The sequence below is a fragment of the Allobosea lathyri genome (genome assembly GCF_900108245.1).
Lineage (GTDB): Bacteria > Pseudomonadota > Alphaproteobacteria > Rhizobiales > Beijerinckiaceae > Allobosea > Allobosea lathyri.
In genome coordinates, this window is the sequence record NZ_FNUY01000002.1 from 285,048 (window position 1) to 340,713 (window position 55,666).

Consider the following 55,666-nt stretch of genomic DNA (forward strand, 5'->3'; position numbering starts at 1 on the left):
TTCGAGGTGATCAGGCAGGCGCCGCAGCGCGTGACGCGGCTCGCCCTTCTCGACACCAGCGCGAAGCCGGCCACGCCGGAGACGAATGCGCCGCGCGAGCAGATGATCGCGCTGGCGCAAAAGGGCGCCTTCGACAACGTCACGACCCTGTTGTGGCAAAGGCTGGTGGCGCCATCACGCCTGACCGACGAGCCGTTGCGGTTGCTTGTACGCCAGATGGCCGACGAGATCGGGGCAGATGGTTTCGTGCGCCAGCAGCGCGCCATCATGGGGCGACCGGACTCGCGGCCCGACCTGTCGGGGATCGCAATTCCGACGCTCGTAATGGTCGGCGAAGAGGATCTGATCACCCCGCCCGCGGAAGCGCAGGAAATCGCTCAGGGAATAGGGACGAGCGCCAAGCTGGCGGTATTGCCGGGCAGCGGCCATCTCTCGACGCTGGAGGCGCCGGAAGCGGCGACGCGTCAGCTGCTAGGCTGGCTCGGCTGACTTCAACGCGGCACGACGCAAGGGTCGAGGCGCGTCTCGTTGGCTGTCTTGCGGATCGAGCCCGTGACCAGCGGATCGATCTGCTGGCGCTTGGCCGCCGCCAACGCGACCTGGCTCATGCGTTCCCTATCGAGATGCTCCGTCTGGCTCGAAACGAAGTTGGCGGCGATGACCGAAAGGAAGGCGATGGCCGCGCCGGCCTTGGCGACATCGGCGACCATCGTGCCGCGCTCATTCTTCCAGAACAGTTCGATCAGGCGCATGGCGCTCTCCGTATCGCGGGGCGCCAGCAGCGCCCAAATGCGATGATGCGCCCGCAGCGGTAAAAGGTCGGTTAGTGAAACCTTGTCGCGATGCGCTGCATTTTAAGCAGTGTGGCGGCTATGCTTCCAGATCGGGTTGGTGAGGCAGGCCATCGAGCTTGCCGCGGTTGTCGCGGAAGAGCTTTCTTAGCGCGGTGAGTACGGCAACGACTGCCGCCCTCTGCCGTGAGACCTCATGCGAAACCAGGAAGATCTCGTCGGCGGTTCCGGCAGGGGGTGATTCCAGGCGGATGAGAAGCGGGTCTGCATCGCCGAGGAAGCAGGGCACCATCGAGACCGCGCCAGCGGTGCGGACGCTTTCATAACGAGCTGCGGCGTCACCGACGCGAGCCGCAATCGGGCGACCCTGCGCCCAGGCCAGAATATGGTTCCGCATCCGCGAGGTCCCGCCCGGCGTAGCGGAAATGATCGGGGCCACCGCAGGGTCGACGTCGCGGCGGACATAGAGTGCCTGCGCGAGCCGCCCGACCTTCTGGCCGAAATAGCCGGGTTCGACGGGCGCCTTGCTCATCCTCAGGGCGATGTCGGCATCGCCGCGCGCAAGGTCCAGCCGGTCCCGCGTGCTGAGGATGACGATCTCGATGCCGCCGGCCGCTGCCGAGATCGTGGTCGCATTCATGGTCAGGAACAGGCTGATCGAGGTCGTGGCCGTGATCCTGACGGGAGCATCGACGAGTGGACGCGCTGCCTTGGCCCTAGCGGCGAAGCGCTGCACGGCCGCAGCGACCTGATCGGCGTCCCGAGCCAGTTCAGCGCCCGCCGGCGTCGGGATCAGGCGATTGGCGCCGCGTTGGAACAGCAGCAGGCCGAGTTCGCGTTCGAAGGTCTTGAGCCGGCGAGCGATCGTCGCTTCGCTCAGGCCGAGTTGCGTCGCTGCCAAGGCAAGCGACCCGCTGACGGCGATGGCGTGGAAGATCCGGATATCGTCCCAATCGGACGCTGCCATATCGCGGCTGCGTCCAGATGGAGCGGGAGCAGGCTGCCCCATGTGATCAGCGACCGGGTGTCGGGGCTGGGATCGCAGCGGGATTTGCGGGCATCTTCGCTTCGTTTGCAGGGCTTGTTCGACATGCCCGCAGCTTGCCTGCCACCGACCGCGCCTGCAGCCCGGCAAGATTGACGCCCAGCCCCGCAGCAATGCCGGGCTCCGGCGTCACAGGTCGATCAGTTCGCCGGCAAAGGCGGCCCGCTCCTGGATGAACAGGAACCGCGCCTCGGGCTTGTTGCCCATCAGGCGCTCGACCGTATCGGAGGTCTCGTCGCGCGCCTCGTGCTCGACCATGACCTTGAGCAGGATGCGCTTGGCCGGGTCCATGGTGGTTTCCTTGAGCTGCGCCGGCATCATTTCGCCAAGGCCCTTGAAGCGGCTGATCTCCGGCTTCTTGCCTTTGAACACGCTGGCGATCAGCTCGTCCTTATGGGCGTCATTGCGCGCATAAACGCTCTTGCCGCCGTGCTGGAGCCGGTAGAGCGGCGGCACTGCGAGATAGAGATGGCCCTTCTCGATCAGGCGCGGCATCTGGCGCCAGAAGAAGGTCACCAGCAGCGAGGCGATATGAGCGCCGTCGACATCGGCGTCGGTCATCACGATGACCTTCTCGTAGCGGAGGTCGTCCTCGCGGAACTGAAGGCCGATGCCGCAACCCAGGGCAAGGATCAGATCGGCAAGCTGCTGATTGGCGTTGAGTTTTTCGCGGGTGGCGTTGGCGACGTTCAGGATCTTTCCGCGCAAGGGCAGGATCGCCTGGCTTTTGCGGTTGCGCGCCTGTTTGGCCGAGCCGCCGGCCGAATCGCCCTCGACGATGAAGAGTTCGGAGCCGGCCGCGCCTGCATTGCTGCAATCGGCGAGCTTGCCGGGGAGGCGCAGCTTGCGCGTCGCGGTCTTGCGCGAGACCTCCTTGTCGAGCCGGCGGCGCAGACGTTCCTCGGCGCGGTCGACGGACCAGTCGAGCAGGCGCAGAGCCTGCTGGGGGGCGGCGGCAAGCCAGTGGTCGAATGCGTCGCGGACGGCGTTCTCGACGATGCGGGAGGCCTCGAGCGTCGCCAGCTTGTCCTTGGTCTGGCCTTGGAATTCCGGTTCGCGAATGAAGACCGACAACATTGCCGCGCAGGTCGCCATCACATCGTCGGACGACACCTGCGCCATCCGCTTGGACTGGCCGATGCGCTCGGCGTGATCGCGCAGGCCCCGCAGCAGCGCGATGCGCAGGCCCTGCTCGTGAGTGCCGCCTTCAGGCGTCGGGATCGTGTTGCAATAGGAGGAGGAGAAGCCGTCCTCGCCCGTCGCGAGCCAGGCTATCGCCCATTCGAGCGAGCCGTGGCCGCCATCCTTGGTGATCTTGCCGGAAAAGATCGGTTCGGCGACGAGATCCTTGCCCTCGATCTCGCGGCCGAGATAGTCGCGCAAGCCGCCGGGAAAGCGGAACACGGCCTCGGCCGCGACATCGCCCTCGGGCTGCAGCAGCGAAGGCGCGCAGCGCCAGCGGATTTCGACGCCGCCGAACAGATAGGCCTTCGAGCGCGCCATACGGAACAGGCGCGCGGGCACGAAATGTGCGCCCTCGCCAAAGATCTGTGCGTCGGGATGAAAGCGCACGCGCGTGCCGCGCCGGTTGGCGACGCGGCCCACCGTTTCCAGCGGCCCCTGCGGCAGGCCACGCGAGAAGGTCTGGCGGTACAGCATCTGCCCGCGCGCAACCTCGACCTCAAGCCTGTCGGAGAGAGCGTTGACGACGGAGACGCCGACGCCGTGCAGACCGCCGGAGGTCTCATAGGCTTTCGAGTCAAATTTTCCGCCGGCATGCAGCGTCGTCATGATGACTTCGAGGGCCGACTTGTCCGGAAATTTCGGATGTGGATCGATCGGAATGCCGCGACCATTATCGGTCACCGCGATCGAGCCGTCCTCCAGTACTTCGACATCGATGAAGCTGGCATGGCCTGCGACCGCCTCGTCCATGGCGTTGTCGATCACCTCGGCGAAGAGGTGATGCAGGGCGCGCTCATCCGTGCCGCCGATATACATGCCCGGCCGACGCCGCACCGGCTCCAGGCCTTCGAGCACTTCGATGGCCGACGCGGTGTAGCCAGCCTCGGACAAAGTGCCGTTGCGAGGCGTGCTGGCAGCGGGGGACGGCTTGGCGGACGCGGCCGGTACGGGCGCGCGCGTCTCCGGCTCGGGACTGGCCTTTGCTGGCCGGTCCGGCTCCGCGCCGAAAAGATCGCCGTTCTCCGCCATCGTGTCCGAGAGCCTCTGATTCGCAACTGCCAACTCTAGCGCAGATACGTCAACCCTGCGCTTTCGCGGCTCCTTATAGTCGCGATTATCCGGAAGAAAAATGCGGCAGTCTGTGCCTTCATCGTGTTGGTTCCGGGCGTGCCGGTTCGACAACAGATGGGACACGCAATGCGGCCGTCAAGCGCTCAGCGTGCAGTAGGCGAGGTGTCATCGCGGCTTCATGCAAATCTGCCAGATTGCGGCTTGGGAACCCGCAGCGTTCAGGTCGCGTTAACCACACCGATCGAGAATGAACAGGCGGATCTTAGGCTTGGCGGATGACCGCAATCAGCTATGATCCGAGGCAGGGGAGGCTACCGTGGCGTCGCGTCAATCAGTACCTGGAATCAGATTGGCGGGCCTGGAACGGGCGGCTCGACTTGCCGGCGAATCCTTCGGCCATGAAGATCTCGCGCCGCTGCCCGGAATGCCGTTTGCCGGACTTCAGTCCTCGCGTTGGCTCTGGTGGCTGGCGGCGGCGCTTGCTGCCACGGCGGGCCTCGTGGCGCTGAGCCTGCGCTGATCCTCCACGCACCCGTCGCATCCGCGAAATATCAACCTTTGTGACCTACGCAGGGATGCGGAGGGTCTTGTCGATGCGCGGCGTCATCTGTGATTCTGATTTCGCGACAAGGCGGGCGCGCGTCCGTCGATGATCAAGATCGCGGCCATGGGGGCTTATTTCTATCAGGCCGGGCTGGCGTTCGGCCTGCTGATACTTGTCTCCCATCTGCTGCTGCCGGCTGACTACGCGGCCTATTCGCTGTTCATTTCCATGACCCAGTTCGGCGCGATTGCCTGCTTCGAATGGATCCGCTTCGCCTGCAGCCGCTTCTATCCCGGCCAAAGCGCCGACAGCGAAGCTGTCGAGCGCGGCACGATGCGCGTCGAATTCGCCATTTGCTCCGGGCTCTGCCTGCTGGCGGCGCTGGCCTGCATTGGTCTCGGCGTGTCGCCGGTCGTTGCGCTGGTGGGTGGGCTGGTCGCTATCGCTCAGGGTGGCAGCGAACTGCACCTGACCATGCTGCGCTTTCGCCAGGAGTTTCATGTCTTCTCCTGGCTTCAGGGCTCGCGCGCGACGGCTGTGGCAGGCGGGACACTGGCGGGGGCCGTGATTGGGCACGGCTTCGTCTGGACCGCTTCGGGCTCTCTGGCGGGATATCTGATCTATATCTGCGTAGCGCTCGCGGTCCCGCGCGGGCCCGCCGTTCCAGCCGCGACATGGGAGCGCGCAGTGGTCCGCAAGCATCTGGTCTATGGCGGGGTTTCCGCGAGCGCGTCGGTCGCCGGCATGCTGGCGCCGCTGGGGCTGAAGGCCATCCTGACGACACTCCTTGGCGCGCAGGGTGCAGCGGGCGCGATGCTGGCGCTCGACCTGCTGCAACGGCCCTTTGTCCTGATCGTCTCCGCCTTGCAGGCGATCCGCTATCCCGATGTCGTCTCGCTCTTCGATCGCGGCGGCTCGGGGCCGGAACTGCGGCGCGAGCTCGGTCAGTACTATGCGCTGCTGGCGAGTTTCTCGCTGATGACGGCCGCGGGGATCATCGCGCTGCTGCGTCCGGTTGCGGCTCTTGTGATCGCTGCCGATCTCCAGGCCGCATTCCTGCGCACCGCGCCCTTCCTCGTCGCGATCTCGCTGCTTCGCGCGCTCATCCAGACTTTGCTGCCGACCCCTGCGCATCTCCGACGTCATTTGACGTCGATTGCGCTGCTGGCGGCGATCGACTGCCTGCTGCTGAACCTGTTCGCACTGATTGCCGTGAAGGCGCTGGGCATTTCGGATACGGCGATCATGATCGGGGGGGCATTCGGCGCCGCACTGGCGACGCTTTCCGGGTTGTGGGTCCTGCGTTCCCTGCCGTTCGACCTGCCATGGCGGCCTGTCCTGGCGGCACTGGCCAGCATGATCGTCCCGGCCATGGCGTTCGGCATGCCAAGCGACAACAGCTACGCCTCCCTGGCGATCGGGGTTGGCGGCGCGGGCCTGTTTGGCCTGATGTCGCTCTATGGTCTCTACAGGCAAAACCGCCAGCAGCTGGCGACGCAACCGGTCTCGACCTGAACCATGGAACACGACAGTGACATCGTGGTCTTGACCGATGCAGGTGAGCAGCCCCGGTTGAGGATCGTCGTGGGCATCGCCACAGCAGGGCGTCGCGAGGTGCTTTCGCAGACGCTCGACCATCTGATGCTGCAGGCACGGCTACCCGATGCCGTCATCGTCAGTCCTGCTGGCCCCGAGGATATCGACCCGGATCATGCGCGCAGCCTTGCCGTATCAGCCGAGATCGTGATGGGCACGCGTGGTTCCTGCGCGCAGAGAAACGCCATTCTGGATGTTTGCGGGGCGGCTGACATCGTCGTCTTCTTCGACGATGACTATGTTCCTGCCGCGAATTTCCTCGCTGAGGTCGAGCGGCTGTTTGAGGAAAATCCGGACATCGTCGTGGCGACGGGCGAGGTCGTTGCCGATGGTATCCATGGGCCGGGCATTGGTTTCGATGAGGCCAGAGCGATTCTGGCTGCCGATGGCGGAGGGGCAGGGCTCGCAATGCGGCCCGCCTTCAACGCCTATGGCTGCAACATGGTGTTTCGCATGGCGGCAATCGCCGCGGAGCGCACCCGCTTCGACGAGATCATGCCGCTTTATGGCTGGCAGGAGGATGTCGATTTCTGCCGCCGGCTCGCTTCGCAGGGCCGCATCGTCCATAGCCCGGCCTTGCGTGGCGTTCATCTCGGCCACAAGCGCGGGCGGACCTCCGGCTTGCGCTTCGGATATTCGCAGGTCGCCAACCCGCTCTATCTGCTGCGCAAGGGCACTGTCGGCCCGCTCTGGGCGCTCAGGCTCATGCTGGGGAACCTTGCCGCCAATCTGATCGGAAGCCTGAGGCCGGCGGGCATGGTCGACAGGCGAGGGCGCCTGAAGGGCAATTGCATCGCCTTATGGGAAATGCTGCGCGGCAGGCTGTCCCCGCAGCGGATCCTGACACTGGATTGATCGTCGTCGGTCAGGCTGCCCGGTCGGGGTGGGAATGCATCTGCGCCAAAACCTGCAGAAGCGCGTCGGCACTCTTGGCCCAGGAGAAGCGCGCGGCGTTTACGAAGCCGCCTGCGACCAGGCGCTCGCGCAGGCCGGGATCATCGAGCACGGCTTTCATCTGACGTTCGAGAGTCTCGGATTTCGTCGGATCGAAATAGAGCGCTCCCTCACCGCAGGCCTCCCGCACCGGAGGAATGTCGGATGCCAGCACCGGGCAGCCCTGCGACATGGCTTCGAGTGGCGGAATGCCGAAGCCTTCATAGAGGCTGGGAAAGATGAAGGCTGTCGCATGCCGCTCCAGCGCCGCGACCTCCGCGTCCGACAGGCGGCCGGGGAAGATCAGGTTGTCACGTGAGCTGTAATCACCGCCCTTGAAGACGTTCGCATGGATTCCTCCGACGACGACCAGCTTTTGGCCGGGCGCGTTCAGAGCCTCGAAAGCGCGGATCGCGAAATCGATGTTCTTGTTGGGCTTCAGCGTGCCCACGAGAAGGAAGAAATCCCCGCCCGAGAGCTTCAACCTTTCCAGAATGCCGTCATCCGGCGTGAGGCCGGCGAAATGGTCCGTGGCATTGTAGATCACGGCGATCCCGTCACCTGGCACACGAAAGATGCTGCTCAGTTCCTGCCGCGAGAACTGCGACACGGTCGCGATCCGGGCCGTACGCGTCAGCACTGCCCCCAGCAGGGTATGGAACAGACGGTATGAGCGGCTGAACGACTCCGGATGGCGAAAGATCGTGGCATCATGGATGACGGTAAGCTGATCGGGATGCAGCAACGGACCGCTGCCGCCGAAGCCGACGAGCAGGTCGCGCCATGTTTTCGCCGCGAGTGTCGTTTGCTCCCAGAGATGGCCGTGTCCGGAGCCGACACGTTCGAGCCGGATGGATTTGAGGGCAATGTCGGCTTTTGCCTCATCCGGCGCTATCAGCCGCCACGCGACGCCGCGAAGGTTTTCGGGCACGTCGCCATTGGAAATCCTGGTGTCCAGCGCCTGCGTCAGTTCTCGCGCAAAACGCTGAACCCCGGTCAGCGGCTGCGCCAGGAAGCGCCCGTTGATGGAAATGCTCTTCACGGGCCTCGCGCCTTCGACTGTCGCATGCACGCGCGGACCATGGTCCAGATCTCGTGAAAGCCGCGTTTACGGCCTCGGATTGCCGCTCGTTCGGCGGAGACAAAAAAACCGGGGCATCGCTGCCCCGGTTTGTCAGGTGGATCGCGAACTTTCGCGATCGGGAGGAAACAAAGTCCTTCCGAGCCGGTCGGCTCAGTAGGAGTAGTACATCGCGAATTCGACGGGGTGCGGCGTCATTTCATAACGCATCACATCCTGCATCTTGAGCTCGATATAGCTCTCGATGAAGTCGTCGTTGAAGACGCCGCCAGCCTTGAGATAGGCGTTGTCCTTCTTGAGGTTCTCAAGTGCTTCGCGCAGCGAACCGCAGACGGTCGGGATCTTCTTCAGTTCGCGCGGCGGCAGGTCGTAGAGATCCTTGTCCATGGCCGGGCCCGGATCGATCTTGTTGATGATGCCGTCGAGGCCGGCCATCAGCAGCGCTGCGAAGGCGAGATAGGGGTTCGCCATCGGATCGGGGAAGCGGACTTCGACGCGCTTGGCCTTGGGCGAGGTCGTCCACGGAATACGGCAGGAGGCCGAGCGGTTGCGCGCCGAATAGGCGAGCAGCACCGGGGCTTCATAGCCGGGGACGAGGCGCTTGTAGGAGTTCGTCGACGGGTTGGTGAAGGCGTTCAGCGACTTGGCGTGCTTGATGATGCCGCCAATGTACCAGAGGCACTCCTGCGACAGGTCGGCGTATTTGTTGCCGGCCATGATCGGCTTGCCGTTCTTCCAGATCGACTGGTGGACGTGCATGCCCGAGCCGTTATCGCCATAGATCGGCTTCGGCATGAACGTCGCGGTCTTGCCGTAGCTCTGCGCGACGTTGTGGATCGCGTATTTGTAGACCTGCATGGTGTCGGCCATGTGGGTCAGGGTGTCGAACTTCAGGCCGAGTTCGTGCTGGGCCGAGGCGACCTCGTGGTGGTGCTTCTCGACCTTGGCGCCCATGGCAGCCATGGCAGCCAGCATCTCGCCGCGCATGTCCTGCGCCGAATCCTGCGGCGGGACGGGGAAGTAACCGCCCTTGGTGGCGATGCGGTGGCCGAGATTGCCGCCCTCATAATCGGTCATGCCGTTGGTCGGCAGCTCGACATTGTCGAGCTTGAAGCCCGTGTTGTACGGGTCGGCGGCGATCTTGACGTCGTCGAAGACGAAGAATTCGGCCTCGGGGCCGACATAGCAGGTGTCGCCGACGCCGGTCGACTTGAGATAGGCCTCAGCCTTCTTGGCGATGCCGCGCGGGTCGCGGTTGTAGGGCTCGCCGGTGGCGGGCTCGAGCACGTCGCAGGTGATGACCATGGTCGCGGCCGAGAAGAACGGATCCATGACGGCGGTCGTCGGGTCCGGCATCAGCAGCATGTCGGATTCGTTGATGGCCTTCCAACCGGCGATCGAGGAGCCGTCGAACATCGTGCCCTCGGCGAAGATGTCCTCATCGATCATCGTGATGTCGAACGTCACATGCTGCCACTTGCCGCGCGGGTCGGTGAAGCGGAAGTCGACATACTTGACGTCGTTGTCCTTGATCGCCTTGAGGACATCCTTGGCGCTCTTCATCTCAGCATTCCTCTTGTAAAACAGTTTCTCAAACGCACGTGATCCGCGGTGCTTTCAACCACCGGGACGCTGAACTCTCGGGTTGGGATGACGCCCTCAGATCGCGTCCGCGCCGGTCTCTCCGGTGCGGATGCGGATCGCCCCCTCCACCGTCGATACAAAAATCTTGCCATCCCCGATCCGCCCGGTCTGGGCTGCCTTCATGATGGCTTCGATGGCGCGCTCCACCATGTCGTCGGCAAGCACGATCTCGATCTTCACCTTGGGCAGGAAGTCGACGACGTATTCGGCGCCGCGATAAAGCTCGGTATGGCCCTTCTGGCGGCCGAAGCCCTTGGCTTCCAGAACCGTGATGCCCTGCAGGCCCACCTCCTGAAGCGCCTCCTTCACCTCGTCCAGCTTGAACGGCTTGATGATGGCTTCGATCTTCTTCATGCGCCGACCGGCCTCCCTTGCGCCTCAACTGAACCCGGTGATCGCCGGGTCCCGGATGCCTTCCCGCCTGCCGTCGATCGCCCGGCGGGCTGCACGACAACGAACGGAAAATCACCCGCAATTCTGCTCATAGCATCGGCGCATGCGCCCCGCCATGCGTCAGGAAGGTTCGGTTCGCCCGATGATGAGGCAATAAACAGCACATAAAAGCAGCAAATGATCAATTCATATGCATTTGCCTTCAAAGCCATTCCGCTTGCCCGATATTGCAGGCTCTCCGATGATGATCCGATGGACAGCATGGGCAAAATGACGGTGGCGCTGCTCACCGTCGACGAGATGGCGGCGGCCGACAAGGCCGCGATCGCGGCGGGGGTGTCGGGCCTGACCCTGATGGAACGGGCGGGGCGTGCTGTGGCCGATGCGGTCACCCGAAGGGTTCGGCCTGGCGCCAGCGTTCTCGTATTATGCGGGCCGGGCAATAATGGCGGAGATGGCTTTGTCGCTGCGAGAATTCTGAGCGAGCGGGGCTTGCGCATCAACGTCGCACTGGCGGGAGCGCGATCCGCCCTGAAAGGCGATGCGGCTCAGATGGCCCGGCTCTGGCCAGGGGCGGTCGAGACACTGGACGCCGTCGAGCCGGCTGCGTTCGACCTGATCGTCGATGCGCTGTTCGGGGCCGGTCTGAGCCGGCCACTCGCCGGCGATGTCGCTGGGATCGTTGCTGCCGTCAATGCGTCGGACCGCCCGGTCATCGCCGTCGATGTACCCAGCGGGCTGTCGGGGGATACCGGTGTCGCTGCCGGACCTGTCGTGAGAGCGGCGGAGACCGTGACGTTCTTCCGCCTGAAGCCCGGCCATCTGCTTCAGCCCGGCCGCTCGCTTTGCGGTGTGGTCACCCTCGCGGATATCGGGATCACCGCCGAAATGGCCTTCGGCGGCGGGCACCAGCCCAAGGCGTTCCGCAACCATCCGGCGCTCTGGCGCGATCGTTGGCCGGTCCACGGAGTCGATACTCACAAGTACCAACGCGGATCGGCCCTGGTCGTGGCCGGCGGGCTTTCCGGCGTTGGCGCGCCAAGGCTGGGCGCCCGCGCCGCACTCAGGGTTGGTGCGGGCCTCGTGACGATCGCCTGTCACCCGGAGGCGCTGGCCGCCCACGCCGCGCGTGGTCCCGACGCCGTGATGCAGAGGCCGATTTCCGACGCCCCGGCGCTGTCCGCTCTGCTCGCCGACCAACGCCTGTCGGCGGTTCTGGCTGGTCCGGCCCTTGGGCTCGATGCCGGCGCGCGGGATCTCGTGATGACGATTCTCCGCGCGCATATCCCTGCAGTGTTCGATGCGGATGCGCTGACATTGCTAGCGGTAAGGCCAGCGAGCATCCTCCGCCTTTGCGAAAGGCGGGGCGCGCCCTGCGTGCTGACTCCGCATGAAGGGGAGTTCGCACGGCTGTTCGGCGGGCAGGCCGCCATTCGCGATGCGCCCTCCAAGCTCGAGCGGGCTCGCCGGGCGGCCGCCTTCTCGGGGTGCATCATTGTGCTCAAGGGGCCTGATACGGTGATCGCGCACCCCGATGGAACGGCTGCGATCAACACGACCGGCTCTGCTGCCCTGGCGACGGCAGGGGCGGGCGATGTGCTGGGCGGGTTGATCGCCGGGCTGCTGGCGCAGGGCATGCCGGCCTTTGAGGCCGCGTGCGCCGCGGTATGGCTGCATGGCAGGGCGGGCGACGCGCTCGGGCCGGGCCTGATCGCCGACGATCTGCCGGAAGCGATCCTGCCGGTAATGAGGTCGCTGACGGCGGGGGATGCTTCCGACCTGAGTTGAGCCCATCACGGCAGGCTCAAGAAAACGGCCCGCCCCAACGAGGGCGGGCCGGTACTCAATGCAACCAAGCTACGCAACCCAGCTTAACTACGAGTGCTTCAGCTGCCGGAATAGGTGACGGCCGGTGCACTGGTCAGCTGCTCCTTCGTCATGGTGATCTTGCCATGATCGGGGTACATCGCGGGCGCCTTTGGCGCCGATGCGGCAGGCGGGGCCGACGCTACGCCGCCCGACGTTCCGGCGCTGCCCGTGCCCGAGGGCGCCGGGGCGGGTGCGGCGACGACGATCGGCTCGTCACTCCAACTCACCTGCTCGAAAGGAATGGCGACGTCCTTGGAGCCGATTCCGAGGAACCCGCCAACGCCGACCGTCACCATTTCGATCTTGCCGGTCTTGTCGAACAGCACCTCGGTGACATCACCGACCTTCTTGCTGTCCGGGCCGTAGATATCGACACCGATCAACTTCGTGGCGCGCCACTTGCCCTGACCGGCCAGGTTATTGTCCGGAACCTTTGGCTTTTCCGGTGCCGGAGCAGGTGTTGCAGCCGGTGCGCTCGGCGACGCCGGCGAGGGCGCGCTCGTCTGCGCAATTGCCGTGGTGGCGAGCATCGCGAAGCCAATCGAGGCCAATGCAACATGACGTTTAAACATTTTGTCCTCCTGAAAGTATCCGCGTTGCAGCGGCATAACAAGACAACCAGACAGCGGCGATTATGTTCAATTTCAGATCAATCAATCGCCATGGAACGAAGCAACGGGTCATGTAAGCGCTATCCAAATCAACAGATAGCTGACCGCCAGCGGCGGATGCCGCCGAGCTTGCTCGCAAGCCGATGTCGTGATCGACTGCCGCTAACGAGAAACGCAATCGCGTCGGGAGTGTTCCCGGCAAATTGCGGTTCAGGAGCGAGCGCGATGCCGGAAACCGCTATCACCGTTCATCTTGGCAATGCCGAGATTGCCGCGCTCGACCGTCATGTCTCGACTTCGCATTCCGGGCAAACGCGCGAGCAGGTCATTATCGAAATCGTCGCTCGCTGGGCAGCGGCACAGATGCAGCGATCGGCCGAGCCTGACGAAGGTCTGAAGCCGGACGAGCTCAATGCCAGCAACGATGCGTGACGGACGACTCCATCACGCATCGTTGCTGTGGCTGCATATGGCGAGGGCACTCGATTGGACTGCTATTCTTCCGCTTCATCGCGCCTGAGTTCGAAGGCCAGCATCGCTTCGGCAAGAGCCTGAAGTTCGGTCTCCTTGTCGGCGCCTTCCGGGCCTGCGTTGAGTTCCTGAATGCGCAGCTGCGCGCGTTCGTAGTCTTCTTCGGTATGGATCATGATCGGGCTTTTCACGGTCAATCCTTCCAGCCAGTCGCATCGTCGTGCTTGGCATCCCATAGTTTCACGGCTTCGAGCAGCGCGTCGAGTTCCTGCTCCTCGGCCTCGCCCCGTGTCGCGCTCTCGAGGGCGGCTATGCGCCGCGTCGCAAGTTCGTATTCATCGATCGTATCGATCTTGAAGCGGGGCTTGTCGGCGTCGCCGGCTTGCGCGCCGTGTTCCATCTTCGTCCGCATCACACTCTCCCGATCCGGCAATATCCAGCAGATGCCAGCCTCCGATGCCAACCCTGGCTAGATTACCCCTGGATCGCCGGTCGGTTCCCGTCCTTGGCCGCGCAGGCGCTTAAAGCTTCCGCAAGCATCGATATTTCATTGTGTTTCGAGCGTCCGATGACATCGTTCGCTGGCGTGGAGGCACTTCAGTGGGAAGCATGATTGTGAAGGGGCACATCCTTGCCCTGGCGATAGGCGCCCTGTCGCTGGCTGGCGCGATGTCGCCCGCTCAGTCCTTCTGGCAGCGTTCGCAGGTGTCGCGCTGCTCCGACGCAACCAGCGAGGCTGAGCGCATGCAGCTGCGTTGCTGGGAGCTGAATGCCTATGCCGACCCCGGCTGGCCTGCGCTCGGCGTGGGGGGAGCGTACTCCGTTCCTCCGTATGAAAGTCCTGGCGCGCATGAAAGATTTAGCCCCCGCCTGAAATCAGGCCCGGTCACGCGCCGCCTCGGTTGATGTCGGGTAATTCTACACCAGATGCGAGGCTCGTGCTCCGGATCGGGGTGGGCCGTAGCCGGCCTGTGAGGTGCTTCTGACCAAGATTGCGCGTGAAACGCGGGCGCCTGCAGGAAATTGATTCCGTGATGAGGAGTACTGCGAAGGAGAGGCGCTGGCCGGCGCGGCATAGCGGCCTGGCACATGTCCCTCTTGAAGCCTCGTACGATGCTTCGTCAAAGCCAAATCAGTTCAAGGCCTTGCCGTGGTGAGCGGGGAGGGGATCGAACCCTCGACCACATGATTAAAAGTCACGTGCTCTACCACTGAGCTACCCGCCCTCACTGGTGCGCTCACATACGGAGACGATGCGCGGCGGTCAACTCGTTCCGGCATCTTCGTTCTGAGTTCAGACGGGAGGACGCTCGTACGGGCTGTTTCGGGGCGAGTTCATTAACCGGGTGGAAACCAAGCCGTCCTAGCGTCGGCTCATGGTTATTCGCCGCGGTGTTAGATCGATTCTCGTGACGCTTGCGCTCTACCTCGTGTCGGGCGCAGCGGTGTCCTATTTCCTTTTCCACGCGCAGCACGGCGCGCGCGGCCTTGAGGCGCGCGGCACCGTGCGGGAATCCCTGCGCGAGATGGAAAGCGAGCTCGCGGTGCTGATGACCGAGCGCAAAGGCTGGGAGCAGCGCCTTTCTCTGATCCGCGATGAGGCTGTCGATCGGGATCTGCTGGAAGAGCATGCGCGCGACACGCTGGGCCGCGTCCACCGCAACGACGTCATTCTGATGGGGCGATGATCCGTTCGCCGGGTAACGGATTAGTCGCAGGCGTATCGATTAACTGAATTCGAGTTATTTCTTAAAGTGCTATAATAATCAACGGCTTAATCTATGCTGCAATGCGAGATAGCCGCCTCGCCAAGGGTTTTGCGATCCTCTACAACAAAGGTCGAATGACCTTGGAGGACAGCCTATGGCCGTTGCTGCGCGCAAGACTAAAGCTCCCACGCCACCCAAAACAGCCGTCAAGTCGGCGAAGGCGCGCTCGACGAAGACCGGAAGCGAAAAGGGAGCGCCCGCGCTCAGCAACACTCCGGTCTTCAGCAAGGACGAAGATCTCCACGCCTATCGCGAGATGCTGCTGATCCGCCGTTTCGAGGAGAAGGCCGGCCAGATGTATGGCATGGGCCTGATCGGCGGTTTCTGCCATCTCTATATCGGCCAGGAGGCCGTCGTCATTGGCATGCAGATGGCCTCCAAGGATGGCGATCAGGTCATTACCGGCTATCGCGACCACGGCCACATGCTGGCCTGCGGGATGGAATCGCGCGGCGTGATGGCGGAGCTCACCGGCCGGCAGGGCGGTTATTCCCGCGGCAAGGGCGGCTCCATGCACATGTTCTCCCGCGAGAAGAATTTCTATGGCGGCCACGGCATCGTCGGCGCGCAGGTCTCGCTGGGCACCGGCCTTGGTTTCGCCAACTGGTATCGCGAGGACGGCCGCGTCTCGATGGCCTATTTCGGCGACGGCGCCGCCAATCAGGGCCAGGTCTATGAGAGCTTCAACATGGCCCAGCTCTGGAAGCTGCCGGTCGTCTTCGTGATCGAGAACAACCGGTACGCCATGGGCACCTCGGTCAACCGCGCTTCGGCCCAGACCGACTTCTCGCGGCGCGGCATCTCCTTCGGCATTCCCGGCGAGCAGGTCGACGGTATGGATGTGCGCGCCGTACGCGCCGCCGCCGAGCGCGCGATCGAACATGCCCGCAGCGGCAAGGGGCCCTACATCCTGGAGATGCAGACCTATCGCTATCGCGGCCACTCGATGTCCGACCCGGCGAAGTACCGTTCGAAGGACGAGGTCCAGCGCATGCGCGAGGAGCACGATCCGATCGAGCAGGTGAGGGGGCGTCTCACCCGCGACTTCAAGATCGGCGAGGACGAGCTCAAGGCGATCGACGCCAAGGTGCGCGAGATCGTCAATGACGCCGCCGAATTCGCGACCCATGATCCCGAGCCCGACGTGTCGGAACTCTGGACCGATATCACGCTGGAGACGGCGCGCGCCTGAGCGCCGCGCTTCCTTTCGCAGGCCCTCCGGCCGTTCCCAATCCCCGCGTCTTTTGCAGAAATCCGGGTGCGTTCATGCCGATCGACATTCTCATGCCTGCCCTTTCCCCGACCATGGAGCAGGGCAAGCTCGCCAAATGGCTCAAAGCCGAAGGCGACAAGGTCAAGGCCGGCGACATCATCGCCGAGATCGAGACCGACAAGGCGACCATGGAGGTCGAGGCCGTCGATGAAGGCATCCTGGCCAAGATCCTGGTGGCCGATGGCACCGACAACGTCGCGGTCAACACCCCGATCGGCGTGATCACGGCCGAGGGCGAGGATGTGAACGCCGCAAGCAAGCCGGCAGCGGCGGCCGAGAAGCCCGCGCCCGCGGCCAAGGCGGAGGCCGCCCCGGCCGAGGCACCTGCGGCGGCGGCTGCGCCGACCGTCCCTGCCCAGGCCAAATCCTATGACGCTTCGTCGGAATTCCCCGCCGGCGCCGAAGTCACCAGCATGACCGTGCGCGAAGCTTTGCGCGACGCCATGGCCGAGGAGATGCGCCGCGACGGCGATGTCTTCGTGATGGGTGAAGAGGTCGCGGAATATCAGGGTGCCTACAAGGTCACTCAGGGGCTGCTGCAGGAGTTCGGCGCAAAGCGCGTCATCGATACGCCGATCACCGAGCACGGTTTCGCCGGCATCGGCGTCGGCGCTGCACTCACGGGCCTGCGCCCCATCGTCGAGTTCATGACCTTCAACTTCGCCATGCAGGCGATCGACCAGATCATCAACTCCGCCGCCAAGACGCTTTACATGTCAGGTGGCCAGATGGGCTGCCCGATCGTGTTCCGCGGGCCCAACGGCGCGGCCTCCCGCGTTGGCGCGCAGCACAGCCACGACTACTCCGCCTGGTACTCCAACGTGCCGGGCCTGAAAGTGGTCGTGCCCTACAGTGCCGCGGACGCCAAGGGCCTGCTCAAGAGCGCGATCCGCGATCCGAACCCGATCATCTTCCTGGAAAACGAGATCCTCTACGGTCGCTCCTTCGAAGTGCCGAAGGGCGATGATTTCCTGGTCCCGATCGGCAAGGCGAAGGTCGTGCGTCCCGGCACGGACGTCACCATCGTCTCCTTCGGCATCGGCATGACCTATGCGCTGGGCGCCGCCGAAGCACTCGCCAAGGACGGCATCGAGGCCGAGGTCATCGACCTCAGGACGATCCGGCCGATGGACATCGAGACCGTCATCGCCTCGGTGCAGAAGACCAATCGCTGCGTCGCGGTCGAGGAAGGTTTTCCGCAGTCCGGCGTGACCGCCGAGATCGGCATGAAGATCATGGAGGCGGCGTTCGATTATCTCGACGCGCCCGTCGCCCGCGTCACCGGCAAGGACGTGCCGATGCCCTATGCCGCGAATCTCGAGAAGCTTGCGCTGCCCAATATCGGCGAGGTCGTCGCGGCGGCCAAAGCCGTCTGCTATCGCTGAAAAGGGGCTGACCGATGCCGACCAACATCCTGATGCCCGCGCTCTCCCCCACCATGGAGAAGGGCAACCTCGCCAAATGGCTCAAGAAGGAAGGCGATACGATCAAATCGGGCGACATCATCGCCGAGATCGAGACCGACAAGGCGACCATGGAGGTCGAGGCGGTCGATGAGGGCATTCTCGCCAAGATCGTGATCGCCGAAGGTACCGCCGACGTCGCCGTCAACGAAATCATCGGCGTGATCGCGGCCGAAGGCGAGGATGCCAAATCCATCTCCGCTCCGGCCAAGGGGGATGCGCCCAAGGCTGATGCGCCCAAGGTTGAAACGGCGCCAGCAGCAAAGCCCGCCGAAATCTCCCAGCCCGCCATGACGGCCGAGGCCGGTCTCAACACCGGCGGCAAGCCGGCACCGACGGGCGATCGGCCCTTCGCCTCGCCATTGGCGCGGCGGCTCGCCAAGGATGCCGGCCTCGATCTCACCAGGGTGCAGGGCTCCGGCCCGCATGGCCGCATCGTCGAGCGCGATGTCGAAGCCGCGAAGTCGGGCGGTGCCGCGAAGGCTGCGCCTGCCGCAACGCCGGCGTCCGCTCCCGTCAAGCCGGCGTCTGCGCCGCTTGCCGCCGGGCAATCCGACGAGGCGATCAAGAAGCTGTTCGCGCCTGGCTCCTATGAGGAGGTTGCCCATGACGGCATGCGCAAGACGATCGCGCGCCGTCTGACGGAGTCCAAGCAGACGATCCCGCATTTCTATCTGACGGTGGATTGCGAGCTCGACGCCCTGCTGAAGCTTCGCGCCGAACTGAACGCCGCCGCGCCCGAAAAGGACGGCAAGCCGGCCTACAAGCTCTCGGTCAACGACCTCGTGATCAAGGCGCTGGCGCTCTCGCTGCAGGCCGTGCCCGAGGCCAATGTCAGCTGGACCGAGAACACCATGCTGAAGCACAAGCACGCCGATGTCGGCGTCGCGGTCTCGATCCCCGGCGGCCTGATCACGCCCGTGATCCGGGACGCCTGCCACAAGACGCTGAGCCAGATCTCCAACGAGATGAAGGACCTCGCGGCCCGCGCCAAGAACCGCAAGCTGAAGCCCGAGGAGTATCAGGGCGGCACGACTGCGGTTTCCAATCTCGGCATGTTCGGCGTCAAGGACTTCGCTGCAATCGTCAACCCGCCGCACGCGACGATCCTTGCGGTCGGTGCCGGCGAGCAGCGGGCCATCGTCAAGGGCGGGCAGCTCGCGGTCGCGACCGTGATGTCGGTGACGCTCTCGACCGACCACCGCGCCGTCGATGGCGCGCTCGGCGCCGAATTGATGCAGGCGTTCAAGGGCTTCATCGAGAAGCCGATGGCGATGCTGGTCTGACGGCCGAGGGAGACGCATCATGTCCGATTACGACATCATCATCATCGGCTCCGGCCCGGGCGGCTATGTCGCCGCCATCCGTGCGGCGCAGCTCGGCTTCAAGACCGCGATCGTCGAGCGCGAGCACCTTGCCGGCATCTGCTCGAACTGGGGCTGCATTCCGACCAAGGCGCTGCTGCGCTCTGCTGAAATCCTGCATTACGGCCAGCACGCCAAGGATTACGGGCTGAAGCTGGAAGGCACCTTCACCGCCGATCTTGCGGCCGTGGTGGCGCGTTCGCGGGGGATCGCGGCGCGGATGAATAACGGCGTCCAGTTCCTGATGAAGAAGAACAAAGTCGACGTGATCTGGGGCGAGGCCAAGCTGACCAAGCCGGGCACGATCGTCGTCGCGCCGACCAAGAAGCCGGCCATGCAGCCGCAGGTGCCGCCGCCCAAGAACGCCAAGGGCGAGGGCACCTATACCGCCGATCACATCATCGTCGCGACCGGCGCGCGGCCCCGCGCGCTGCCCGGAATCGAGCCGGACGGCAAGCTGATCTGGACTTATTTTGAGTCAATGGTTCCGGCGAAAATGCCGAAATCGCTGCTCGTCATGGGCTCGGGGGCGATCGGCATCGAATTCGCCTCGTTCTACCGGACGATGGGCGTCGAGGTCACCGTCGTCGAGCTGCTGCCGCAGGTCGTGCCGGTGGAGGATGCCGAAATCGGCGCCTTCGCGCGCAAAGCCTTCGAGAAGCAGGGCATGAAGATCCTGACCGGCGCCAAGGTCACCAAGGTCGAGAAGGGTGCTGACAGCGTCACCGCCCATATCGAGGACGAGAAGGGCGGCAAGCAGACGATCACTGCCGATCGATTGATCTCGGCCGTTGGCGTCGTCGGCAATATCGAGAATCTCGGCCTCGAGGCGCTGGGCGTGAAGACCGATCGCGGCTGCATCGTCATCGATGATTTCGGCGCGACCAATGTGAAGGGCGTCTATGCGATCGGCGACGTCGCGGGACCGCCGATGCTGGCCCACAAGGCCGAGCATGAGGCCGTCATCTGCGTCGAGGCGATCAAGGGGCTTCACCCGCATCCGATGGACAAGCTGATGATCCCGGGCTGCACCTATTGCAACCCGCAGATCGCCAGTGTCGGCCTGACCGAGGCCAAGGCGAAAGCCGCCGGGCATGAGCTCAAGGTCGGGCGCTTCCCCTTCGTCGCCAACGGCAAGGCCGTGGCGCTGGGCGAGGATAGCGGTCTGGTCAAGACGATCTTCGATGCCAAGACCGGCAAACTGCTCGGTGCTCACATGGTCGGCGCGGAAGTGACCGAGCTGATCCAGGGTTTCGTCGTCGCGATGAACCTCGAGACGACCGAGGAAGAGTTGATGCACACCATCTTCCCGCATCCGACCCTGTCGGAGACGATGAAGGAAAGCGTGCTGGACGCTTATGGCAAGGTGCTGAACGCCTGAACTGGTGGATAGAACGCGTGCATTCATGCACGCGTCAGCTTCGTATCGGGATGATCTGACTTCGGCTGGAGAACTGCCCATGGACACGCGTTCTATCATCGTCGCCATCGTCATCGGCCTTGTCGCGGGCTGGCTTGCCAGCGTCGTCGTCGGTGGCGGCGGATTGATCCGCTACATCATCACCGGCTTGATCGGGGCCTTCGTCGGCAGCTTCCTGCTGTCGGCGCTCGGCGTGAATCTTGGAATCTCCAACCCACTGGTCTCGCAGATCGTTACCGCGACGATCGGAGCGATCGTGGTCGTCCTGCTGGCGCGGCTGATTGCCTGACGCGATCGTTGGATTTGAAAATCCGTTCGGGCTGGAAATCGGCGCGATGCGGGAGCATATCGCGATGATGACGACACGCACGCGCAAGGCCCGGGGCCCGGACAGGATCATCCCGGACGAAAAGGTGGAAATCCTGCCGCCCGGCCGGGGCCTCCCGCTGGACTGGCGCGTGCTGGCGCCAACGGTTGCGCTGGGCACGGTGACCGGCTTCATCGCCAGCCTGATCGTCGGCGGTGGCGGCTTGATCCGCCATGCGGTCGTCGGCGTGCTCGGCATGCTGGTCGGGCAGGGGCTGGTGCGCCTGACCGGCTGGCGCGTGCGTACAGGCCATGGTTTCCTCGACGAAGCGGCGATGGCCGTGATCGGCGCCATCCTCGTCGTATTGCTGGCGCGTTTCATTGCATGAACGCATTCATCGCAGAATGATTCATTTTTTGCGCCGTTCGATACTGAGCTGAGAGGTCGAGGACGATGGACTCAATCAACGCTGCCATGTCTGCGCAGCCGGGCTACGGTTTCTTTGCCACCATCCTGATCGGACTCCTGGCAGGCTGGATCGCGGAGCGCATCACCTCGTCGGATCATGGCATCCTGACGAACATGCTGGTTGGCGTGGCCGGCTCCTTTCTCGGCAGCCGGCTGGCGGATTTGCTGGAGATCCCGATCTTCGGCTTCTTCCGCACCCTCGTCGCAGCCGTGGCGGGCGCGGTCGTTGTCATCGTGATCTGGAACGCCGCCCGCAAGCCCGCCGCCTGACGCGGCATCGGCTCCTGTTGTCGTCCGCCTCAAGGCGGATTAGCTAGAGGGCAGGCGCAGGCATCAGCCTTAAGCCCGCCACGCATGGAAGTTTTGAGTATGGCGCTCGTTCTTGACCTGCTGAACCGCGATCCACGACCCAATGTCGGCAATCCGAAATCGGAGGCCGCATCGCCGGCTGTCGAATTGCGCCATCCCGAAAAGCAGAAGCGGCCGGAGAATCCGATCCTGCGCAAGCCGGACTGGATCAGGGTCAAGGCGCCGGGCTCGGCCAAATGGGCCGAGACGCAGAAAATCGTGAAAGAGAACAAGCTCGTCACGGTCTGCGAGGAGGCCGGCTGCCCGAATATCGGCGAGTGCTGGGAGAAGAAGCACGCCACCTTCATGATCATGGGGGACACCTGCACGCGGGCCTGCGCCTTCTGCAACGTCAAGACCGGCGTGCCGCAGCCGCTCGATGCGCTGGAGCCGGCGAAGGTCGCGCAGGCCGTCGCCAAGCTCGGGCTGGAGCATGTCGTGATCACCTCGGTTGATCGTGACGATCTCAAGGATGGCGGCGCCGAGCATTTTGCGAAAGTCATCAGGGCGATCCGCAAGGCGTCACCAGGCACGACCATCGAGATTTTGACGCCCGATTTCCTGCGCAAGCCCGGCGCGCTCGAGGTCGTGGTTGCGGCCAAGCCCGACGTTTTCAACCACAACATGGAAACCGTGCCGGGCAAATATCTCAAGGTCCGGCCGGGAGCCCGCTATTTCCATTCGCTGCGCTTGCTGCAGCGGGTGAAGGAACTCGACCCGACCATCTTCACGAAGTCCGGCATCATGGTCGGGCTCGGCGAGGAGCGGAACGAAATTCTGCAGCTGATGGATGATCTCCGTTCTGCCGATGTGGATTTCATGACGATCGGCCAGTATCTCGCGCCCTCCCGCAAGCACCACGCCGTGATCCGCTTCGTCACGCCCGACGAGTTCAAGAGCTTCGAGGCCATCGCCTATGTGAAGGGCTTCCTGATGGTGTCGTCGACGCCGCTGACGCGCTCCTCGCATCACGCGGGCGAAGATTTTGCCCGGCTGCGTGCGGCGCGGGCCGCCAAGATCGGCTGAGGACGCCAAGCCGGTCATGCCGATGTTCAACAACACCCGCCGGGTGAAACACTCGCCCGAGCAGATGTTTGCGCTTGTCGCCGATGTCGAGAAATACCCCCAGTTCCTGCCGCTTTGCGAGGGGCTGACCGTGCGCCGGCGGACGCCGCGCGAAGGGGGAGGCGAAGTTCTCCTCGCGGATATGAGCGTTGGCTACAAGGCGATCCGGGAAACCTTCACCAGCCGCGTCACGCTCGATCCCGACAACCTCAAGATCCTCGTCGAATATGTCGACGGACCGTTCCGCTATCTGGAGAACCGTTGGACCTTCCGCCCCGGCGAACGCGGCTGCGAGGTCGGGTTCTTCATCTCCTACGAATTCGCCAGCCGGATGCTTGGGCTGCTGATGGGTGCGATGTTCGACAAGGCTTTCCGCAAATTCGCCGAAGCCTTCGAGCGCCGGGCGGATGTGGTCTATGGGCGCGGGGCGCCTTCTGCCCTGGTGACCGAGACTTAGAGCGTTCTGATTTCACTCGGAAACACTGGGTCGTCCCGGGCTTGACCCGGGATCCATTCCGGAGCGCTTGCGATTGATGTTCAGGCATGGATCCCGGGTCTCCGCTACGCTGCGCCCGGGATGACCCGCGTTTCCACAGAAACGCAGCATGCTCTAAGCTGCTTCCAGCAGTGTCTCTGCTTGGATCAAGCAGGACGGCCCCGGCAGAGCCCGTGCCTGGCGCGACGACTATGCCGATATCGTCAGCGCGATCTGGCGCAAGCGCGAGCCGCTTCGCGCAGCATCTCCAGCGCGATCAGGACGGAGAGGCGGCGGATCTCGTCGCGCGATAGTGAGCCGAAGCGTTCTTCGCGATGAGCGAGGCCTGCCGGGCCACCCGCGCAGGCGAAATGAACCAGACCGACAGGCTTTTCCGCACTGCCACCGCCCGGGCCTGCCACGCCTGTGATCGCGACGGCCAGGCGCGTCGCCAACCGTAGCGCGCCGCCTTGCGCCATGGCCCGCGCGACCGGTTCGCTGACCGCGCCATGCTGGCTGATGAGATCGGCCGATACACCTGCAAGCGCCGTCTTGGCGGCGTTGGAATAGGTCACCAGGCCACCGATCACGACATCGGACGAGCCGGGGATGGCCGTGAGCGCGCCTGCCACGAGGCCGCCTGTGCAGGATTCGATGGTGGCGACTGTCAGTCCCCGTGCACGACAAAGGTCGAGGACTTCAACGGCCAGATCGGTGATCGCGGCATCGAACATGATCGCTACTCCTGTTCCGGCAGGCGGATCGTTGCGGTCGCCAGGGCCGCAAGTCCCTCGCGGCGTCCTGTGAAGCCCATCCGCTCGGACGTTGTCGCCTTGATCGCGACCTGATCCTCCCGGACCCCGGTAATCGCCGCTATTTCGGCCGTGATCGCATCGCGGTGCGGACCCACCTTCGGGGCCTCGCAGACGATGGTGATGTCGAGATGGTCGATGCGACCGCCACGCAGGCGGACGCGGTCGGCGGCGAAATCGAGAAATCGGGCTGAGGCCGCGCCGCGCCATTGCGGATCGCTGGGCGGAAAATGCGTGCCGATATCGCCTTCAGCCAAGGCGCCGAGCAAGGCGTCGGTCAGGGCGTGCAGGGCAACATCGCCGTCCGAATGCGCCAGCACGCCGCGATCATGGGAGATGCGGATGCCGCCGAGCCAGACATGGTCCCCCTCGCAGAAGGCATGGACGTCGTAGCCGGTGCCGACGCGGGTGACGAGGCTCGCTGCCGATCGTGTCCCGGCGCGGAGAAAATCATCGGCATGGGTCAGTTTCACGTTGGTGGGATCCCCCGGGAAAGTTGCGACGGGGTGCCCCGCCCATTCCATCAGCGCTGCATCATCGGTGAAGGTTGTCATCCTTGCGCCCACAGCAGCCTCGTGCGCTGCCAGCAACGGGCGAAAGCGAAAGGCCTGTGGCGTCTGGACGCTGACGAGCCGGTCGCGCGGCGGTGTCTCGGCGATGTGACCATGGGCGTCCGTGCGCTTGATCGTGTCGGTGACGGGCAGCGCGGGGATCGCTGCGATCTCGGTCGTGCCGAGTGCGGCTATCGCAGCTTCGATCTGCGCGGGCGAGACAAAGGGCCGGGCGGCGTCATGAACCAGGACGATCCCATCGAAGCCCGACGCTGCCAGAGCCAGCAGGCCACGGCGGACCGAGTCCTGCCGGGTCGACCCACCTTGGGTCGGAGTTGCCAGGCGACGGGTATCCAGACCGGCTATTGCATCGGCATAACGTGCCTCATCGCCGTCCCCGATCACGACCGAGACCTGCGCGATCGCAGGCTCCGCCAAAAAGGGCATCAGCGCATGAGCAAGAACCGAGCGGCCATCGACGAGGCGATATTGCTTGGGCGCATCGCCGCCGGCCCGCAATCCGCGCCCCGCCGCGACCAGCAGGGCCGCCACCGGGATGTCGGTTTCATGTCTTTGGATCGGCACGGGGACTCGTCCTGCGGGCGGCTGTTGATCGTGGCGGTAGCAGGGATAAACAATTCCGCGCGGGTGCGGCAGGGGGTGCGGCGATGATGCACCGCAATATCGGATTGAAGGCCCTTGCGCTGCCGCAGCAATGTCCAATAAATATGCATAATGCAGATTGCCTCAAATTCGGGCTCTGACGCACCGACCCTGTTCGGGATCGCCTTGGCGTCGCGCGCTTTCCTGGCTCCCATGTCGGGCGTGACGGATATCGTCATGCGCCGTCTGGCTGCCCGCCATGGCGCGGGGCTTGTCGTTTCGGAAATGGTCGCGTCCGACGAATTCGTTCGGGGCAGCGAGGAGGCGCGGATACGCGCAGAGGGCGCCGGCGTATCGCCTCACGTCGTGCAGCTCGCGGGCTGCGATCCGCACTGGCTCGGCGAAGCGGCGCGGCTGGCTGAAGCCAATGGTGCGGCGATCGTCGACATCAATATGGGCTGCCCTGCCAAGAAGGTGACGGGAGGCTGGGCCGGTTCTGCGCTGATGCGCGATCTCGACCATGCGATCGGTCTCGTCGAGGCTACTGTTGCCGCTGTGAATATTCCGGTGACCGTGAAAATGCGGCTGGGCTGGGACGATGCTTCGCGCAATGCGCCCGAACTTGCTCGCCGGGCCGTGTCGTCGGGCGCTTCGATGATCACCGTCCACGGCCGCACCCGCCAGCAATTCTACAAGGGCTCGGCGGATTGGGCTGCGATCGCAGCCGTTCGCGCCGAAGGTGATTTTCCGCTGGTCGCCAATGGCGATATTCACGATATCGACGACGCAAGGAGCTGCCTGGCTGGGTCGGGCGCCGATTTCGTCATGGTCGGACGCGCCGCGCTGGGGCGCCCCTGGCTCGCCGGCGCGATTGGCGCTGAGCTCGCAGGTCGCCCCGAACCGCAGCTCAGCGTCGCGCAAAAGCATTCGATCGCGCGGGAGCACTACGAGGGGCTCCTGAGCCTGATGGGGACGGCGCATGGTGTGCGCCACGCCCGCAAGCACCTTGCCGCCTATGCGGACGAGGCGGTCGCAAGCGGCTGCGTGCCCGATCCTGACCGGCGTCGCGTGCTTCTGACATCGGACGAGCCTGGCAATGTGCTCGAAGCGTTGTCGGTTTTGTTTTCCCCTGAATGCGGTCGCGTGGCGGCTTGAACCGAAGGTATCGCGTATGACGATGGCGTTCGCTGACGGGAGCGGGAAGAGCAGGGACGATTACCTGCTCGACCCTATCGAGATGCAGGCGCTCAACGTCCTGCCCATGCCGGTGCTCGTCGTCGGCGAGGAGCACGGCATCCTCTACGCCAATACTGCGGCCGAGGATTTCTTCCAGTCCAGCGCCGTGGTCCTGAAACGGCAACGTATCGACGACATCATCGCTTTCGGCTCGCCGGTCCTCGCCCTTGTCGAGGAGGTGCAGCGGCGCGGAGCCAGCGTCAGCGAATACCGGCTCGATCTCGGCTCACCCCGCCTCGGCGTTGATCGCGTTGTGGATGTTTTTGCCTCGCCTTTGCCCAATCAGGGCGAGGCGGTGGTGATTATGCTGCAAGAACGGACAATTGCTGAAAAAATGGACAGGCAACTGACCCATAGAGGTGCAGCGCGGTCCATCACGGCGCTGGGCGCCATGCTGGCTCATGAGATCAAGAACCCGCTTTCGGGCATTCGCGGCGCCGCGCAACTGCTCGAAGCCTCGGTTCCAGACAGCGATCGCATGCTGACGCAGCTGATCTGCGACGAGACGGACCGGATCGTGAAGCTTGTCGAGCGTGTCGAGCTGTTTGGCGACGAGCGGCCCAGCGAGCGCGATCCCGTCAACGTCCATGACGTGCTCGATCATGTGAAGCGGCTGGCTCAGTCGGGCTTCGCCCGCCACATCCGCTTCAACGAGATCTATGATCCGTCGCTACCGCCGGTCGCGGGCAACCGCGATCAACTGGTCCAGGTGCTCCTGAATTTGGTGAAGAACGCGGCGGAAGCCATTGGTACAGAAGCGATCGATGGCGAAGTCACGCTGACGACCGCCTACCGCCCAGGCATCCGCATGCAGCTCGCTGGATCGTCTGGCCGGATCGCGCTGCCGCTCGAGATCGGCGTGCGCGATAACGGTCCCGGCGTGCCCTCTGACCTGCTTCAGCACCTGTTCGATCCGTTCGTCACCACCAAGGCTCAGGGCAGTGGCCTTGGACTTGCACTTGTCGCCAAGGTGATCGGCGATCATGGCGGGATCGTCGAATGCGAGTCCGTCCCCCGCCGCACGACGTTCAGAATTCTACTGCCGCTGCACCAACTCCGGGCAGGGCAGACAGCTTAAGGCCCATAAGAACACATGCCGACCGGTAACATTCTCGTCGCGGACGACGACGCCGCGATCCGCACCGTTCTCAACCAGGCCCTTGCGAGGGCCGGTTACGAGGTGCGCACAACCGGGCAGGCGGCAACGCTCTGGACCTGGGCTGCGCAAGGACTCGGAGATCTCATCATCACCGACGTGGTGATGCCCGATGGCAACGCCTTCGACCTGTTGCCGCGCATCAAGCGCGTCCGGCCTGAACTGCCGATCATCGTGATGAGCGCGCAGAACACCTTCATGACGGCGATCAAGGCCTCGGAGCGTGGCGCCTATGAATATCTGCCCAAACCCTTCGACCTGAAGGAACTCGTCGCGATCGTCGGACGCGCCTTGTCGCGGCCGCGCGGCGACGGCGGTCGCGCCAATGCCGCAGCCGAGCCCGATGATATCCCGCTGATCGGTCGGTCGCCTGCGATGCAGGATGTCTACCGGGCCCTGGCGCGGCTGATGCCGATCGACCTGACCGTGATGATCAATGGCGAGTCGGGCACGGGCAAGGAGCTCGTGGCGCGCGCACTGCACGACTATGGCAAGCGCAAGAACGGTCCCTTCGTCGCGATCAACATGGCGGCTATCCCGAAGGACCTGATCGAGTCGGAACTGTTCGGCCATGAGAAGGGCGCCTTCACCGGCGCGCTGACTCGGTCATCAGGCCGGTTCGAGCAGGCCGAGGGCGGCACGCTCTTCCTCGACGAGATCGGCGACATGCCGATGGAGGCGCAGACGCGCCTGCTGCGCGTGCTTCAGCAGGGCGAATACACCACCGTCGGCGGCCGCACCCCGATCAAGACGAATGTCCGCATCGTCGCCGCGACCAACAAGGACCTGCGCATCTCGATCGCGCAGGGGCTGTTCCGCGAGGATCTGTTCTTCCGCCTGAACGTCGTGCCGATCCGGCTTCCGCCCTTGCGCGAGCGCGTCGAGGACATCCCCGATCTGGTGCGGCACTTCTTCCAGCTGGTCGAGAAGGAAGGCCTGCCGCGCAAGCAGATCGATTCGGAAGCGATGGACGTGATGCGGCGCTATCGCTGGCCCGGCAACGTCCGCGAGCTGGAAAATCTCGTCCGCAGGTTGGCGGCGCTTTATCCACAGGAGACGATTACCGCGCCGATCGTCGATGCCGAGCTGCAACCGGCCTCTTCGAGCTCGAGCTTTTCCGGCAGTCCCGCGCACGAGCGCGCCGAGACATTGTCGGGTTCCGTCGAGCGGCATCTCAACCAGTATTTTGGCGGGTTTGGCGACAATATCCCGCCGCCTGGCCTCTATCACCGCATTCTCCGGGAGGTCGAGCCGCCTCTGATTGCGGCAGCCCTGGCGGCTACGCGCGGCAACCAGATTCGTGCCGCCGAACTCCTCGGTCTCAACCGCAATACGCTGCGCAAGAAGATCCGCGAACTCGATATGCAAGTGGTGCGTTCGCCGCGTTGAGCCATGGCGGTCCTCCGCCTTTCATATGTCGTATTTTGACAACACCGTTGCGGCGGCGCATCACTGCTGCGCGTAGACTCGGGTCGATCGGAACCCGACCGCAACGGAGTTGTTAGTAGACCGTGTCAGCGTCAGTCAGTGATGTCAGGATCGTTCCGCGCGGCGAGGATCAGCCGCGCCGGGTTTCTGGCTGGCTCGGCGCCATCGTCGTCGTCTTCGCGCTCGTCTCGGCGCTCGTCACCTTCCTGGTTCTCTCAGGCGTCACGCCGATCGTGCCGGTGCATGAGGTCGTCGTCGGCGTCTTCGTTCTCAATGCCTTCCTGATTCTCCTGCTGCTGGTCATCGTCGCCTTCGAGGCGGCGGTTCTGATACGGGCCCGTCGGGCTGGCGCGGCCGCCGCCGGGCTACATGTGCGTATCGTCGGCCTGTTCAGCATCATCGCGGCGCTGCCCGCCGTGCTCGTTGCGGTGATCGCAACGGTGACCATCGAGCGCGGGCTGGAACCCTGGTTCTCGGACCGGATGCGCGATGCGATCTTCAAATCCGTCGAGGTCGCGGACGCCTATGCGGCGGCGCAGTGCAAATCGCTTGGTCGCGAAATCCGTTTGCTGGCTGACGATCTCGGCCGCGCCAAGCCCGCCTATGATGTCGACCGGAAATGGTTCGAGACCTTTCTGACCGCGCGGGCGACGGCGCTCGGCGTACCCGTCGCAGCGATCATGCAGGGCCCGGACAAGACCCTGATACGGGCCAATATCGACGTGCTGCGCGACGCGCCGAAACCTGATCAGGCTGCGTTCGATGATGCTCGGGCGGCCCCGGAGCCGATCTGCGTCGTTCCGGCGACGGGCAGGATCTTCGGCGCCCTCGTCAAATTGCCGGCCTATGACAACGGCTTCCTGCACATCGCGCGGGAGGTCGATCCGCTTGCGGTCGAGTTCCCGACCGTCGCCCGCGGTGCGGCGGTCGAGTACCTCGCCATCGATGCGCGCCGCAAAGGGGTGCAGGTCGCGTTTGCGTCGATGTACGGCCTTATCGCCGTGATCCTGCTGCTGTCGGCGATCTGGCTTGGGCTGAGCTTCGCCAACGGGCTGGTGGCGCCGATCAGGCGCATGATCCATGCGACGGATCAGGTTTCGAGCGGCAATTATTATGTCCAGGTTCCGATTCGACGATCGGAGGGCGATCTGGCGCATCTCGGCGAGACCTTCAACAAGATGACGGCGGAGCTGCGCCGGCAGCATGACGGGCTCGTCACGGCCAGCGAGCTGATCGACCGACGACGACGGTTCACCGAAACGGTCCTGTCGGGCGTGTCGTCTGGTGTGCTGAGCCTCGACGGCGACGGGCATATCACCATCATCAACCGTTCCGCCGAGAGCCTGCTCGGCATGGGCGGCCGACTGCTCGGCCAACCGATCGCACAGGTGGCACCAGAGGTCGCCAGCTTCGTCGCAGACGCGCTCATCGGGCGCCAGCGTCAAAGCTCCGGCCAGATCGCGATCACGCGTGGCGGGCGCGACCGCATGGTCAATGTCCGGGCAGCGCGCGAAGGTGAGGGCGCCGGAGCAGGGCTCGTGGTGACGCTGGACGACATCACCGACCTCGTCTCGGCCCAGCGCACCGCTGCATGGGCCGATGTCGCGCGCCGCATCGCGCATGAAATCAAGAATCCGCTGACGCCGATCCAGCTTTCGGCCGAGCGCATCCGCCGCAAATTCGGCCGTGTCATCGTCGAGGACAAGGACGTGTTCGACCAGTGCACGGCGACGATCGTCCGGCAGGTCGAGGACATTCGCCGCATGGTCGACGAGTTCTCCTCCTTTGCACGGATGCCGAAGCCCTCTCTGGCGCGCGAGGATATCGTCGAGACGGTGCGCCAGATCGTCTTCCTGATGCGCGTCGGCAATCCCGAGCTCACCATTTCGGAAAACCTGCCGCCCGCACCCGTTCTCGCCCAGTTCGACCGTCGTTTGATCTCGCAGGCACTGACCAATGTGATCAAGAACGCCACCGAGGCCATCGAGGCCGTGCCGATGGACGAGCGCGGACCCGGCCGCATCGACGTCACCTTCGAGCGCCGCGACGATGGGCGGATCGTCATCGAGGTCATCGACAACGGCAAGGGTCTGCCGGCCGACCAGCGGCAGAAGCTGCTCGAACCCTATATGACGACGCGCGAGGGCGGCACGGGCCTTGGTCTCGCGATCGTCGGCAAGATTCTGGAAGACCACGGTGGCGGCATCGAGCTGCTGGACAGGCCCGATGCCACCGACGGCGTGCGGGGAGCCCGCATCAGGCTCTGGCTCCCCGAGGCCGGACCGGCCGACGAGCCGGAGAAAAAGGACGAGGCCAGCCGCAGGAATGCCGGGCAGGCGGAACAAGACATGCAAGATGGGACACGCCTATGAGCGCTGACATTCTGGTCGTGGACGACGAGGTCGATATCCGGGATCTGGTCGCCGGCCTGCTGGAAGACGAAGGCTATCGCACCCGCAAGGCAGGATCGGCCGACGACGCACTCGCAGCCATCGCGGCGCGGCGACCCAACCTCGTCTTCCTCGACATCTGGCTGCAGGGCAGCCGCCTCGATGGCTTGCAGGTGCTGGAGCTGATCAAGGAAAGCCATCCCGACCTCGCGGTGGTGATGATTTCCGGCCACGGCAACATCGAAACGGCTGTCTCCGCCATCAAGAGCGGCGCCTATGACTTCATCGAGAAGCCGTTCAAGGCCGACCGGCTCGTGCTGGTCGCCGAGCGCGCGCTCGAAGCGTCGCGGCTGCGGCGCGAAGTGCGCGAATTGAAGACCCGTTCGGTCCAGGCCAGCCGGATCGTCGGCCGTTCCACCGTCGTCAATCAGTTGCGCCAGACCATCGACCGCGTCGCGCCGACCAATGCGCGCGTGCTGATCACCGGCGAGCCGGGCTGCGGCAAGGAGCTGGCGGCCCGCACGTTGCACGAGGCGTCGAGCCGTGCCTCGGCCCCGTTCGTCGTGATCAACGCTGCGACGATCACGCCCGAGACGATGGAAGAGGAGCTCTTCGGCGTCGAGGCGGGCGAGGGGCGCTCGCGTCGCGTCGGCGCGCTCGAGGAGGCTCATGGCGGTTCGCTCTATATCGACGAGATCGGCGACATGCCGCGCGAGACCCAGAACCGCATCCTGCGGGTCCTCGTCGACCAGAACTTCCAGCGCGTGAACGGCGCGACACGCGTGCATGTCGATGTCCGGATCATCTCCTCGACAAGCCGCGATCTGGCGCAATTGATCGCTGACGGTCAGTTCCGCGAGGATCTCTATCACCGCCTCAGCGTGGTGCCGGTCAAGGTTCCGGCTTTGTCGGAGCGCCGCGAGGATGTGCCGGAGCTGATCGAATTCTTCATGGAGCAGATCTCGATAGCATCGGGCCTGCCCAAGCGCCGGATCGGTTCGGACGCGATGGCCGTCCTGCAATCGCATGAATGGCCGGGCAATGTTCGCGAGCTGCGCAACAATGTCGAACGGCTGATGATCCTGACCAAGGGCGATCCGACGGCCGATGTCACCATCGACATGCTGCCGGCCGAGGTTGGCGCGATGGTGCCGACGACCCCGTCGGGAGCCGGAGGGGAAAGGTTGATGAGCCTGCCTTTGCGCGATGCACGCGAGATTTTCGAGCGCGAGTACCTGATCGCGCAGATCGCGCGTTTTTCGGGGAATATCTCGCGTACGGCGGAGTTCATCGGGATGGAGCGCTCGGCGCTGCACCGCAAACTGAAGTCACTGGGGGTCGGCTGAAGCGCGCCAAGCGCGTATTGCATATGCGCTTGCACGCTACGCAGGCGAAACGCCCATATACGGTGCATTGCTGCACTTGCGTTGTGAGCGGACTCGACGATCTAATGGACAATCGGTGTTCCGAAGCGGCTGGCATTCGCCAATCCCGTGAACGGAACGAAATGGATCGCGGGCGCAACCCGATAGGCGATCCCAACAACAGGGGCTACCCATGGCCGCAGAGCGGGCACAAAATCTTCAGGACACGTTCCTCAACTATGTGCGCAAGCAGAAAATCCCGCTGACGATCTTCCTCGTCAACGGCGTGAAGCTGCAAGGCGTCGTTACCTGGTTCGACAATTTCTGCGTGCTGCTGCGCCGCGACGGGCATTCGCAGCTGGTCTACAAGCACGCCATCTCGACGATCATGCCCGGACATCCGGTGCAGCTGTTCGAGCCCGAGGAAACGGACAAGGCCTGACCCGCGTGAGCGGCCGCAGCGACGCGGACCAGGCCCGGGCGGCTTCAACCAAGCCGCTCGATGCCATCGAGCGCGATATCGCAGCCAACACGCGCGCCTATGTCGTAGGCCCCTATCAGCAACGTCGCGGCGCGGCGACGGACGCCAACCAGCGCTCGTTCGCGGCACGGCTGGACGAGGCTGTCGGCCTGGCGGCAGCCATCGACCTGACCGTCGTCGAGCCGATCCAGGTGCTGCTGACGGCCTTGCGACCCGCGACCTATCTCGGCAAGGGCAAGGTCGAGGAGCTGGTCGAGCGCATCAAGATCGAAGAGATCGGCCTCGTCGTGATGGATTGCGCCCTGTCGCCGGTCCAGCAGCGCAACCTCGAAAAGGCGTTCGGCTGCAAGGTCATCGACCGCACCGGCCTGATCCTCGAAATCTTCGGCAGAAGAGCGCGCACCAAGGAAGGCGCGCTGCAGGTCGAACTCGCCCATCTGAACTATCAGAAGAGCCGGCTCGTGCGGTCCTGGACCCATCTGGAACGGCAGCGCGGCGGCTTCGGCTTCCTCGGCGGTCCCGGCGAGACCCAGATCGAGGCCGACCGCCGCATCATCCAGGAGCGCATGACCAAGATCGAGCGCGACCTGGAGAGCGTCAAGCGGACGCGTTCTCTGCATCGTGCCAGCCGGAAACGCGTTCCTTATCCGGTGGTTGCGCTGGTCGGCTATACCAATGCCGGAAAGTCGACCCTGTTCAACCGCCTGACCTCGGCCGAGGTTCTGGCGCAGGACATGCTCTTCGCCACGCTCGACCCGACGGCCCGTGCGATCAAGCTACCGCATGGCGCGCGGATCATGCTGTCGGACACGGTGGGCTTCATCTCGGACCTGCCGACCCAGCTCGTCGCGGCCTTCCGCGCCACGCTGGAGGATGCGATCGAGGCCGATGTGCTGCTGCATGTCCGCGATGTCGCCCATGACGACACGCAGGCCCAGGCAGCCGATGTGCAGAGCATCCTGCGCGATCTCGGCATCGATCCCGATGACGGCCAGCGTGTCGTCGAGGTCTGGAACAAGTCGGACCTTCTCGACGGGGCCGAGCGCGAGCGACAGCTTGGCCTGTCCGAGCTGAAGCCGGAGGCGAGCCGCCCGGTGCTAGTTTCGGCGCTGACGGGTGACGGCGTAGCTCGACTGACCGACGCGATCGAGACCCGGATCGCCAAAAGCCGGCCGGTGTACCGGCTCACGCTCGCACCTGGCGACGGTAAATCGCTGGCGTGGCTCCATGCCAATGGCGAAATCCTGGAGCGGGAGGACGCCGAGGACGGGGCGCTCGCCCTGACGGTCAGGCTGCCACCGGAGCGCGAGGGGGCTTTTTGTGCCCGTTTCCCGGAGGCGCAGCGACAGGGTTAGGCGGCGCCGGATTTCTCGGCCCGTTTGACCATCTGCCAAAGCGCCTCCATCTCGGCGAGCGTCGCATCCTTTGCCGCCTTACCTTTGACCTCAAGCGCCTGCTCTATCCCTTTGAAGCGGCGTTCGAATTTGGCGTTTGCGGCGTGAAGGCAACCTTCCGGGTCGGCATCGACATGACGGGCAAGGTTGGCCACGACAAAGAGCAGGTCTCCGATCTCTTCCTTGATGGCGGCCTTGTCGCCGGAGGCCAGCGCCTCGTCGATCTCGGCTGTCTCCTCCCTGATCTTGTCGAGCACCAGCCGGGCGTCGTTCCAGTCGAAACCGACCGTAGAGGCCTTGGCCTGAAGCTTCCAGGCCCGGCTCAGGGCCGGCAATGTGTGCGGTACGCCGGCGAGAACGCCCTTATCCTGAGTTCGTTCGGGCAGTCCGGCAGCGTGGCGGGCTAATGCCTTGTCGGCCTTCTCCTGTGCCTTGATCTTGTGCCAGAGCGCCTTGACCTCGGCCGGCGAGAGCTCGCGCGCATCGCCGAAGACATGCGGATGGCGGCGGATCATCTTGGACGTGACGGCCTCGACCACGTCGGGAAAGGCAAAGGCACCTTCCTCCTGCGCCATTTGAGCGTGATAGACGACCTGGAGGAGCAGGTCGCCGAGTTCGTCCTTGAGGTCGACGAGGTCGCCACGAGCGATGGCCTCGGCGACCTCATAGGCTTCCTCGATCGTGTAGGGCGCGATGGAGGCGAAGTCCTGCTCCAGATCCCAGGGGCAGCCGGTGCCGGGCGTGCGCAACGCCGCCATGATCTCGATCAGCCGCGTGATGTCGCGAGAGGGCTTCAACGCTGCAAATCTCCTGCGGTGACGTCTTTGGCGCATGAAGTGTCCCGAAAACCGCTTCGCACTTTTCGGGCTCGTGCTCTACCGTCCTCCCATGATTCAAGTGACGCCGTCCATCGCCATCGACGAGAGCGAGATCGAGGAGACCTTCGTGCGTGCCTCCGGTCCCGGCGGGCAGCATGTCAACAAGGTCTCGAGCGCTGTGCAGCTCAGATTCGATGTCCGGCGCTCTCCGTCGCTGCCCAATGACGTCGCCATTCGCCTGATGAAGCTCGCCGGTAGCCGGCTGACGCAGGATGGTGTCATCGTCATCGTCGCGCAGGCGCAGCGCAGCCAGAAGCGCAATCGCGAGGAGGCCTTGGAGCGCCTGCTGGAGATGATCCGTGAGGCCGCGATCCGGCCGCAGACGCGCCGCCCGACAAAGCCGACCAAGGCATCGAAGGAACGCAGGCTCGTCTCCAAGGACCGGCGCTCCTCGATCAAGGCCGGCCGCTCGAAGCCCGGTGCTGATTAGTGGAGGCCGGGCGACCGCCTGCGGGTGGCGAGAAACGACGCGAGCGCAAGCCGCCGCGTCGCATTACCGCCGACTATCTCCAACGTGCCGCGATGTACTACCTGGAGCGCTATTCCGCGCCGGCCGCGCAATTGCGGCGCGTGCTCGCGCGCAAGGTTGCGGTGAGCTGTCGCTTTCATGGCGACGACCCGACCGGCTTTTCGGCGATGCTCGACGATGTCGTCGCGCGCTGCGTGTCGTCAGGGCTGGTCGATGACCGCCGCTTCGCCGAGGCGCGCGCCGCCAGCCTGCGCCGAAAAGGTCAGTCGTCGCGGGCTGTAGCGGCCAGGCTGGCGGCCAAGGGCGTAACGCGGGATCTGGCGGAACAGGCCAGCAGCAACAGTGCCGAAGATGAGATGGCAGCCGCCCGGATCGCGGCGCGGCGCAAGCGGCTCGGGCCGTGGAGCCGCGGCGACAGGGCTGCGAACCGTCAGAAGGACCTGGCGGCACTCGCGCGCGCCGGGTTCGCGATGACAATCGCCCGCGCCATCATAGACAGCGCGGGCGATGAAGAAGAGGCGAGCTCGTAAGGGCAGGGCGGCTCAGTCGAGCTTGACCTGCGCATCTTTCACGACCGTGCCCCAGCGGGCGATTTCCGCCGTGACGAACTTGCCGAAATCGTCTCCGGCGAGGGTCGGAATCGGCGAGCCGTTCTTCTTCCAGGTCTCGGAGATCAGCGGCGTCTTGAGCGCTTTCTCGACCTCGGCGCGCATGCGGGTCACGATATCGGCCGGCGTGCCCTTCGGCGCCCACAGCGCATACCAGGTCGCGACCTCGTAACCTTCGAGCCCGGCCTCCTTGGCGGTCGGCACATCAGGGATCGCGTCCGAGCGGGTCGCGGCCGCGACCGCCAGACCGCGCAGGCGCCCGCTCTGGATCTGCGGCGCGGACGAACCGAGCCCATCGAACAGGATATCGACCTGTCCGGCGACGATGTCCTGCAGAGCGGGTCCCGCGCCGCGATAAGGCACATGCGTCAGGTTGGTCTTGGTCTGAAGCTTGAACAACTCGCCAGCGAGATGGTGGGTCGTGCCATTGCCGGCGGAGGCGTAGTTGAGCTTGTCGGGGTTTGCCTTGGCGAAGGCGATCAATTCGGCCACCGTCTTGGCCTGCACCTTGCCGGGATGGACGACGATCACTTGCGGCGGCTGGGCGATGACGGCAATCGGGATGAAATCGGTCTCGATATTGTAGTCGAGCTTGGGATAGAGCGCGGGCGCGATGGCGTGATGGGCCGCGCCGACGAAGAAATTATAGCCATCGGCAGGAAGCTTTGAAGCGGCCGAGGCGCCGACCGTGCCGCCTGCGCCGCCGCGGTTTTCGATGATGATGCGCTGACCGAGCTGCTGGTCGAGCTGGGCTGCCAGCGGGCGGGCGAAGGCGTCGGTGCCGCCGCCGGCGGGGAAGGGCACGATGAAGGTGATCGGCCTTTGCGGCCATGCCTGTGCTTGAGCGGGGCCTGCTGCGGCGAGAAACAGCCCGGCGGCTGTGCCGAGCGCGGCAAGGCAGTAACGTGACGTGGTCATTGGATCAGTCTCTCCCTGGACTCTGGAAACGGCTCTTGCTGGCCATTGCTCAGCCGCTGATGCGGATATTGATTGCAGGGAGTAGGCCATTCGATCGTGGTCTTGGCAAGATCGTTGTCTTGGCAAGCATCGCTGTCTTGGCAATCATCGGGTTCGCTGGCGGTCCCGACCAGCGCGCGTTCCTGCGCTGGCCGATTGACAATCGCCGTCGCGGCGGAGATCGATCATGCCCATGAGCCGCCTCGACAGTTTCATTCGCCGTCTCGAAGCACAGCGCCGCGTGCTGGACTGGGCCGCGGCCGAGATCGAGGGGCAGGACGGGCCGGTGCTGGAGCTTGGCCTGGGCAATGGTCGCACCTACGACCATCTGCGCGAAATCCTGCCAGCTCGTGCCATCCACGTCTTCGAGCGCGATGCCAGACCAAACCCGCGCTCGATGCCGCCGGCCGCTTATCTCGTGCTGGGAGATATGGCTGAGACGCTGCCCGCCTTTGCCGAGAGACACGGGCGCACGGCCGTGCTGGTTCATGTCGACGCGACGACCGGCGTGCCGGAGCGAGACCGCGTCGAACTCGCCTGGCTGCCGGGCCATGTTGCTGCTCTGGCAGCGGCGGGGGCGCTGGTGATCAGCGGTTCTGCCCTGGAGCACGCGGCGCTGAGCCCAGTCGCCTTGCCCGCGGGAGTGCCCGATGGACGATATTTCGCTTATCGGCGCGTGACCTGAGCGGCCGCTTCGGACTCGCCGCCGTGACCGTTGTTTTCCTGGGTTTAAGACCCCAGAACCTCAAGGAGGTGCAGCATCGCGACGGCGGCATCATCCGGTCGATGGCGGTCAGCAGGGCGACAGCGTCACAAAGGGCCGCCTCCTTCTATGTCTGAGACATCCAGATCGACGGAGACCTCACCGCGGACCGAGAAGTGCCGCGATGTCGAGCATGAGGCCGGAAGACTGCCGCCAGCCATGACATCACGGCTTCCGGAGAACCGCTCCGGGATTGAGAATGCCAAGCGGGTCAAAGGCGAGCTTCACGCTCCTCATCAGTTCAAGCGCCTCGGGCTGCGCAGTCCGGGCCAGAGCGCCGACAAGCGAGCGGCCGATGCCGTGCTCGGCGGTGATGCTGCCACCGAGCTTGGTGACGATCTCGAAGATGCAGTCGTTGACGGCCCCTGCTGTTGCGGCAAGCGCGTCGGCGGTGGGGTAATCCGCTTTTGGGAACAGCAGGTTGACGTGAATATTGCCGTCGCCGAGATGGCCGACGAAGAGCGGTCGGGCGGCCGGAAACCGTGTCGCGGACGCTTGCAGGACCGCCTCGATCAAAGCCGGCACATCGGCCGTTGCAACGCTGGTGTCATGGGAGATGCTGGCGCCAGCGAGACGGTTTGCCTCCGAGACGGCAAAGCGCAGGGACCAGATTGCTTTTGCCTGGGCTTCGCTCTGAGCGATAACCGCATCCGACAGCACGCCATCCTCCAGTGCCCGCCCGAGCACATCGGCCAGGGTGTGCTCGACAGGGGCCAGCGGATCGCTGTCGGCAATCTCGATGAAGCAGTACCATGGGTGACGAGCGCCGAGCGGCAGGGTCGTGCCCGGCACGAGATCGAGCGTCAGCCCCATTTCAGCGTCGCACATCACCTCGAAGCTGGAGATCCGTTCTCCCGCAGTCGTCCGCAAGAAGCCGAGCAGGTGCAAGGCCGCGGCAGGGCTCGCAAGCCCGCAAAGTGCGGTGGCGCTGACCTTTGGCCGGGCGAACAGCTTGAAGGCGGCGCCGGTCACGATGCCCAGCGTCCCCTCCGAGCCGATGAGCATGTCGCGCAGCGCATAGCCGGCATTGTCCTTGCGCAACGATTTCAAGCCATGGATGACGGCGCCATCGGCCCGCACGAATTCGAGGCCCAGGGTGAGATCGCGCACCGTGCCGTAGCGGATCACGTTGATCCCGCCCGCATTGGTCGCGACGATGCCGCCGACCTGGCATGAGCCCTCGCTGCCCAGGCTGAGCGGGAACAATCTGTCGGCGCCGGTTGCCGCCCTCTGCACGTCGGCGAGGATGCAGCCGGCATCCGCTACCAGCGTGTTGCCGACCGAATCGATCGATCTGATGCTGTTCAGACGCCCCAGCGACAGGACGACGGCATCTCCATTACCGTCCGGTGTCGCTCCGCCGGACAGGCCGGTGTTTCCACCTTGCGGCACGACGGAGGTGTGGGTCGCCGTGGCCCAGCGCATGATCTCCGACACCTGGTCGACCGTGCGAGGGCGCAGAACGGCGCGCGCTGTTCCGTGGCGGCGACCGCGCCAATCGCTGAGATAGGGCGCCATCGCTGCGGGATCGGTGACGATGCAGGCGGGGTCGAGCAAGGCTTCGAGCGATTGCAGGCCCTCCGGCATGTCAGACTGTCCCACCATCGACGATGAAATTCTGGCCCGTGCACATGCGCGAGACGTCGGATGCGAGAAAGAGGACCATCGCCGCGATGTCCTCCGGGTCGATCGAGCCCCTGATCGCCTGCGCCTGCTGGGATGCCTCCCATTTCTCGGGCGTGATCCAGAGCGCGCGCTGGCGCTGCGTCATCACCCAGCCAGGCGTCACGCAATTGACCCGGATGCCGTCAGGGCCCAACGCTCGCGCGAGCGAACGGGTGAAGCCGAGCACGGCGGATTTCGCCGTGGTGTAGGCGATCATGTGCGGAGAGCCCTTCATCCACGAAATCGAGCTCAGATTGATCAGCGAACCGCCGCCGAGCCCCTGCATGTCCGGGGCGAGCGCCTGGGCTACGAACATCATCGGGCGCAGATTTACAGCGAAGCGGTCATCCCAATATTCCGGCGTCACCTCCTCGAAGGCGTGCCGTTCATCATGGCCGGCATTGTTGACGCCGATCGCGAAGGGGCCGCAGGCCTTGCGAGCTGCGGCGATTGCCTCCTGAGTTGCGGGGATGTCGCGCAAGTCGACGGCATGGAACGAGACCGTTGCGCCGGCTTCGGCCAGCATTGCCGCCAGCGCTTCGCCGCGTTCGCGATCCCGATCGAGGAAGGCGACCTTGACCTCCTGGCGAGCGAGCGCCTCGACGATCGCGCGGCCGATCCCGTCGGCGCCACCGGTGACGAGCGCAGCGCGACCGGCAAGGTCCGGGTAGACGGCGTCTGGCCTCATGCGCCGAACTCGGATGCGTGCAGGCCGGGGACATCGACCGGCAAGGTGAACAAGCCTCCCGAAAGGGGCGCTTCCGTCAGGACGCGCGAGGGCAGTCGAACGCGGGCACTGGTGATGAACAGTGTTTTCAGCCCGTCACCGCCAAAGGCGATGCTGGTCGGGCGCGGAACCGGCAGGCGGACTTCACGCACAAGCTTTCCGTCCGGCGCATAACGATGCAGGCACCAGCCGTCCCAGACCGCGCACCAGACGAAGCCCTCGCTGTCGACGGCAAGTCCGTCGGGACGGCCGAGCGCTCGGTCGATTTCGGCGAAGATGCGTCGGCGGCCGAGCGTCCCCTCACGGATATCGAAATCATAGGCATAGATCCGCCCCGGCGCGGAATCGGCGAAGTAGAAGGTTCGCCCGTCCGGACTCCAGTCGAGACCGTTGGCGACGGTCAGGCCGCTTTCCCGGCGCTCCCAGGATAGATCGGGCGCGATCGCATAAAGCGAGCCGCTGGTGCGGCTGGCGTCGAGCCGCATCGTCCCAGCCCAAAGGCGGCCCTGCCGGTCGCATTTTCCGTCGTTGAAACGATTATCCGAAATCTCGGCTTCCGGATCAACGAGAGGCGTGAGCGTGCCGCTGGCGAAATCGAAAGCCTCAAGCCCATCCTGCGTGAGCGCGACCAGCCCGCCGCCGCGGCGCCGGGCGACGGCACTGACCAGGCGAGGCAGCATGACCTCCTCATTGGCGCGGGTGGCCGGATCGAAGCGGTTGATCGAGGGGGCGAGGATGTCGACCCAGTAGAGCCGCTTCTCCGGCGCCGACCAGACCGGCCCTTCCGCGAGATGGGCGCCCCAGGGCAGCACGCATTCGACCTCGGGATCGACTGCGCGTCCCGACTGGATGCTGGGTGAGATATTCATGTTCAGCGGCGTCGCTCCGACATTGCCGGAGATCTGCCGCGCTGCCGCCATGAGATCGCGGCCTGTCACGTGCAGCCGGTCGCTCGTCAGGCGCGAACTCGGGCCGAAAATGCCGATGGCGGCAACCGCGCTGCCGGTATGGTCGAAGATCGGCGCTGCGACGGAGGCTACGCCCGCGACATGCTCTTCGAGCGAAATGGCATAGCCCCGCGCGCGCGCCAGTGCGAGATCGGCCAGCAGCGCATCTTCCTGCGTGAAGGTCGCTTCGGTGAAGCGCTCGAGCTTGATCCTGTCGAACACGGCTCGCTGCTCATGCGGCTGCGCGAAAGCGAGCAGCGCCTTGCCGCCCGCCGTGCAATGCAGCGGCGCGCGCCGGCCGATCTCGATGCGGAAACCATAGGGGCCGCCGCGGCTGCGCTGATCGATATAGAGCGCTTCGTCATTGTCGATCGCGCAGAGCGCCGCCGTTTCGCGGGTCTCTTCGGCGAGGCGTTCCAGCACGGGGGCGGCCGCGCCGCGGAGATCGAAGGATTCCCAGACGCGGTGGGCCAGCTCGAACAGGCGGTGGCCGAGCCGGTAGGTGGCGTCGCTGTCCTCCTGCCGGATCAGCCGGAAGAGCACCAGCGTGTTGAGCATGCGCGCGAGCGTGCCCTTGGGCAGGCCTGTCGCGGCCTGAAGGTCCTTGAAGCGGGGCGGCGTCGGCGCTTCGCCGATCACGTCGAGCAGATAGAGCCCCTTGGCCAGCGCTGCGGCGCCGGTGGGAACGTCGCGCTCGTCCGGAGTCAGGACGCGCGCTTCGCCCGAGCCTGCACTGCCTCGTCGATCATGCGGTCGAACGTCCATCGCGGTTCATATCCCAATTCGTTCCGGATCCTGGCATTGGACGTCCGGTAGAAGACGCCGCCACCCGGCAGGTCGATGGTCTTCAGAGGAAGCGCCGTCAACTCCGCCATCCTCGGCAGCGCTGCGGCGAAGTCGACAGGTTCTGTCGCGCCGAGATTGTAAACCTGTCCGGCTGCTGCGGGATGGTCGAGCGCGAGCAGGATGCCCTCGACCATGTCGCGGGTGTCGGTGATGTGCATCTGGAAGGGGCGCCCGGTCTCGTTACGCGACAGCACGAGCGCCTCGCGGCCTTCATCGGCCTGCCGAAGCAGCGCAACCGCGGCTTCGTTGCCAAAACCCTCCTGCTGGCGGATCTTGGGGTGCAGGAAGAAGCGAGGTCCGGAAAAGAAGCTCTCGGGATCGAGCAGTTCGGTTGCATCCTGCGTATGCGAGAAGCGCAGGATGGTCGCCGGCGTGCCGCTGCTGCGCTCGAAGAAGCGGACAAGCTCCTCGCCGAGCAGCTTGGTCAGCCCGTAAGCCGATCGTGGCTTGAGTGGATGGTTCTCGTCGATGGGCTGATAGTCGGGCACGTTCTCCGGGTAGACTTCGCCGGAGCTCGCGAAGACGAACCTGCGCGGCTTTACCCGCGCGGCTTCCTCCAGCAGAACGCGCGTGCCCTCGACATTGGCGCGAAACAGCCTGTCGCCATCGGCGGGCAGCCAGGACATGAAGGCTCCGAGATGCAGAATGGCGTCGACGCCGCCGACCGCGTCCGCCGCCGCCGATCGTTCATCGAAGCCGCCAAGCACTTCCCGGTAGGCCGGGTGTTCGATGCCGGACGATCTGAGGTCGAAGCCCGTCACCCGGTGGCCGGATTCGAGCAGGCGCCGCGCGACCCTGGACCCGACACGGCCGGCGCTGCCGGTGACGAGAACGCGCGTCGCGTCGCTCATCGGATCGCCTCCTGCGTCACGGCATCGAAGACGTGCAGCCGGGCTGGATCGAAGGAGAGCGTCAATCGTTCGCCAAACGCACGGCCGTCCGGGCTGATCAGCCGCGCGATCAGGGAATTGCCACGACCGTCCTCATCGCTGGCCCCATTGCGCGCCTGCCCGACACGGTTTTCCGGCGGAAGGTCGACATAGACATATTGTTCGCTGCCGAGACTTTCGACGAGGCGTGGCTGCACCTCGAACGACACGGCGCCGGGTCCCGCCATGATGTGCTCCGGCCGCAGGCCGACGATGACGTCCTTGCCGGGGAGGGCGGCGAGCGGAACGGGCAGCGTCACGTCCTGGCCGAAAAGCCGGACCTGCGCGCGCCCGCCTGTATCGGCCACCGGCGATTGCAGGAAGTTCATGCCGGGCGATCCGATGAAGCCGGCGACGAAGAGGTTGGCTGGCTCGCGGAACATCAGATCGGGATGGGCGATCTGCTGGATCTCGCCATCCTTCATGATGACGATCCGGTCGGCCATCGTCATGGCCTCGGTCTGGTCATGGGTGACGTAGATCGTGGTGACGCCGAGGCGTTTGTGGAGCGCGCTGATCTCGGCGCGGGTATGGACGCGCAGTTTGGCGTCGAGATTGGAGAGCGGCTCGTCCATCAGGAAGGCGAGCGGCTCGCGCACAATGGCACGGCCCAGAGCCACGCGCTGGCGCTGGCCGCCCGACAAGGCGCGCGGGCGCCGGTCGAGCAGATGATCGATCGCGAGGATCCTTGCAGCTTCCGTGACGCGGCGTTCGATCTCTGCAGCCTCGGTGCCGCGCATCTTCAGGCCGAAGCCCATGTTCTTGCGTACGGTGAGATGCGGGTAGAGCGCGTAATTCTGGAAGACCATCGCGATGTCGCGATCGCCCGGCGAAAGGTCGGTGACATCGCGCTCGCCGATCGTGACCTTGCCGGAGGAGGCTTCCTCCAGCCCAGCGAGGATCTTGAGCATCGTCGACTTGCCGCAGCCCGATGGGCCAACGAGGACGACGAACTCGCCATCTGCGATATCGAGGGAAAAGTCCTTGAGCACGGAAAGCCCGCCATAGGATTTCGTGACGTGCTCGATGCGAATACCGGCCATTGCTTGGTCCTGTGGCTTACTTCTCGGCGCCGGCCGTGAGGCCGCCGACGAGGTAGCGTTCGAGGAAGAGGTAGATCAGCAGGATCGGCAGGGCGACGAGGATCGAGGCGGCCGATATGTCGCTCCAGTTGCTGACATATTCGCCCTTCATCGTCGTGATGCCGAGATTGGCGGTCCAGTTGCTCTGGGCGTTGGTCAGGAAGGTGCGGGCATAGGCATAATCCGACCAGGACAGCACGAAGCCATAGAGCGCGGTCGCTGCGAGCCCCGGCGCCGAAACCGGCAGGATGACCCTGACCATGGCGCCAAGCGGCGAGCAGCCGTCGATCATCGCGGCCTGCTCCAGCTCGCGCGGGATCGTGTCGAAATAGCCTTTGAGCATCCAGGTCGTGAACGGGATGATCAGCGTCGCGTGAGCGAGGATGATCGACCACAGGCTGCCGATCAGCTCCAGCTGGCGGAAAATGCCGAAGAGCGGAATGACGAGCAGTGTCGCCGGCAGCATCTTCGCGGTCAGGATGAACAGGCCCAGCGAAGGGCCGCCGCGGACGCGAAAGCGCGACAGGCTGTAGCCCGCCAGCACGGACACCGTCATCGACAAGGTGACCGCACCGATGGCGGCGAGCGCCGAATTGCCGAGCCAGAGCAGGATCGGCCGCTCGGCCATGATCTCACCGAAGACATGCCAGCGCGGCTGATCGGGCCAGAATTTCGGCGGCAGCTGGCGCAATTGGTCGGGCTCCGACAGCGCCGTGACAACGAGCCAGTAGATCGGGAAGACCAGAATTGCGCAGGTTGCGATCACTGCGGCGTAGAGGAGGATGCTGTCGCGCGGGCGGCGTCTCATGATTGCGCCCCTAGAGATGCAATTCCAAACGGAGCGTCGTCCCGGGCGACCGCAGGGAGACCCGGGATCCATTCCCGAACCTCTCCGGGAAGCGCTCCGGAATGGATCCCGGGTCTGCGCTGCGCTGCGCCCGGGATGACTCCGTCATATTTTTGAAAGTCTGCTGGATTTGAGGCGAAATGGCTCATCAGCTCGTCCTCAGATGTTGTCGGGCGCGCGGGCGATCATCAGCCGGCTCGCGATGATGCAGACGATCAGGGTGATGACGCCGATGGCCGAGGCGTAGCCCATCTTGAAGAAGCCGAAGGCCTGCTCGTAGGTCATGATCGAGAGGCTCTGCGTGGCTTTCAGCGGACCGCCTCCGGTGAGCACATAGATGATCGAGAAGTCGCGGAAGACCCACAGCATCACCAGCACCAGCGTGACGCCCAGCACCGGCATCAGCGAGGGAATGGTGATGTGGAGCAGGCGTTGCCAGGCGCTGGCGCCGTCGACGCGGGCGGCGTTGTAGAAGTCCTCGGGGATCGACTGCAGTCCCGCCAGCAGCATGATCGAGACGAAGGGATAGCCCTTCCAGACCATCACGACGCAAACGACGGCGAAGGAAGCCGTCGGCGAGGAAAACCAGTTGATCGTGGTGTCGACGAGCCCGAGCTTGATGAAGACCCAGTTCATCAGGCCGAAGGAGGAATCGAACAGCCAGGCGAAGATCACGACCGCGATGACTTCGGGCACTGCCCAGGGCAGGGCGACGAGGAGGCGGGCGAGCGCCTGCCCCTTGAAGCGGTTGTTGACCAGAAGCGCCGTCGCCATGCCCAACAGGAAGCAGAAGAAGCTGACGATCGTGACCAGCTTGAACGTCACCCAGCAGGCGTTCCAGAAATCCTCGGATGCAAAGAGGCGCGCATAGTTCGCGGTGGTGAAGGGCCGGCGCGGCTGGTCCAGCCTGGCGATGTTGACGTTCTGGAACGAGAGATCGACCGAGACGAACAGGGGATAGACGATGATCAGCCCGATCAGCAGCACGGCCGGCGCGAGCAGGAGATAGCCGAGCCAATGGCGCCGGCTGGGCCGCGCGAGATCGAGGAAGGCTGATCGGGACAAGGGATATCTCCTGTCGCTCGCCGTCATTCCCGGACGGCACATGGCGCCGACCCGGGAAGCTCATGACGAGACGGCGCTGGTTTCCGGGATGGCCGGGTCAAGCCCGGCCATGACGAGCGGAATTCACTGCTTCTGCAGCGCCTCGGCCTTCTTCTGCATGGTGGCGGCGACGACCTTCGGGTCGAGGTCCTGGATGATCATGCGCTGCGATTCCTCCATGATCATCTTCGCGAACTCGTTGAAGGAGAGCTCGAGACCCTTGGGGATGCGGTCGACCTTGGCGTCGGCGGCAGCCCGGGTCGCCTTCACCAGCAGGTCGAAATGCGGCGTATCCTTCGCTGCAGCCGAGGTGTCGGCGCGCGGGCTCGGGGGCGGCGATGCGCCCAGGGTCGCGTAGCTCGACTGGAACTTGTCGGAGGTCGCGATCTGGATGAAGTCCCAGACCAGCTTCTTGTTCTCCTTGGGCGCGTCGGACGCGATGCCCAGCACATTCGACGAGCCGCCCATGGGCGGGTTGAACGGTACCATGCCGAGCCTGATCTGGTCCTTGGCCTTGCCCTTCTGGATGATCGGCCAGAGCCAGGGGCCATCGCTCTTGAGCGCGATCTTGCCGTCGGCGAACATCTGGCGGACTTCGCCGGCTGCGAGGTCGCGCGGCGTCAGGCTGTCCTTGACGATGGTCTTCCAGCGCGACAAGCCTTCGACCATCTGCGGCGTGTCGATGGTCACTTTGCCCGCCTCATTGGTCCAGCGGCCGCCGGCATCGAGCGTATAGTTCATCATCTCGCTCATATACTGGCCGCCGCCGCCCTTGGTCTCGTGGCCGGTACCGAACTGGTCGATGATGCCGTCGCCGTTCAGGTCCTTGGTGAGCTTGCGTGCAGCGACGAGGAATTCGGCATAGTTCTTGGGAACTTCGATGCCTTCCTTCTTCAGCAATTCTTCGTTGTAGGCGAAGATGTTGCCGAAATAGAGCATCATCGTGCAGACGGTCTGCTTGTTCCAGACGCAGGTGTCCTGTCCGGCCCAGCCCTTCATGTCGAGCTTGGCGTCCTTGATGTAGCCGTCGAGCGGGTCCAGCCAGCCATTATCGGCAAATTTCTGGAATTCGAAGGAGGCGAGATGGACGATGTCGGGCGGCTTGCCGCCGGCAAACAGCGTCGTCATCGTGTCGGCATAGGCGCCGCGCTCGACCTTGGTCCATTCGATCTTGACGCCGGGATGCGTGGCCTCGAACTCCTTGATCACGGAGCCCCACCAATCGCCGACGCCGCGCTCATCCTTCTGCCAGGAGACGAACTTCAGCACCTTGCCCTGGGCTAGCGCTGCACTCGACGTAAAGCCCGCGGCCAATGCCAGAGCAAGCGCGGCGGCGGAGAGAAACAACCTTGTCTTCGGCATGACGTGACCTCCCTTGGTTTTGGCTTTTTGCCTTTAGTGTTTTTGTAGAAGCTCCAGCGCCTCTTGCGAGGGCTCGACGCCCAGCCCCGCACCTGTCGGCAAGGTGTAGAGGCCCTGGCTGCAATCCATGTCGCCGACGAGCAGCCGGCGATTGGGCTCGAAGATCGAGTGCTGATATTCGTGGCATTCCACCGCTGACAAGGCCGAGCTGGCATGCAGGCTCGCGGCCAGGAACAGGCCGATGCCGATTGTGGCGTGGGGGATGACCCTGAGGTGATGCGCTTGCGCATAAAGCCCGATGCGCATGAACTCGGTGACGCCCTTATGGCCCATCTCGGGCTGGACGATGGCGCAGGCCCGCCGCGAGACGCGCGGCACCATATCGTAGACGGTGCGCCACTCCTCGCCGACCGCGACCGGCGTCGAGACATGCGCCGCGACATGGGCGAGCCCGTCGAGATCCTCGGGTTTCACCGGGGCCTCGGCGAACCAGAGCCCGTGCGGCTCCATCGCCTTGATCATCGCAACCGCTTCCTCGCCGCCATGGACCCAGTGCATGTCGCAGGCGATGCGCGCCTTCAGGCCAAGCCGCGCGCGCAAGGTCTCCATCTCCGCGACCACACCGTCATCGGCGACGGGAGCGGCGAATTTGAAGCTGTCGAAGCCTTTGGACTGCCATTCGGCGGCGAAATCGGCGCGCTCGTTGCGGGTCGATTTCGGCAGGCCGGAGATATAGGCCGGCAGGCGTTCATGGCGCTGGCCGCCGAGCAACTTGACCAGTGGCAGGTTGGCGAGCCTGCCGCAAATGTCCCAGAGCGCAATGTCGATCGCAGCCAGCGCGTCGAGATAGAAGCCGCCGGTATAGCCGCGCACCCGCATGAGATCGTAGAGATCGTCATGGATCACGCTGACATCGCGCGGATCGCGGCCGACCACGAATGGCCCGAGCAGGTCGTCGATGATCGCGATTGCCGCGCCGGGTGCGACGATGCCGTAGGTTTCGCCCCAGCCGACCGCGCCGCTTGCCGTCTCCACGCGCACGACCACAGTACGATCGACTACGGGATAGACGGTGCGATTGCCCTTGCGCACGACATAGCCGCGCTCATTGACGGTCTCGCCTTCGCGGAGCGCGCCGAGATAGGGCGTGTCGCGCGGGATGGTGATCGAGAAAACCTCGACTTTGGCGACGCGTTCGCTCATCCGCGCGCTCCGGCTGCCAGCGCGTGCGGCGGCGCCGTTTCGCGCATCAAATCCGCACACGCATCGAGCCAGGCGTCGATCTCGGCGATGTCATGGGCGTCCATTGGCGGTGTCTTGGCGCGGACAACGCGGTTGTCGAGAATGCCCCGGCGCGACAGCACATGCTTCGTGAAGGCCATGCGGAAATTCGCCTGGATGACCAGCAGAGGCAGCGTGCGCATATAGAGATCGCGGGCGCGGGCGATGTCCCCGGCGCGAAAAGCCCTGTTCATGGCGACATGGATGTCGGCGAGTTCTACGGCGGGCATGGCTCCGCAGGCGCCGCGATTATACTCGTCGATGAAATAGCGCGCGCCGCCGCCGCCGATGACACCTTTGAGATGGGCCGGCTTGCCGGCGATGATCGCCGAGATCGCGAGCCCGGAGGGCAACGTCTCCTCTTTCACATAGGTGATCGCGCGATTGTCCCGGACGATGTCCAGGATGACCTCTGGCTTGAGGTCGGAGCCGCGCGGGGCAGGGGCGTTCTGCAGCACGATCTCGATACCCGGCACTGCGTCGGCGATGTCCTGGTAGAAGGCTGCGACAGCCTCCGCGCCGGTCCCGACGCTCTTTGGCGCCTGGATCATCACGATCGATACGCCAGACGCCAGCGCTTCCCGGGCATGTTGGATCGCCAGATCGGCAGTTGCGGCGCTCGCGCCCGCCACGACGGGGACCCGCCCCCGGACTCGTGCCGTCACGACTTTCAGGAGGGTCGTGCGTTCGGCGGCCGTGAGCTCGTCGACTTCGCTGGCGAAGCCCGGGAACACCACGCCGTCGACCTGAGCCTCGATTGCAAAATCGGTGATCCGCGCCATCGCGGCTTCGTCGATCTCGCCGCTCGCTGTGAACGGCGTCGGCAGCACCGGAAGGATACCCGTCAGCACTATCAACCTCCCAATTCGATCCATATGTTGGATCACTCGTTATTTAATATGGACCGTAATGGGTTCAGGCGTGCTTCGTCAACCTCTGCGGTCAGCCGGAGGCACGTCAGTTGAGCGAAAGGCGAGGGGGCTGCCCCGCTTTCCTGCGAAAGCGGGCGGCGGCTAGCCGGTGCTTTCAGTCGAGCCCGAGCATGCGGCGCGCCAATGACATGTCGGAGGCTCCGCCGGCGAAGTCGTCGAAGGCCTTTTCAGTCACGCGGATAATGTGCTCCGCAATGAACGCCGCGCCTTCGCGGGCGCCATCTTCAGGATGTTTCAACGCGCATTCCCACTCCAGCACGGCCCAGCCGGAAAATCCGTATTGCGCGAGCTTCGAGAAGACGGCCTTGAAGTCGACCTGCCCGTCGCCCAGCGAACGGAAGCGCCCGGCGCGATCGAGCCAAGGTGCGTAGCCGGAATAGACGCCCTGGCGTCCGGTCGGGCGAAACTCGGCATCCTTGACGTGAAAGGCACTGATCCGTTCGTGGTAGATGTCGATGAAGGCGAGGTAATCGAGCTGCTGCAGCAGGAAATGCGATGGGTCGTAGTTGATCCGGCAGCGCGGATGACCATTCAGCCGGTCGAGGAACAATTCGAAGGTCGCGCCGTCGAAGACATCTTCTCCAGGGTGGATCTCGAAGCCGACATCCACGCCTTCTGCATCGAATGCGTCAAGGATCGGCCGCCAGCGGCGCGCGAGTTCCAAGAAGGCCTCGTCAGCCAGGCCCGGCGGACGTTGCGGCCAGGGATAGACGAAGGGCCAGGCCAGCGCGCCGGTGAAACTCACCGTCCCCGTCAGGCCAAGCCGTCGCGAGGCCTTGGCGGCATGGAGCATCTGCTCGACCGCCCAGGCCTGCCGCTGCGTCGGCTTGCCATGCAGGTGAGCGGGCGCGAACGCATCGAAAGCGATGTCGTAGACGGGATTTACGGCGACGAGCTGGCCCTGGAGATGCGTCGACAGCTCGGTGATGGCGACGCCGTTCTGGTGTGCGATTCCGGCGATCTCGTCGCAATAATCCTGAGATGATGCAGCCTTGGCGAGATCGAAGAAGCGCGTGTCCCAGGACGGCAATTGCACGCCGCGATAGCCCAGACCCGCGGCCCAGCGGGTGATATCGGACCAGGACGCGAAGGGTGCTGCATCAGCGGCAAACTGGGCCAGGAAGATCGCAGGCCCTTTCATGGTAGCGGGCATCGGCACGGCTTTCGTCGGTTGAAGGCTGGCTGGAGGTTGCATCAGGCATGATCGGCTCGTCCAGCCGGAGCTTAATCCTCACTTCCGCCAGTTTCAGGCTGAAGTTCGGCCTTGAGACCAGCCATGACTTTCGCCTAGCCTTCATTCCAGAGCAGCCGGACAAGGCGGCCTTGAGGAAACGACAGGGAGGCGACTATCGCACAGCCGTGGCAACGTCTGAGCCAGAGCGAGCTATCCATGCTCGAAGCGATCTTCTGGTCGGGCGGAAGTGCGCGCCATGCCCTTGCCGATGGGCTGCAATTCTCCCGCAGCAAAACCAATGCTCTTGCCGCCGGACTGCTCGAACAGGGATTGCTCGACGAAGTTGGCCTGCAGCTCTCGACGGGGGGACGACGGCCGGAAACCCTGCGCGTGCATGCTCAGGTCGGTGTGCTCTTCGGCGTCGATATCGGCGCAACGAGCCTGGACATCGCGATCCTTCGTCCCGATCTGAGCGTCGTCGCCCGGCATTCCCAGCCTGCCGATGTTCAGGCCGGCCCCGGGCCGATCATGGCCCGCCTGCGCGCGCTGATGCCTGCGATGCTGGCCGATAATGGTATCTCGCCCGAGGAGGTGCTGGCGGTCGGGATCGGCGTGCCCGGCCCGGTCAATTTCGCGGTAGGCCAGCTCGTCAACCCGCCGCTCATGCCGGGCTGGGACAGTTTTTCGATCCGCGACGACATGCGGGAGGTGACGCCGGCTCCCGTCTTCGTCGACAATGACGTGAACCTGATGGGGCTCGGCGTGCTCTGGCGCCTGCATCGTCAGATCCAGGACTTCCTCGTCATCAAGATCGGAACCGGTATCGGTTGCGGCATCGTCTGTCATGGTGAGCTCTATCGCGGAGCGACCGGGTCGGCCGGGGATATCGGGCATATCGGCGTCGATCTCGCCGGCCCGCTTTGCCGTTGCGGAAACAGGGGTTGCGTCGAGGCGATGGCAGCGGCGCCCGCGATCGTCGAAATGGCGCAGGAGGCGGCGCTGTCGGGAACGAGCCCCTGGCTTGCCGAGCGATTGAAGGTGAAAGGCCGGCTGGAAGCGGTCGATGTCGGCGAGGCGAGCCGCGCGGGCGATGCGGCTGCCGACGCGATCGTCAGGCGGTCAGGGCAGCTGATCGGCCAGGTGCTGGCCGCTCTCGTCAATTTCTACAACCCCTCGCATGTCTTCATCGGCGGTGGCGTATCCGCGATCGGGCCGATGTTCCTGGCCGCGATCAGGCAGAGCGTGAACCAGCGCTCGCTGGCGCTTTCGACGCGCCATCTTGAAATCACCTATGCGCCGCTCGGCCATGAGGCGGGTCTGATCGGGGCTGGCGTGCTCGCCATGCGCGAGGCCCTGCGCAACGGGAGCATCGCGGCATGAGTGGAACCGTCGACGATCGTTCCGGCGTTGCCGTTGCCTTTGACGGCATCGTCAAACGCTTTGGTGCCGTCGAGGTCCTGCACGGCGTCAGCTTCTCCCTGGAGCCGGGCCGCGTCTACGGCCTGCTCGGCGAGAACGGCGCCGGCAAGTCGACCCTGATGAAGATCCTCGCCGGCTACGAGGCACCGAGCGCGGGCAGCGTCCATATCGACGGCGAGCCGGTGATTTTCAAATCGTCCCGCGACGCCGAGGCCCATGGCATCGTCCTGATCCACCAGGAGTTCAACCTGGCCGAGGACCTCAGCGTCGCCGGCAATATCTTCCTCGGCCATGAGAAGACGAAGGGCTGGTTCCTCGACGAGCGCGCTATGCAGGCCGGCGCGGTCACGGCGCTGCGGCAGGTCGGGCTCGATATCGATCCGAGTACCCCTGTCCGCCGGCTGATCGTCGCCGAAAAGCAGCTGGTCGAGATCGCCAAGGCGATATCGCGTCGCGCGCGGCTGCTGATCATGGATGAGCCGACCGCGACGCTGACCCCCTCGGAGGCCGCCCGGCTGTTCACGTTGATCGCCCGGATGCGGGAAGAAGGCGTCACGGTGATCTACATCTCGCACAAGCTCGACGAGGTCGAGCGGATCACCGACGAGGTGATCGTCATGCGCGATGGGCGTTTCGTCGGACGCGCCCCGACGCCGACGATCACCCGCCATGCCATGGCGACGATGATGGTCGGGCGGGAGATCGCGGATCAGTTTCCAACCCGTCTGGCAGTAGACGAAAGCCGTGGTCCGGCCATGCGCGTTTCCGGGATGAGCGTGCCGGGCTGGGCTCAGGATGCCAGTTTCGCGGTTCGCCCCGGCGAGATTCTGGGGTTTGCCGGACTTGTTGGCGCCGGTCGTACCGAACTGTTCGAAGGCATTCTCGGCTTGCGGCCTGCGAGCGGGGCGATCGAACTGCAGGGCAGGGCAGTCAAGCTCGGCTCGCTGCGCGATGCGGCGAAACACGGGCTCACCTATCTCAGTGAGGATCGCAAGGGCAAAGGCCTGCATGTCGATTTCGCGCTGGGCCCGAACCTGACGCTGATGGCATTGGAGCGCTATGCCAAGCCTTGGCTCGATCCGTCGGCGGAAAAGCAGGCGCTCGACCGCGCCGTCCACGAGTTCGGAATTCGCGCCGGCTCGCTGTCGGTCAAGGCGTCGTCGCTGTCGGGCGGCAACCAGCAGAAGCTCGCGCTCGCCAAGGTGCTGCATCCGGAGCCCAAGGTAGTCGTGCTCGACGAGCCGACCCGCGGCGTCGATGTCGGCGCCAAGCGCGAAATCTATTTCCTGATCCATCGGCTGGCGCAGCAGGGCCTTGCCGTCATCGTCATCTCCTCGGAGCTGATCGAACTGATCGGGCTTGCCCATCGCGTCGCGGTGATGCGCGCCGGCCGGATCGTCGCGACGCTGTCGGGCGATGAACTCACGGAAGAAATCATGATCGCTCACGCCACGGGGACGCGGCATGTCGCAGCCTGACACGAACATCGCCGGCAATGGCGCGACTGAACCCGGTCCCAGGCGGCAGCAAACCGGCTCGTGGCTGTCCGACCGGCTCGGAAGCTTCGGGCCGGTACTCGGTCTCGTCGTCCTGTGCATCGCGGGAACGTTGCTCAATGGCGACTTCGCCACCTTCGACAACCTGACGAATGTCCTGACGCGCACCGCCTTCATCGGCATCATCGCGGTCGGCATGTGCTTCGTGATCATTCTCGGCGGGATCGACCTCTCGGTCGGGTCGATGGCTGCGCTGATCGCCGGCTGCGTCATCATGTTCATCAACTGGGCGAGCCCGGCGCTGGGTTCCCCGCTGCTGGCGGTGCTGCTCGGCGCGGGGCTCGCCGTGGTGCTTGGCGCCGCATTCGGCTTCATCCACGGCGTGCTGATCGCGAAGGGGCGCATCGAGCCCTTCATCGTGACGCTCGGCACGCTCGGCATCTTCCGGGCATATCTCACCTATTTCGCCGATGGCGGCGCGCTCACGCTCGGCAACGACCTCGCCGACCTCTATGCCCCCGTCTATTACGGCAGCGCGCTCGGCATCCCCGTTCCCGTCTGGATCTTCCTGCTCGTCGCGCTCGTCGGCGGCCTCATCCTGAACAAGACGGCGTTTGGCCGTTATGTGCAGGCGATCGGCTCGAACGAAGCCGTGGCGCGCTATGCCGCTGTTGATGTCGATCGCATCAAGATCCTGACCTACATGCTGCTGGGGATCTGCGTGGGCATCGCGACGCTGCTCTATGTGCCGCGGCTGGGTTCGGCCTCGCCGACGACAGGGCTGCTGTGGGAGCTCGAGGCGATCGCCTCCGTGATCGTTGGCGGAGCGGCCCTCAAGGGCGGCCAGGGCAGCATTGCAGGCACGGTGGTGGGCGCGATCCTGCTCTCCGTGATCAGCAACATCCTCAATCTCACCAGCATCATCAGCGTCTACCTGAACCCTGCCGTGCAGGGCTTCGTCATCATCATCGTCGCGTTTTTGCAGAAGGGGCGCCGCTAGGGCGAACCCGATAAAAGAGGAGAGGAAGCGATGTCATTCACGAGCAGGCGTTCCATTCTGAAATCCGCCGTCGCGGCTACGGCAATCGCCGTGGTGGGCGTTTCGAGCGGCCTCGCGGCCGAGCCGGTTCATCTCGGCGTGTCCATCCCCGCTGCCACCCACAGTTTCATGGGCGGCATCAACTACTGGGCCAACCAGGCCAAGAAGGATCTCGAGAGCAAGCATAAGGACCTGAAGATCACGATCCGCACGGCTGCGAACGCCGTCGAACAGGCCAATCAGCTTCAGGACCTCAGCACCGTCAACAAGATCAATGCGCTCGTCGTCTTTCCCTTCGAGTCGGCGGCGCTGACGCGGCCGGTCGCGAATGTGAAAGGGAAGGGCGCCTATGTCACCGTCGTCGATCGCGGCCTGACCGATACCAGCGCACAGGACGCCTATGTCGCCGGCGATAACACCGCCTTCGGCAAGATCCCGGCCGAATACATCGCCAAGAAACTCAACGGCAAAGGCAATGTGGTGGCGCTACGCGGCATCCCGACCACGCTCGACACCGAGCGCATGGATGCCTTCAGCGGC

Annotated in this window: 55 protein-coding genes and 1 tRNA gene (2 of these 56 only partly in view); 31 read left to right on the plus strand and 25 right to left on the minus strand. The window is 64.7% G+C overall.

The window, feature by feature from the left end:
• On the plus strand, nucleotides 1-489 hold the 3' portion of the coding sequence (locus tag C4S73_RS05690) for an alpha/beta fold hydrolase (RefSeq protein WP_103871507.1). Its footprint begins 207 nt before the window's first position; 489 of the gene's 696 nt are visible here — the last part of the coding sequence; the start codon falls outside the window, past its left edge; the stop codon is at nucleotides 487-489.
• Between the two features lie 2 nt (nucleotides 490-491).
• On the opposite strand, the gene C4S73_RS05695 is transcribed toward C4S73_RS05690, so the two are convergent.
• From C4S73_RS05695 to parE, 3 genes are all read right to left on the minus strand, one after another.
• Complete coding sequence (locus C4S73_RS05695) at nucleotides 492-752, minus strand: hypothetical protein (protein WP_103871508.1); 261 nt, start codon at nucleotides 750-752, stop codon at nucleotides 492-494.
• A 118-nt stretch (nucleotides 753-870) separates the two neighbouring features.
• Nucleotides 871-1,758: a LysR family transcriptional regulator gene (locus tag C4S73_RS05700; RefSeq protein ID WP_160115678.1), complete on the minus strand. Its 888-nt coding sequence runs from the start codon at nucleotides 1,756-1,758 to the stop codon at nucleotides 871-873.
• Between the two features lie 207 nt (nucleotides 1,759-1,965).
• On the minus strand, nucleotides 1,966-4,050 hold the full coding sequence (gene parE, locus C4S73_RS05705) for a DNA topoisomerase IV subunit B (protein WP_103871510.1): 2,085 nt from the start codon (nucleotides 4,048-4,050) through the stop codon (nucleotides 1,966-1,968).
• Nucleotides 4,051-4,408: 358 nt separating this feature from the next.
• On the opposite strand from parE, the gene C4S73_RS27850 reads away from it, so the two are divergent.
• The 3 genes from C4S73_RS27850 (at nucleotide 4,409) to C4S73_RS05715 (ending at nucleotide 7,087) form a co-directional block, all read left to right on the plus strand.
• Nucleotides 4,409-4,612, plus strand: coding sequence for a hypothetical protein (locus C4S73_RS27850; protein ID WP_146071285.1), 204 nt, complete (start codon nucleotides 4,409-4,411; stop codon nucleotides 4,610-4,612).
• A gap of 129 nt (nucleotides 4,613-4,741) precedes the next feature.
• On the plus strand, nucleotides 4,742-6,151 hold the full coding sequence (locus C4S73_RS05710; RefSeq protein WP_103871511.1) for a hypothetical protein: 1,410 nt from the start codon (nucleotides 4,742-4,744) through the stop codon (nucleotides 6,149-6,151).
• 3 nt (nucleotides 6,152-6,154) lie between these two features.
• Nucleotides 6,155-7,087, plus strand: a complete 933-nt coding sequence (locus C4S73_RS05715) for a glycosyltransferase family 2 protein (RefSeq protein WP_244595451.1) — start codon at nucleotides 6,155-6,157, stop codon at nucleotides 7,085-7,087.
• A 10-nt stretch (nucleotides 7,088-7,097) separates the two neighbouring features.
• Here C4S73_RS05715 and C4S73_RS05720 read toward each other — a convergent pair whose 3' ends face one another.
• From C4S73_RS05720 to C4S73_RS05730, 3 genes are all read right to left on the minus strand, one after another.
• Entirely contained in the window at nucleotides 7,098-8,207 is a 1,110-nt protein-coding gene (locus C4S73_RS05720) for a glycosyltransferase family 4 protein (RefSeq protein ID WP_103871848.1), read from the minus strand.
• A 192-nt stretch (nucleotides 8,208-8,399) separates the two neighbouring features.
• Nucleotides 8,400-9,809 carry a type I glutamate--ammonia ligase gene (glnA, locus tag C4S73_RS05725; RefSeq protein WP_103871513.1) on the minus strand — a complete coding sequence of 470 codons (1,410 nt, stop codon included), beginning with the start codon at nucleotides 9,807-9,809 and terminating at the stop codon, nucleotides 8,400-8,402.
• A gap of 96 nt (nucleotides 9,810-9,905) precedes the next feature.
• The gene (locus tag C4S73_RS05730; protein ID WP_103871514.1) at nucleotides 9,906-10,244 is read right to left on the minus strand and encodes a P-II family nitrogen regulator; all 339 of its coding nucleotides are present in this window, start codon (nucleotides 10,242-10,244) and stop codon (nucleotides 9,906-9,908) included.
• Nucleotides 10,245-10,544: 300 nt separating this feature from the next.
• Here C4S73_RS05730 and C4S73_RS05735 point away from each other — a divergent pair, with 300 nt between their 5' ends.
• Nucleotides 10,545-12,071 (plus strand): NAD(P)H-hydrate dehydratase, encoded by a 1,527-nt coding sequence (locus C4S73_RS05735; protein ID WP_244595452.1) that lies wholly within the window; start codon nucleotides 10,545-10,547, stop codon nucleotides 12,069-12,071.
• A 98-nt stretch (nucleotides 12,072-12,169) separates the two neighbouring features.
• On the opposite strand, the gene C4S73_RS05740 is transcribed toward C4S73_RS05735, so the two are convergent.
• The gene (locus C4S73_RS05740) at nucleotides 12,170-12,760 is read right to left on the minus strand and encodes a PRC-barrel domain-containing protein (protein WP_103871515.1); all 591 of its coding nucleotides are present in this window, start codon (nucleotides 12,758-12,760) and stop codon (nucleotides 12,170-12,172) included.
• A gap of 228 nt (nucleotides 12,761-12,988) precedes the next feature.
• On the opposite strand from C4S73_RS05740, the gene C4S73_RS05745 reads away from it, so the two are divergent.
• Nucleotides 12,989-13,195: a hypothetical protein gene (locus tag C4S73_RS05745; RefSeq protein WP_103871516.1), complete on the plus strand. Its 207-nt coding sequence runs from the start codon at nucleotides 12,989-12,991 to the stop codon at nucleotides 13,193-13,195.
• Between the two features lie 62 nt (nucleotides 13,196-13,257).
• Here the strand turns inward: C4S73_RS05745 and C4S73_RS28140 are convergent, their stop codons facing one another.
• From C4S73_RS28140 to C4S73_RS05760, 3 genes are all read right to left on the minus strand, one after another.
• A complete protein-coding gene (locus tag C4S73_RS28140; protein WP_160115679.1) occupies nucleotides 13,258-13,425 on the minus strand; it encodes a hypothetical protein in 168 nt (55 codons plus the stop codon).
• 2 nt (nucleotides 13,426-13,427) lie between these two features.
• Nucleotides 13,428-13,646 (minus strand): hypothetical protein, encoded by a 219-nt coding sequence (locus C4S73_RS05750; protein WP_103871517.1) that lies wholly within the window; start codon nucleotides 13,644-13,646, stop codon nucleotides 13,428-13,430.
• A gap of 739 nt (nucleotides 13,647-14,385) precedes the next feature.
• Nucleotides 14,386-14,460, minus strand: a tRNA-Lys gene (locus C4S73_RS05760).
• Nucleotides 14,461-14,643: 183 nt separating this feature from the next.
• Here C4S73_RS05760 and C4S73_RS05765 point away from each other — a divergent pair.
• From C4S73_RS05765 to C4S73_RS05810, 10 genes are all read left to right on the plus strand, one after another.
• Nucleotides 14,644-14,922, plus strand: a complete 279-nt coding sequence (locus C4S73_RS05765) for an FtsB family cell division protein (protein ID WP_244595453.1) — start codon at nucleotides 14,644-14,646, stop codon at nucleotides 14,920-14,922.
• A 175-nt stretch (nucleotides 14,923-15,097) separates the two neighbouring features.
• The gene (gene pdhA, locus C4S73_RS05770) at nucleotides 15,098-16,195 is read left to right on the plus strand and encodes a pyruvate dehydrogenase (acetyl-transferring) E1 component subunit alpha (RefSeq protein WP_103871520.1); all 1,098 of its coding nucleotides are present in this window, start codon (nucleotides 15,098-15,100) and stop codon (nucleotides 16,193-16,195) included.
• Between the two features lie 74 nt (nucleotides 16,196-16,269).
• Nucleotides 16,270-17,661, plus strand: a complete 1,392-nt coding sequence (locus C4S73_RS05775) for a pyruvate dehydrogenase complex E1 component subunit beta (RefSeq protein WP_103871521.1) — start codon at nucleotides 16,270-16,272, stop codon at nucleotides 17,659-17,661.
• A gap of 14 nt (nucleotides 17,662-17,675) precedes the next feature.
• Entirely contained in the window at nucleotides 17,676-19,025 is a 1,350-nt protein-coding gene (locus C4S73_RS05780; RefSeq protein ID WP_103871522.1) for a pyruvate dehydrogenase complex dihydrolipoamide acetyltransferase, read from the plus strand.
• Nucleotides 19,026-19,044: 19 nt separating this feature from the next.
• On the plus strand, nucleotides 19,045-20,484 hold the full coding sequence (lpdA, locus tag C4S73_RS05785) for a dihydrolipoyl dehydrogenase (RefSeq protein ID WP_425290317.1): 1,440 nt from the start codon (nucleotides 19,045-19,047) through the stop codon (nucleotides 20,482-20,484).
• A gap of 79 nt (nucleotides 20,485-20,563) precedes the next feature.
• Nucleotides 20,564-20,812, plus strand: a complete 249-nt coding sequence (locus C4S73_RS05790) for a GlsB/YeaQ/YmgE family stress response membrane protein (RefSeq protein WP_103871524.1) — start codon at nucleotides 20,564-20,566, stop codon at nucleotides 20,810-20,812.
• Nucleotides 20,813-20,858: 46 nt separating this feature from the next.
• Entirely contained in the window at nucleotides 20,859-21,218 is a 360-nt protein-coding gene (locus tag C4S73_RS05795) for a GlsB/YeaQ/YmgE family stress response membrane protein (protein WP_244595454.1), read from the plus strand.
• Between the two features lie 65 nt (nucleotides 21,219-21,283).
• The gene (locus tag C4S73_RS05800; protein WP_103871525.1) at nucleotides 21,284-21,568 is read left to right on the plus strand and encodes a GlsB/YeaQ/YmgE family stress response membrane protein; all 285 of its coding nucleotides are present in this window, start codon (nucleotides 21,284-21,286) and stop codon (nucleotides 21,566-21,568) included.
• A gap of 99 nt (nucleotides 21,569-21,667) precedes the next feature.
• The gene (gene lipA, locus C4S73_RS05805) at nucleotides 21,668-22,672 is read left to right on the plus strand and encodes a lipoyl synthase (protein ID WP_103871526.1); all 1,005 of its coding nucleotides are present in this window, start codon (nucleotides 21,668-21,670) and stop codon (nucleotides 22,670-22,672) included.
• A gap of 16 nt (nucleotides 22,673-22,688) precedes the next feature.
• Complete coding sequence (locus tag C4S73_RS05810) at nucleotides 22,689-23,168, plus strand: type II toxin-antitoxin system RatA family toxin (RefSeq protein WP_103871527.1); 480 nt, start codon at nucleotides 22,689-22,691, stop codon at nucleotides 23,166-23,168.
• Nucleotides 23,169-23,410: 242 nt separating this feature from the next.
• On the opposite strand, the gene C4S73_RS05815 is transcribed toward C4S73_RS05810, so the two are convergent.
• Nucleotides 23,411-23,920: a CinA family protein gene (locus tag C4S73_RS05815; protein ID WP_103871528.1), complete on the minus strand. Its 510-nt coding sequence runs from the start codon at nucleotides 23,918-23,920 to the stop codon at nucleotides 23,411-23,413.
• 5 nt (nucleotides 23,921-23,925) lie between these two features.
• A complete protein-coding gene (locus C4S73_RS05820; protein WP_244595455.1) occupies nucleotides 23,926-25,134 on the minus strand; it encodes a bifunctional 2-C-methyl-D-erythritol 4-phosphate cytidylyltransferase/2-C-methyl-D-erythritol 2,4-cyclodiphosphate synthase in 1,209 nt (402 codons plus the stop codon).
• 150 nt (nucleotides 25,135-25,284) lie between these two features.
• Between C4S73_RS05820 and dusB the strand changes: the two genes are divergently transcribed.
• The 7 genes from dusB (at nucleotide 25,285) to hflX (ending at nucleotide 34,562) form a co-directional block, all read left to right on the plus strand.
• The gene (gene dusB / locus C4S73_RS05825) at nucleotides 25,285-26,307 is read left to right on the plus strand and encodes a tRNA dihydrouridine synthase DusB (RefSeq protein ID WP_103871529.1); all 1,023 of its coding nucleotides are present in this window, start codon (nucleotides 25,285-25,287) and stop codon (nucleotides 26,305-26,307) included.
• Between the two features lie 82 nt (nucleotides 26,308-26,389).
• On the plus strand, nucleotides 26,390-27,466 hold the full coding sequence (locus C4S73_RS05830; RefSeq protein WP_103871852.1) for a two-component system sensor histidine kinase NtrB: 1,077 nt from the start codon (nucleotides 26,390-26,392) through the stop codon (nucleotides 27,464-27,466).
• A gap of 15 nt (nucleotides 27,467-27,481) precedes the next feature.
• A complete protein-coding gene (gene ntrC, locus C4S73_RS05835; RefSeq protein ID WP_103871530.1) occupies nucleotides 27,482-28,933 on the plus strand; it encodes a nitrogen regulation protein NR(I) in 1,452 nt (483 codons plus the stop codon).
• Nucleotides 28,934-29,055: 122 nt separating this feature from the next.
• Nucleotides 29,056-31,344 (plus strand): sensor histidine kinase NtrY-like, encoded by a 2,289-nt coding sequence (locus tag C4S73_RS05840; protein ID WP_103871531.1) that lies wholly within the window; start codon nucleotides 29,056-29,058, stop codon nucleotides 31,342-31,344.
• Nucleotides 31,341-32,708, plus strand: a complete 1,368-nt coding sequence (gene ntrX, locus C4S73_RS05845; RefSeq protein ID WP_103871532.1) for a nitrogen assimilation response regulator NtrX — start codon at nucleotides 31,341-31,343, stop codon at nucleotides 32,706-32,708. The genes C4S73_RS05840 and ntrX overlap by 4 nt, the downstream gene beginning before the upstream one ends.
• Nucleotides 32,709-32,919: 211 nt before the next feature.
• Entirely contained in the window at nucleotides 32,920-33,168 is a 249-nt protein-coding gene (gene hfq, locus C4S73_RS05850; protein WP_103871533.1) for an RNA chaperone Hfq, read from the plus strand.
• Nucleotides 33,169-33,173: 5 nt separating this feature from the next.
• Nucleotides 33,174-34,562, plus strand: a complete 1,389-nt coding sequence (hflX, locus tag C4S73_RS05855) for a GTPase HflX (RefSeq protein ID WP_200827939.1) — start codon at nucleotides 33,174-33,176, stop codon at nucleotides 34,560-34,562.
• Here hflX and mazG read toward each other — a convergent pair.
• Nucleotides 34,559-35,398: a nucleoside triphosphate pyrophosphohydrolase gene (gene mazG / locus C4S73_RS05860; RefSeq protein ID WP_103871535.1), complete on the minus strand. Its 840-nt coding sequence runs from the start codon at nucleotides 35,396-35,398 to the stop codon at nucleotides 34,559-34,561. The genes hflX and mazG overlap by 4 nt on opposite strands.
• 91 nt (nucleotides 35,399-35,489) lie before the next feature.
• Here mazG and arfB point away from each other — a divergent pair, with 91 nt between their 5' ends.
• On the plus strand, nucleotides 35,490-35,909 hold the full coding sequence (arfB, locus tag C4S73_RS05865; protein WP_103871853.1) for an alternative ribosome rescue aminoacyl-tRNA hydrolase ArfB: 420 nt from the start codon (nucleotides 35,490-35,492) through the stop codon (nucleotides 35,907-35,909).
• A gap of 92 nt (nucleotides 35,910-36,001) precedes the next feature.
• Nucleotides 36,002-36,478: a regulatory protein RecX gene (locus tag C4S73_RS05870; RefSeq protein ID WP_103871536.1), complete on the plus strand. Its 477-nt coding sequence runs from the start codon at nucleotides 36,002-36,004 to the stop codon at nucleotides 36,476-36,478.
• A gap of 12 nt (nucleotides 36,479-36,490) precedes the next feature.
• Here the strand turns inward: C4S73_RS05870 and C4S73_RS05875 are convergent, their stop codons facing one another.
• On the minus strand, nucleotides 36,491-37,474 hold the full coding sequence (locus C4S73_RS05875; RefSeq protein WP_103871537.1) for a Bug family tripartite tricarboxylate transporter substrate binding protein: 984 nt from the start codon (nucleotides 37,472-37,474) through the stop codon (nucleotides 36,491-36,493).
• Nucleotides 37,475-37,700: 226 nt separating this feature from the next.
• Between C4S73_RS05875 and C4S73_RS05880 the strand changes: the two genes are divergently transcribed.
• Nucleotides 37,701-38,198: a class I SAM-dependent methyltransferase gene (locus C4S73_RS05880; protein ID WP_342210565.1), complete on the plus strand. Its 498-nt coding sequence runs from the start codon at nucleotides 37,701-37,703 to the stop codon at nucleotides 38,196-38,198.
• Nucleotides 38,199-38,221: 23 nt separating this feature from the next.
• Nucleotides 38,222-38,353 (plus strand): hypothetical protein, encoded by a 132-nt coding sequence (locus C4S73_RS28860; RefSeq protein WP_280177572.1) that lies wholly within the window; start codon nucleotides 38,222-38,224, stop codon nucleotides 38,351-38,353.
• An 88-nt stretch (nucleotides 38,354-38,441) separates the two neighbouring features.
• On the opposite strand, the gene C4S73_RS05885 is transcribed toward C4S73_RS28860, so the two are convergent.
• The 11 genes from C4S73_RS05885 to C4S73_RS05935 form a co-directional block, all read right to left on the minus strand.
• Nucleotides 38,442-39,863: an FAD-binding oxidoreductase gene (locus tag C4S73_RS05885; RefSeq protein WP_160115680.1), complete on the minus strand. Its 1,422-nt coding sequence runs from the start codon at nucleotides 39,861-39,863 to the stop codon at nucleotides 38,442-38,444.
• A gap of 1 nt (nucleotide 39,864) precedes the next feature.
• Complete coding sequence (locus tag C4S73_RS05890; RefSeq protein ID WP_103871540.1) at nucleotides 39,865-40,629, minus strand: SDR family NAD(P)-dependent oxidoreductase; 765 nt, start codon at nucleotides 40,627-40,629, stop codon at nucleotides 39,865-39,867.
• Complete coding sequence (locus tag C4S73_RS05895) at nucleotides 40,626-42,380, minus strand: SMP-30/gluconolactonase/LRE family protein (protein ID WP_103871541.1); 1,755 nt, start codon at nucleotides 42,378-42,380, stop codon at nucleotides 40,626-40,628. The genes C4S73_RS05890 and C4S73_RS05895 overlap by 4 nt, the downstream gene beginning before the upstream one ends.
• Nucleotides 42,320-43,312: an NAD-dependent epimerase/dehydratase family protein gene (locus tag C4S73_RS05900; RefSeq protein WP_103871542.1), complete on the minus strand. Its 993-nt coding sequence runs from the start codon at nucleotides 43,310-43,312 to the stop codon at nucleotides 42,320-42,322. The genes C4S73_RS05895 and C4S73_RS05900 overlap by 61 nt, the downstream gene beginning before the upstream one ends.
• Nucleotides 43,309-44,433: an ABC transporter ATP-binding protein gene (locus C4S73_RS05905; protein WP_103871543.1), complete on the minus strand. Its 1,125-nt coding sequence runs from the start codon at nucleotides 44,431-44,433 to the stop codon at nucleotides 43,309-43,311. Before C4S73_RS05905 ends, C4S73_RS05900 begins: the two co-directional genes overlap by 4 nt.
• A gap of 16 nt (nucleotides 44,434-44,449) precedes the next feature.
• Nucleotides 44,450-45,280 carry a carbohydrate ABC transporter permease gene (locus tag C4S73_RS05910; RefSeq protein WP_103871544.1) on the minus strand — a complete coding sequence of 277 codons (831 nt, stop codon included), beginning with the start codon at nucleotides 45,278-45,280 and terminating at the stop codon, nucleotides 44,450-44,452.
• Between the two features lie 198 nt (nucleotides 45,281-45,478).
• Entirely contained in the window at nucleotides 45,479-46,411 is a 933-nt protein-coding gene (locus C4S73_RS05915) for a carbohydrate ABC transporter permease (protein ID WP_200827958.1), read from the minus strand.
• 96 nt (nucleotides 46,412-46,507) lie between these two features.
• Nucleotides 46,508-47,785: an ABC transporter substrate-binding protein gene (locus C4S73_RS05920; protein ID WP_103871546.1), complete on the minus strand. Its 1,278-nt coding sequence runs from the start codon at nucleotides 47,783-47,785 to the stop codon at nucleotides 46,508-46,510.
• A 33-nt stretch (nucleotides 47,786-47,818) separates the two neighbouring features.
• Entirely contained in the window at nucleotides 47,819-48,988 is a 1,170-nt protein-coding gene (locus C4S73_RS05925; protein WP_103871547.1) for a mandelate racemase/muconate lactonizing enzyme family protein, read from the minus strand.
• Complete coding sequence (locus tag C4S73_RS05930) at nucleotides 48,985-49,941, minus strand: dihydrodipicolinate synthase family protein (protein WP_200827940.1); 957 nt, start codon at nucleotides 49,939-49,941, stop codon at nucleotides 48,985-48,987. The genes C4S73_RS05925 and C4S73_RS05930 overlap by 4 nt, the downstream gene beginning before the upstream one ends.
• Before the next feature lie 151 nt (nucleotides 49,942-50,092).
• Nucleotides 50,093-51,151: a sugar phosphate isomerase/epimerase family protein gene (locus C4S73_RS05935; protein WP_103871549.1), complete on the minus strand. Its 1,059-nt coding sequence runs from the start codon at nucleotides 51,149-51,151 to the stop codon at nucleotides 50,093-50,095.
• A gap of 237 nt (nucleotides 51,152-51,388) precedes the next feature.
• Between C4S73_RS05935 and C4S73_RS05940 the strand changes: the two genes are divergently transcribed.
• The 4 genes in view from C4S73_RS05940 to C4S73_RS05955 are tightly spaced (at most 30 nt apart) and all read left to right on the plus strand, a layout consistent with a single transcriptional unit that may run on beyond the window.
• On the plus strand, nucleotides 51,389-52,552 hold the full coding sequence (locus C4S73_RS05940; protein WP_103871550.1) for an ROK family protein: 1,164 nt from the start codon (nucleotides 51,389-51,391) through the stop codon (nucleotides 52,550-52,552).
• Nucleotides 52,549-54,069, plus strand: coding sequence for a sugar ABC transporter ATP-binding protein (locus tag C4S73_RS05945; protein ID WP_103871551.1), 1,521 nt, complete (start codon nucleotides 52,549-52,551; stop codon nucleotides 54,067-54,069). Before C4S73_RS05940 ends, C4S73_RS05945 begins: the two co-directional genes overlap by 4 nt.
• The gene (locus C4S73_RS05950) at nucleotides 54,056-55,087 is read left to right on the plus strand and encodes an ABC transporter permease (RefSeq protein ID WP_103871552.1); all 1,032 of its coding nucleotides are present in this window, start codon (nucleotides 54,056-54,058) and stop codon (nucleotides 55,085-55,087) included. Before C4S73_RS05945 ends, C4S73_RS05950 begins: the two co-directional genes overlap by 14 nt.
• Before the next feature lie 30 nt (nucleotides 55,088-55,117).
• Nucleotides 55,118-55,666: the 5' portion of a substrate-binding domain-containing protein gene (locus tag C4S73_RS05955; protein WP_103871553.1), read on the plus strand. It continues 426 nt past the right edge of the window; 549 of the gene's 975 nt are visible here — the first part of the coding sequence; its start codon is at nucleotides 55,118-55,120; its stop codon lies off the right edge, out of view.

Excerpts from the sequence above, each read along its gene's own strand:
- C4S73_RS05695 (WP_103871508.1), bottom strand. The coding sequence starts at position 752 with ATGCGCCTGATCGAACTGTTCTGGAAGAATGAGCGCGGCACGATGGTC.
- C4S73_RS05700 (WP_160115678.1), bottom strand. The coding sequence starts at position 1,758 with ATGGCAGCGTCCGATTGGGACGATATCCGGATCTTCCACGCCATCGCC.
- parE (WP_103871510.1), bottom strand. The coding sequence starts at position 4,050 with ATGGCGGAGAACGGCGATCTTTTCGGCGCGGAGCCGGACCGGCCAGCA.
- C4S73_RS05710 (WP_103871511.1), top strand. The coding sequence starts at position 4,742 with ATGATCAAGATCGCGGCCATGGGGGCTTATTTCTATCAGGCCGGGCTG.
- C4S73_RS05715 (WP_244595451.1), top strand. The coding sequence starts at position 6,155 with ATGGAACACGACAGTGACATCGTGGTCTTGACCGATGCAGGTGAGCAG.
- glnA (WP_103871513.1), bottom strand. The coding sequence starts at position 9,809 with ATGAAGAGCGCCAAGGATGTCCTCAAGGCGATCAAGGACAACGACGTC.
- C4S73_RS05730 (WP_103871514.1), bottom strand. The coding sequence starts at position 10,244 with ATGAAGAAGATCGAAGCCATCATCAAGCCGTTCAAGCTGGACGAGGTG.
- C4S73_RS05735 (WP_244595452.1), top strand. The coding sequence starts at position 10,545 with ATGGGCAAAATGACGGTGGCGCTGCTCACCGTCGACGAGATGGCGGCG.
- C4S73_RS05740 (WP_103871515.1), bottom strand. The coding sequence starts at position 12,760 with ATGCCGCTGCAACGCGGATACTTTCAGGAGGACAAAATGTTTAAACGT.
- C4S73_RS05745 (WP_103871516.1), top strand. The coding sequence starts at position 12,989 with ATGCCGGAAACCGCTATCACCGTTCATCTTGGCAATGCCGAGATTGCC.
- C4S73_RS05750 (WP_103871517.1), bottom strand. The coding sequence starts at position 13,646 with ATGCGGACGAAGATGGAACACGGCGCGCAAGCCGGCGACGCCGACAAG.
- pdhA (WP_103871520.1), top strand. The coding sequence starts at position 15,098 with ATGGCCGTTGCTGCGCGCAAGACTAAAGCTCCCACGCCACCCAAAACA.
- C4S73_RS05775 (WP_103871521.1), top strand. The coding sequence starts at position 16,270 with ATGCCGATCGACATTCTCATGCCTGCCCTTTCCCCGACCATGGAGCAG.
- C4S73_RS05780 (WP_103871522.1), top strand. The coding sequence starts at position 17,676 with ATGCCGACCAACATCCTGATGCCCGCGCTCTCCCCCACCATGGAGAAG.
- lpdA (WP_425290317.1), top strand. The coding sequence starts at position 19,045 with ATGTCCGATTACGACATCATCATCATCGGCTCCGGCCCGGGCGGCTAT.
- C4S73_RS05790 (WP_103871524.1), top strand. The coding sequence starts at position 20,564 with ATGGACACGCGTTCTATCATCGTCGCCATCGTCATCGGCCTTGTCGCG.
- C4S73_RS05795 (WP_244595454.1), top strand. The coding sequence starts at position 20,859 with ATGCGGGAGCATATCGCGATGATGACGACACGCACGCGCAAGGCCCGG.
- C4S73_RS05800 (WP_103871525.1), top strand. The coding sequence starts at position 21,284 with ATGGACTCAATCAACGCTGCCATGTCTGCGCAGCCGGGCTACGGTTTC.
- lipA (WP_103871526.1), top strand. The coding sequence starts at position 21,668 with ATGGCGCTCGTTCTTGACCTGCTGAACCGCGATCCACGACCCAATGTC.
- C4S73_RS05810 (WP_103871527.1), top strand. The coding sequence starts at position 22,689 with ATGCCGATGTTCAACAACACCCGCCGGGTGAAACACTCGCCCGAGCAG.
- C4S73_RS05815 (WP_103871528.1), bottom strand. The coding sequence starts at position 23,920 with ATGTTCGATGCCGCGATCACCGATCTGGCCGTTGAAGTCCTCGACCTT.
- dusB (WP_103871529.1), top strand. The coding sequence starts at position 25,285 with ATGCAGATTGCCTCAAATTCGGGCTCTGACGCACCGACCCTGTTCGGG.
- C4S73_RS05830 (WP_103871852.1), top strand. The coding sequence starts at position 26,390 with ATGCAGGCGCTCAACGTCCTGCCCATGCCGGTGCTCGTCGTCGGCGAG.
- ntrC (WP_103871530.1), top strand. The coding sequence starts at position 27,482 with ATGCCGACCGGTAACATTCTCGTCGCGGACGACGACGCCGCGATCCGC.
- ntrX (WP_103871532.1), top strand. The coding sequence starts at position 31,341 with ATGAGCGCTGACATTCTGGTCGTGGACGACGAGGTCGATATCCGGGAT.
- hfq (WP_103871533.1), top strand. The coding sequence starts at position 32,920 with ATGGCCGCAGAGCGGGCACAAAATCTTCAGGACACGTTCCTCAACTAT.
- arfB (WP_103871853.1), top strand. The coding sequence starts at position 35,490 with ATGATTCAAGTGACGCCGTCCATCGCCATCGACGAGAGCGAGATCGAG.
- C4S73_RS05870 (WP_103871536.1), top strand. The coding sequence starts at position 36,002 with ATGTACTACCTGGAGCGCTATTCCGCGCCGGCCGCGCAATTGCGGCGC.
- C4S73_RS05875 (WP_103871537.1), bottom strand. The coding sequence starts at position 37,474 with ATGACCACGTCACGTTACTGCCTTGCCGCGCTCGGCACAGCCGCCGGG.
- C4S73_RS05880 (WP_342210565.1), top strand. The coding sequence starts at position 37,701 with ATGCCCATGAGCCGCCTCGACAGTTTCATTCGCCGTCTCGAAGCACAG.
- C4S73_RS05885 (WP_160115680.1), bottom strand. The coding sequence starts at position 39,863 with ATGCCGGAGGGCCTGCAATCGCTCGAAGCCTTGCTCGACCCCGCCTGC.
- C4S73_RS05890 (WP_103871540.1), bottom strand. The coding sequence starts at position 40,629 with ATGAGGCCAGACGCCGTCTACCCGGACCTTGCCGGTCGCGCTGCGCTC.
- C4S73_RS05895 (WP_103871541.1), bottom strand. The coding sequence starts at position 42,380 with ATGGACGTTCGACCGCATGATCGACGAGGCAGTGCAGGCTCGGGCGAA.
- C4S73_RS05900 (WP_103871542.1), bottom strand. The coding sequence starts at position 43,312 with ATGAGCGACGCGACGCGCGTTCTCGTCACCGGCAGCGCCGGCCGTGTC.
- C4S73_RS05905 (WP_103871543.1), bottom strand. The coding sequence starts at position 44,433 with ATGGCCGGTATTCGCATCGAGCACGTCACGAAATCCTATGGCGGGCTT.
- C4S73_RS05910 (WP_103871544.1), bottom strand. The coding sequence starts at position 45,280 with ATGAGACGCCGCCCGCGCGACAGCATCCTCCTCTACGCCGCAGTGATC.
- C4S73_RS05915 (WP_200827958.1), bottom strand. The coding sequence starts at position 46,411 with ATGACGGCGAGCGACAGGAGATATCCCTTGTCCCGATCAGCCTTCCTC.
- C4S73_RS05920 (WP_103871546.1), bottom strand. The coding sequence starts at position 47,785 with ATGCCGAAGACAAGGTTGTTTCTCTCCGCCGCCGCGCTTGCTCTGGCA.
- C4S73_RS05925 (WP_103871547.1), bottom strand. The coding sequence starts at position 48,988 with ATGAGCGAACGCGTCGCCAAAGTCGAGGTTTTCTCGATCACCATCCCG.
- C4S73_RS05930 (WP_200827940.1), bottom strand. The coding sequence starts at position 49,941 with ATGGATCGAATTGGGAGGTTGATAGTGCTGACGGGTATCCTTCCGGTG.
- C4S73_RS05935 (WP_103871549.1), bottom strand. The coding sequence starts at position 51,151 with ATGCCCGCTACCATGAAAGGGCCTGCGATCTTCCTGGCCCAGTTTGCC.
- C4S73_RS05940 (WP_103871550.1), top strand. The coding sequence starts at position 51,389 with ATGCTCGAAGCGATCTTCTGGTCGGGCGGAAGTGCGCGCCATGCCCTT.
- C4S73_RS05945 (WP_103871551.1), top strand. The coding sequence starts at position 52,549 with ATGAGTGGAACCGTCGACGATCGTTCCGGCGTTGCCGTTGCCTTTGAC.
- C4S73_RS05950 (WP_103871552.1), top strand. The coding sequence starts at position 54,056 with ATGTCGCAGCCTGACACGAACATCGCCGGCAATGGCGCGACTGAACCC.